The 57,671-nt window shown below is 36.1% G+C and carries 55 protein-coding genes and 1 tRNA gene (2 of these 56 only partly in view); 10 read left to right on the plus strand and 46 right to left on the minus strand.

Going from position 1 to position 57,671, the window contains the following annotated elements:
* The 17 genes from NTY12_03200 to NTY12_03280 all read right to left on the minus strand — a co-directional run.
* Positions 1-1,630: the 5' portion of a penicillin-binding protein 2 gene (locus tag NTY12_03200; protein MCX6793009.1), read on the minus strand. Its footprint begins 467 nt before the window's first position; only the first 1,630 of its 2,097 coding nucleotides appear in the window; the start codon lies at positions 1,628-1,630; the stop codon falls past the left edge of the window.
* Positions 1,631-1,645: 15 nt separating this feature from the next.
* Entirely contained in the window at positions 1,646-1,957 is a 312-nt protein-coding gene (locus NTY12_03205) for a hypothetical protein (GenBank protein MCX6793010.1), read from the minus strand.
* A 32-nt stretch (positions 1,958-1,989) separates the two neighbouring features.
* The gene (gene rsmH, locus NTY12_03210; protein MCX6793011.1) at positions 1,990-2,940 is read right to left on the minus strand and encodes a 16S rRNA (cytosine(1402)-N(4))-methyltransferase RsmH; all 951 of its coding nucleotides are present in this window, start codon (positions 2,938-2,940) and stop codon (positions 1,990-1,992) included.
* A 123-nt stretch (positions 2,941-3,063) separates the two neighbouring features.
* On the minus strand, positions 3,064-3,492 hold the full coding sequence (gene mraZ, locus NTY12_03215; GenBank protein ID MCX6793012.1) for a division/cell wall cluster transcriptional repressor MraZ: 429 nt from the start codon (positions 3,490-3,492) through the stop codon (positions 3,064-3,066).
* Positions 3,493-3,712: 220 nt separating this feature from the next.
* Entirely contained in the window at positions 3,713-4,060 is a 348-nt protein-coding gene (locus tag NTY12_03220) for a hypothetical protein (GenBank protein ID MCX6793013.1), read from the minus strand.
* Between the two features lie 113 nt (positions 4,061-4,173).
* Positions 4,174-5,406, minus strand: coding sequence for a hypothetical protein (locus NTY12_03225; GenBank protein ID MCX6793014.1), 1,233 nt, complete (start codon positions 5,404-5,406; stop codon positions 4,174-4,176).
* Between the two features lie 134 nt (positions 5,407-5,540).
* Positions 5,541-6,710, minus strand: a complete 1,170-nt coding sequence (locus tag NTY12_03230) for a glycosyltransferase family 4 protein (GenBank protein MCX6793015.1) — start codon at positions 6,708-6,710, stop codon at positions 5,541-5,543.
* Positions 6,711-6,795: 85 nt separating this feature from the next.
* Positions 6,796-8,130 (minus strand): hypothetical protein, encoded by a 1,335-nt coding sequence (locus NTY12_03235; protein MCX6793016.1) that lies wholly within the window; start codon positions 8,128-8,130, stop codon positions 6,796-6,798.
* Positions 8,131-8,329: 199 nt separating this feature from the next.
* Entirely contained in the window at positions 8,330-10,114 is a 1,785-nt protein-coding gene (locus NTY12_03240) for a hypothetical protein (GenBank protein MCX6793017.1), read from the minus strand.
* A 98-nt stretch (positions 10,115-10,212) separates the two neighbouring features.
* Positions 10,213-12,198, minus strand: a complete 1,986-nt coding sequence (locus NTY12_03245; GenBank protein MCX6793018.1) for a putative glycoside hydrolase — start codon at positions 12,196-12,198, stop codon at positions 10,213-10,215.
* The gene (locus NTY12_03250; GenBank protein MCX6793019.1) at positions 12,179-13,393 is read right to left on the minus strand and encodes a glycosyltransferase; all 1,215 of its coding nucleotides are present in this window, start codon (positions 13,391-13,393) and stop codon (positions 12,179-12,181) included. The genes NTY12_03245 and NTY12_03250 overlap by 20 nt, the downstream gene beginning before the upstream one ends.
* 2 nt (positions 13,394-13,395) lie before the next feature.
* Positions 13,396-14,475, minus strand: coding sequence for a glycosyltransferase (locus tag NTY12_03255; protein MCX6793020.1), 1,080 nt, complete (start codon positions 14,473-14,475; stop codon positions 13,396-13,398).
* On the minus strand, positions 14,456-15,868 hold the full coding sequence (locus tag NTY12_03260; GenBank protein ID MCX6793021.1) for an O-antigen ligase family protein: 1,413 nt from the start codon (positions 15,866-15,868) through the stop codon (positions 14,456-14,458). The genes NTY12_03255 and NTY12_03260 overlap by 20 nt, the downstream gene beginning before the upstream one ends.
* A 142-nt stretch (positions 15,869-16,010) precedes the next feature.
* Positions 16,011-16,436 (minus strand): hypothetical protein, encoded by a 426-nt coding sequence (locus tag NTY12_03265; GenBank protein ID MCX6793022.1) that lies wholly within the window; start codon positions 16,434-16,436, stop codon positions 16,011-16,013.
* Between the two features lie 199 nt (positions 16,437-16,635).
* Entirely contained in the window at positions 16,636-17,271 is a 636-nt protein-coding gene (locus tag NTY12_03270; protein MCX6793023.1) for a hypothetical protein, read from the minus strand.
* 50 nt (positions 17,272-17,321) lie between these two features.
* Positions 17,322-18,389, minus strand: coding sequence for a hypothetical protein (locus NTY12_03275; protein MCX6793024.1), 1,068 nt, complete (start codon positions 18,387-18,389; stop codon positions 17,322-17,324).
* Between the two features lie 280 nt (positions 18,390-18,669).
* Positions 18,670-19,500 (minus strand): Wzz/FepE/Etk N-terminal domain-containing protein, encoded by an 831-nt coding sequence (locus NTY12_03280; protein ID MCX6793025.1) that lies wholly within the window; start codon positions 19,498-19,500, stop codon positions 18,670-18,672.
* 165 nt (positions 19,501-19,665) lie between these two features.
* Between NTY12_03280 and NTY12_03285 the strand changes: the two genes are divergently transcribed.
* A complete protein-coding gene (locus NTY12_03285; GenBank protein MCX6793026.1) occupies positions 19,666-20,091 on the plus strand; it encodes a hypothetical protein in 426 nt (141 codons plus the stop codon).
* Between the two features lie 161 nt (positions 20,092-20,252).
* Here NTY12_03285 and NTY12_03290 read toward each other — a convergent pair whose 3' ends face one another.
* Positions 20,253-20,417 (minus strand): hypothetical protein, encoded by a 165-nt coding sequence (locus tag NTY12_03290; protein MCX6793027.1) that lies wholly within the window; start codon positions 20,415-20,417, stop codon positions 20,253-20,255.
* Positions 20,418-20,841: 424 nt separating this feature from the next.
* Entirely contained in the window at positions 20,842-21,441 is a 600-nt protein-coding gene (locus NTY12_03295; GenBank protein ID MCX6793028.1) for a hypothetical protein, read from the minus strand.
* A gap of 90 nt (positions 21,442-21,531) precedes the next feature.
* Here NTY12_03295 and NTY12_03300 point away from each other — a divergent pair, with 90 nt between their 5' ends.
* Positions 21,532-23,811: a hypothetical protein gene (locus NTY12_03300; protein MCX6793029.1), complete on the plus strand. Its 2,280-nt coding sequence runs from the start codon at positions 21,532-21,534 to the stop codon at positions 23,809-23,811.
* 64 nt (positions 23,812-23,875) lie between these two features.
* On the opposite strand, the gene NTY12_03305 is transcribed toward NTY12_03300, so the two are convergent.
* From NTY12_03305 to mltG, 7 genes are all read right to left on the minus strand, one after another.
* Positions 23,876-24,331: a hypothetical protein gene (locus NTY12_03305; protein MCX6793030.1), complete on the minus strand. Its 456-nt coding sequence runs from the start codon at positions 24,329-24,331 to the stop codon at positions 23,876-23,878.
* Positions 24,332-24,762: 431 nt separating this feature from the next.
* Entirely contained in the window at positions 24,763-25,176 is a 414-nt protein-coding gene (gene rplL, locus NTY12_03310) for a 50S ribosomal protein L7/L12 (protein ID MCX6793031.1), read from the minus strand.
* 14 nt (positions 25,177-25,190) lie between these two features.
* Positions 25,191-25,712: a 50S ribosomal protein L10 gene (gene rplJ / locus NTY12_03315; protein ID MCX6793032.1), complete on the minus strand. Its 522-nt coding sequence runs from the start codon at positions 25,710-25,712 to the stop codon at positions 25,191-25,193.
* 191 nt (positions 25,713-25,903) lie between these two features.
* The gene (locus NTY12_03320; protein MCX6793033.1) at positions 25,904-26,995 is read right to left on the minus strand and encodes a prepilin-type N-terminal cleavage/methylation domain-containing protein; all 1,092 of its coding nucleotides are present in this window, start codon (positions 26,993-26,995) and stop codon (positions 25,904-25,906) included.
* Positions 26,982-28,040: a prepilin-type N-terminal cleavage/methylation domain-containing protein gene (locus NTY12_03325; protein MCX6793034.1), complete on the minus strand. Its 1,059-nt coding sequence runs from the start codon at positions 28,038-28,040 to the stop codon at positions 26,982-26,984. Before NTY12_03325 ends, NTY12_03320 begins: the two co-directional genes overlap by 14 nt.
* Positions 28,027-29,091 (minus strand): prepilin-type N-terminal cleavage/methylation domain-containing protein, encoded by a 1,065-nt coding sequence (locus tag NTY12_03330; GenBank protein MCX6793035.1) that lies wholly within the window; start codon positions 29,089-29,091, stop codon positions 28,027-28,029. Before NTY12_03330 ends, NTY12_03325 begins: the two co-directional genes overlap by 14 nt.
* Positions 29,092-29,100: 9 nt before the next feature.
* A complete protein-coding gene (mltG, locus tag NTY12_03335) occupies positions 29,101-30,123 on the minus strand; it encodes an endolytic transglycosylase MltG (protein MCX6793036.1) in 1,023 nt (340 codons plus the stop codon).
* Positions 30,124-30,289: 166 nt separating this feature from the next.
* On the opposite strand from mltG, the gene NTY12_03340 reads away from it, so the two are divergent.
* Entirely contained in the window at positions 30,290-30,727 is a 438-nt protein-coding gene (locus tag NTY12_03340) for a divergent PAP2 family protein (protein MCX6793037.1), read from the plus strand.
* A 44-nt stretch (positions 30,728-30,771) separates the two neighbouring features.
* Here NTY12_03340 and NTY12_03345 read toward each other — a convergent pair whose 3' ends face one another.
* From NTY12_03345 to NTY12_03390, 10 genes are all read right to left on the minus strand, one after another.
* Positions 30,772-31,428 carry a hypothetical protein gene (locus NTY12_03345; protein MCX6793038.1) on the minus strand — a complete coding sequence of 219 codons (657 nt, stop codon included), beginning with the start codon at positions 31,426-31,428 and terminating at the stop codon, positions 30,772-30,774.
* A 139-nt stretch (positions 31,429-31,567) separates the two neighbouring features.
* Complete coding sequence (locus NTY12_03350) at positions 31,568-32,926, minus strand: hypothetical protein (GenBank protein MCX6793039.1); 1,359 nt, start codon at positions 32,924-32,926, stop codon at positions 31,568-31,570.
* Positions 32,927-33,657: 731 nt separating this feature from the next.
* Complete coding sequence (gene mutM / locus NTY12_03355) at positions 33,658-34,515, minus strand: bifunctional DNA-formamidopyrimidine glycosylase/DNA-(apurinic or apyrimidinic site) lyase (protein ID MCX6793040.1); 858 nt, start codon at positions 34,513-34,515, stop codon at positions 33,658-33,660.
* A 3-nt stretch (positions 34,516-34,518) separates the two neighbouring features.
* On the minus strand, positions 34,519-35,472 hold the full coding sequence (locus NTY12_03360) for a carbohydrate kinase family protein (GenBank protein MCX6793041.1): 954 nt from the start codon (positions 35,470-35,472) through the stop codon (positions 34,519-34,521).
* A 1-nt stretch (position 35,473) separates the two neighbouring features.
* On the minus strand, positions 35,474-36,595 hold the full coding sequence (locus NTY12_03365; protein MCX6793042.1) for a trypsin-like peptidase domain-containing protein: 1,122 nt from the start codon (positions 36,593-36,595) through the stop codon (positions 35,474-35,476).
* A 79-nt stretch (positions 36,596-36,674) separates the two neighbouring features.
* The gene (locus NTY12_03370; GenBank protein MCX6793043.1) at positions 36,675-37,331 is read right to left on the minus strand and encodes a methyltransferase domain-containing protein; all 657 of its coding nucleotides are present in this window, start codon (positions 37,329-37,331) and stop codon (positions 36,675-36,677) included.
* Positions 37,332-37,374: 43 nt separating this feature from the next.
* Positions 37,375-38,139, minus strand: coding sequence for an ATP-binding cassette domain-containing protein (locus NTY12_03375; GenBank protein ID MCX6793044.1), 765 nt, complete (start codon positions 38,137-38,139; stop codon positions 37,375-37,377).
* 4 nt (positions 38,140-38,143) lie between these two features.
* Positions 38,144-38,998 carry a hypothetical protein gene (locus NTY12_03380; GenBank protein MCX6793045.1) on the minus strand — a complete coding sequence of 285 codons (855 nt, stop codon included), beginning with the start codon at positions 38,996-38,998 and terminating at the stop codon, positions 38,144-38,146.
* A 1-nt stretch (position 38,999) separates the two neighbouring features.
* Positions 39,000-39,881, minus strand: coding sequence for a branched-chain amino acid ABC transporter permease (locus tag NTY12_03385; GenBank protein MCX6793046.1), 882 nt, complete (start codon positions 39,879-39,881; stop codon positions 39,000-39,002).
* 3 nt (positions 39,882-39,884) lie between these two features.
* Positions 39,885-41,042: an ABC transporter substrate-binding protein gene (locus tag NTY12_03390; protein ID MCX6793047.1), complete on the minus strand. Its 1,158-nt coding sequence runs from the start codon at positions 41,040-41,042 to the stop codon at positions 39,885-39,887.
* A 281-nt stretch (positions 41,043-41,323) separates the two neighbouring features.
* Here NTY12_03390 and NTY12_03395 point away from each other — a divergent pair, with 281 nt between their 5' ends.
* A complete protein-coding gene (locus NTY12_03395) occupies positions 41,324-42,067 on the plus strand; it encodes a hypothetical protein (GenBank protein MCX6793048.1) in 744 nt (247 codons plus the stop codon).
* A gap of 53 nt (positions 42,068-42,120) precedes the next feature.
* Here the strand turns inward: NTY12_03395 and NTY12_03400 are convergent, their stop codons facing one another.
* Entirely contained in the window at positions 42,121-43,503 is a 1,383-nt protein-coding gene (locus NTY12_03400) for a polyprenyl synthetase family protein (protein ID MCX6793049.1), read from the minus strand.
* A gap of 182 nt (positions 43,504-43,685) precedes the next feature.
* Between NTY12_03400 and NTY12_03405 the strand changes: the two genes are divergently transcribed.
* A tRNA-Gln gene (locus tag NTY12_03405) sits at positions 43,686-43,756 on the plus strand.
* Between the two features lie 164 nt (positions 43,757-43,920).
* On the opposite strand, the gene NTY12_03410 is transcribed toward NTY12_03405, so the two are convergent.
* Complete coding sequence (locus tag NTY12_03410) at positions 43,921-45,498, minus strand: MBL fold metallo-hydrolase (GenBank protein MCX6793050.1); 1,578 nt, start codon at positions 45,496-45,498, stop codon at positions 43,921-43,923.
* Between the two features lie 202 nt (positions 45,499-45,700).
* A complete protein-coding gene (locus NTY12_03415) occupies positions 45,701-45,898 on the minus strand; it encodes a cold shock domain-containing protein (protein ID MCX6793051.1) in 198 nt (65 codons plus the stop codon).
* Between the two features lie 246 nt (positions 45,899-46,144).
* Here NTY12_03415 and NTY12_03420 point away from each other — a divergent pair, with 246 nt between their 5' ends.
* Entirely contained in the window at positions 46,145-47,434 is a 1,290-nt protein-coding gene (locus NTY12_03420) for a DEAD/DEAH box helicase (GenBank protein ID MCX6793052.1), read from the plus strand.
* A 58-nt stretch (positions 47,435-47,492) separates the two neighbouring features.
* Positions 47,493-48,065 carry an alpha/beta hydrolase gene (locus tag NTY12_03425; GenBank protein ID MCX6793053.1) on the plus strand — a complete coding sequence of 191 codons (573 nt, stop codon included), beginning with the start codon at positions 47,493-47,495 and terminating at the stop codon, positions 48,063-48,065.
* A 76-nt stretch (positions 48,066-48,141) separates the two neighbouring features.
* Here the strand turns inward: NTY12_03425 and NTY12_03430 are convergent, their stop codons facing one another.
* From NTY12_03430 to NTY12_03440, 3 genes are all read right to left on the minus strand, one after another.
* Positions 48,142-49,239 carry a prepilin-type N-terminal cleavage/methylation domain-containing protein gene (locus NTY12_03430; protein MCX6793054.1) on the minus strand — a complete coding sequence of 366 codons (1,098 nt, stop codon included), beginning with the start codon at positions 49,237-49,239 and terminating at the stop codon, positions 48,142-48,144.
* The gene (locus tag NTY12_03435) at positions 49,226-50,284 is read right to left on the minus strand and encodes a prepilin-type N-terminal cleavage/methylation domain-containing protein (GenBank protein ID MCX6793055.1); all 1,059 of its coding nucleotides are present in this window, start codon (positions 50,282-50,284) and stop codon (positions 49,226-49,228) included. Before NTY12_03435 ends, NTY12_03430 begins: the two co-directional genes overlap by 14 nt.
* A 93-nt stretch (positions 50,285-50,377) precedes the next feature.
* A complete protein-coding gene (locus NTY12_03440) occupies positions 50,378-52,213 on the minus strand; it encodes a DUF2207 domain-containing protein (protein MCX6793056.1) in 1,836 nt (611 codons plus the stop codon).
* A gap of 148 nt (positions 52,214-52,361) precedes the next feature.
* Between NTY12_03440 and NTY12_03445 the strand changes: the two genes are divergently transcribed.
* From NTY12_03445 to NTY12_03455, 3 genes are all read left to right on the plus strand, one after another.
* The gene (locus NTY12_03445; GenBank protein MCX6793057.1) at positions 52,362-52,655 is read left to right on the plus strand and encodes a hypothetical protein; all 294 of its coding nucleotides are present in this window, start codon (positions 52,362-52,364) and stop codon (positions 52,653-52,655) included.
* Positions 52,656-52,738: 83 nt separating this feature from the next.
* The gene (locus NTY12_03450) at positions 52,739-53,266 is read left to right on the plus strand and encodes a hypothetical protein (GenBank protein MCX6793058.1); all 528 of its coding nucleotides are present in this window, start codon (positions 52,739-52,741) and stop codon (positions 53,264-53,266) included.
* A gap of 272 nt (positions 53,267-53,538) precedes the next feature.
* Positions 53,539-53,850 (plus strand): hypothetical protein, encoded by a 312-nt coding sequence (locus tag NTY12_03455; protein MCX6793059.1) that lies wholly within the window; start codon positions 53,539-53,541, stop codon positions 53,848-53,850.
* Between the two features lie 52 nt (positions 53,851-53,902).
* Here NTY12_03455 and NTY12_03460 read toward each other — a convergent pair whose 3' ends face one another.
* The 4 genes from NTY12_03460 to NTY12_03475 form a co-directional block, all read right to left on the minus strand.
* Entirely contained in the window at positions 53,903-54,406 is a 504-nt protein-coding gene (locus tag NTY12_03460) for a hypothetical protein (GenBank protein ID MCX6793060.1), read from the minus strand.
* 21 nt (positions 54,407-54,427) lie between these two features.
* Positions 54,428-55,651: an ABC transporter permease gene (locus tag NTY12_03465; GenBank protein MCX6793061.1), complete on the minus strand. Its 1,224-nt coding sequence runs from the start codon at positions 55,649-55,651 to the stop codon at positions 54,428-54,430.
* An 86-nt stretch (positions 55,652-55,737) separates the two neighbouring features.
* On the minus strand, positions 55,738-56,442 hold the full coding sequence (locus NTY12_03470) for an ABC transporter ATP-binding protein (protein ID MCX6793062.1): 705 nt from the start codon (positions 56,440-56,442) through the stop codon (positions 55,738-55,740).
* 7 nt (positions 56,443-56,449) lie between these two features.
* A protein-coding gene (locus NTY12_03475; GenBank protein MCX6793063.1) for an efflux RND transporter periplasmic adaptor subunit crosses the window boundary here: on the minus strand, positions 56,450-57,671 show its 3' portion. Its footprint extends 632 nt past the window's final position; 1,222 of the gene's 1,854 nt are visible here — the last part of the coding sequence; its start codon lies off the right edge, out of view; its stop codon occupies positions 56,450-56,452.

The raw sequence follows: 57,671 nt of genomic DNA on the forward strand, positions 1-57,671 counted from the left end.
CCATTTGCAATGGTGTAACAGTAATACCTTGACCAAAGGATGCTGTAGCCGCAGCAATTTCTTTAGTAAATAAACCGGTAATACTCTTAATATTGCCTGAACTCTCCCCTTCTAATTCAATGCCGGTTTTTTCACCAAAACCGAAACGTTTAACATAATCAGCAAAGTCTTGATGGCCAACTTGTTCCATGGCAAAGATAGCGCCGGTATTAAGCGATTGCTCTAACACTGTTGTCATAGTAGTTTTACCGTGCCCACCGTGTGTAGCAAAGTCAGAGTTTTTGATTGGTTTTGGCCAACCTTTAATCATTATCTGTCCGTTGTCTTGATAAGTTGTATCTGGCGTTACTTTGTCAGAATCAAGCGCCGCTGCCATAGTAATGGCTTTGAAAACTGAGCCTGGTTCATATTGAGCAAAGACCGCTGGATTATTAAAAACTTTTATATTAGCGACGTCTTGATAATTATTAGGATCAAAATCCGGCGCCGAACACATTACAAGTATAGCCCCGGTTTTCGGATCAACGACGATAACACTACCTCCAGCAGCGCGATGTTTTTTTACAGATTCATCCAACAAACGACAAGCCGTAAATTGAGCGCTACGATCAATTGTTAAGACTAAACTTGAGCCATCTTCTTTTTTATTGTACTGACGATTGTTTACAATCATAGTTCCACCGGCGCCGCGCTCAGCCGTAACGCTACCATACTTACCAAATAACTCGTTATCAAAAAATCCTTCTAAGCCGTAACGACCATGTTGCTCATCATCTTCATAATTTGCAAAACCTAAAATATGAGCCCCAATATTATTTTCTGGATAGAATCGATAAGGCGCCATTGAATAAGCCAGACCTGGCAAAACTAATTCTTTGTTTTCTTCTTTCTTAATTAATATTTTTCCATCTTTAATATCTAAATCAACGTTTGTTAAATCAGTTCGGCCTGACATAAAAATATAAAAACTTTTAAGTTTTTCATCGTCAATCTTTTTTTCTAATGGAGCATAAATTGAGTCACTTCGATTTAGCGAATCTAAATATTTTTGAGTCAATTCATGTTGCTTTGATTTTATCATTTCTTCTCTCTTCTGATTTTGAGAATCAAGATAAACCGGATCGAGCATTAAGGCTGCATAAGCTGCTTCAATTTCTACTTTTTTTGCCGCTCTTTCAGCTTCTGGAACAGAATCTAAGATGGCCAACTCTTTCTTTAACCCATCTTCTTTCTCTTGTTTAAGCGCTAGATCAACTTCTTGTTTAACTTTTTCTTCCTGGAAAAATTTATATAACTTGTCAGCCGTATCTTCTGCATTTTCAATATTTTTAGGAATTGCGTAGATCAAAGCAAACTCTTTGTTAATTGCAATTGGATAAAGGCCTGAATTATTTACTAAAGAGTTTTCCTGAATAAAAATCTTGCCGCGATCAGGCAAAAGCTCATAAGAAGTATTATGCTGCCCTTCAGCTAAGGATGAATAATGCCCATGATCGATAATTTGCAGATAAGCAAGGCGACCAATCAAAGCAAGGGCTAATAAAAAAACCAACGTAGCAACTAATGCCACGCGGTTAGGGGAAGAAATTTCTTTGTTTTTAACTCTTGGCTGCTGGCCGAGTATCATCATATTTTGATCGGTTCATTATTTTCGGGCCACCATGTACTTATCCCAGCTTATATAATGAATATTATCAGCCGCAACTAAGTGCATTGACTGTATTCGAGGATTAATGTTTTGATAGGAGCTAATCGATGAAATACTGGTTTCCATGCCCTGACGATCAGTTAATAGCTGGTTAGCTTTTGATTTTAAATCCTTAAAGACAAAGCCGCGGGTAGATAAATCATTAACCACTAAAAAGTGTGCTCCAGCGACAGCAATAACAGCAACTAGTAAAAAAGTATTTATTTTTGTAAGTAGAATTGACTTTTGAACCTGAGGAGCGTTGGTCATATGAGTTTATTTGTTTTTATTTTGAAAAATAATTAAAGAGTAATAGCGGCTCGCAATTTAGCACTTCTTGATCTTGGGTTAGAAGAAATTTCTTCGGGTGATGCGCCAATTGCTTTCTTGGTTAAAATCTTTAGCCAAGCTTTGTGATCACAAACGCAGAGCGGAATACTTGGTGGGCAGATGCAATCACGTGATTCTGTTTTAAAAAATTGTTTAACAATTCTATCTTCAAGACTATGAAAAGAAATCGCCACGATTCGAGAACCGCTCGGCAGAATGTCTTTTAAACTATGAAGTAAAATTTTCAAACTTTCTAACTCTTCGTTCGTTGCGATTCTCAAGGCCTGAAAAGTTCTAGTGGCAAAATGCAAACGTGAGCGACGATATGAGCCTGGCACTGCTCGAGAAATTGCAGCCACTAGCTCTCCGGTAGTAGTAATTGGTTTATCGCGACGAACAAAAGCAATTGAGCGAGCAATCTGTAGAGCGAATCGCTCTTCCCCGTACTCCCTTAAAATACTAGCCAATTCTGAAACTGGTGTTGTATTAACAATCTCTTCTGTGCGACGTGAATCTATTAAAGAACCAAAAGCCATGTTTAACGGATCATCCGTCTGAAAAGAAAATCCTCTAGAGCTATCTTCGAGTTGAGCTGATGATAAACCCAAATCAAAGACAAGACCAGCCAAACGGCTGTTCGACGTTTGGCTAAAGTCTTCTTTAATAATTTTTTCAAGCTCTCGAAAATTAGCATGGTAAAACGATATATTGTCTAAGCCCAATTGGGCAGTCTTTAATTTGGCATTGTTAATAGCGGTTTCATCCAGGTCAATCGCAATCACCTGACCATTCTTCCCTACCCGCTTAGCTATCTCGCTCGTATATCCACCACCACCCAAAGTACAATCAGCAATTAGCTCTCCTGGCTTTGGATCAAGATATTCAATCGCTTCTTCAAGTAAGACTGGGATGTGGTTGTACATTACTGTAATTTTATAATTTTTAATTTTGTAATTTTATAATTAACTCTTGAATTTTTAATTTTTATATTAGAGCATTAAAAATTAACTAAAAATTAAAAAATACAAAATTATAAAATTATAAAATTAGTTTATCTCTCCCAAAGCTTCAGCAATCTGGTTACTCTGTTTTTCAGTTTTAGCTTTATAAGAATTCCAAGCTGTTTCATTCCAAATTTCTAAACGATTATACAAACCAGCAATCACGGCTTTCTTGTTTAGCGAACAAAACTTTCTTAGATGTTCTGGCAAGGTAATTCTTCCTTGATTATCAAAATCAGCTTCAGAAGCTCCAGCTAAAATAAAACGGGCTAAAGATCGATCGTTAGTTTTGTTAAATGGCAAAGAAGAAATCTTATCGGCTAATTTATCCCATTCTTTTTTTGGATAAATAACTAAACAATCATCTAGCCCTTTGGTTACAACAGATCCAGTCCGCAAAAGTTGGCGGAACTTGGCAGGAATAGCTAATCTTCCCTTGTCGTCTAAGCTATGGTTGTATTCACCAATAAACATTTATTTAAGCTTAATCGGGTACTTATCCACAATTCCCCACTTTTCCCCTTTACACTATAATTTTACACCATTTTTATACACTGGTCAATCAACAAATACATAGCTTCTAACAATTAATATTTATTAAGCTTTTCTCAATAAAAATAAAACATCTGGGCAATTATGCACAGATGATTTTTAGCTGTTTTGTCTAGAGCCTAAAGCTTATCCACAGTAAGTATTATTTCTTCAAAGTTATGCTAGGTGGACGCTCATATTCAGGCTTCGCAAACTTCACTCTCCCCTGTTTTGGGGTTTCCAAAATAGCACCTAAAGCATAAGCCAAAGCATTGGCAGTTGTAACTCCAATTCTTAACGATGTAAAGCCTTCGCCTTTGTTTTCTACAATAATATTTTTAATATCTGACAAGCTTTTTTTCTTAGCTTTAAGCAAAGAATCGACTAATGGAATTAGCTTCTCGGCCTGGCGATGCTTAGCCTCTATTTCCTTAGAAATAATGACCTTTTTAGCTTCTCTGAGCTCGACTAAAATTACTGAGTTTTTGGCTGTGTTTAAATATAGATTCATAAAATCAGTTTAGCATAAATCGAATGGATAAAAAAACAACCCCTTACCTAATGTATATTTTAGATAAGGGGTGTTCTCGTATGATTACGAGATTTAGAATGTACTGATTTACGCTACTTAGGCAACTTAATACTAATTGTCTTCTTTTGTCCCGGAATATATATGTTTAAGTTATCACCGATTGTCGTTGGAAGAAACTCCAACCAACTATTGATGGGATTCCACATATATGACATTGACATGTTTGCCAGGCCATTAGAGGTACCATAACGGTAGGTAAAAGGTGTGTTTGATGGCAATGCATTAATAGAAAACTTAATATACCACCAGTCGGGATAACCAGGGGTATCATAGACAACCTGATTAGTTCCCATGCCGTGAATGTTTTCAGTGCAATAAGCGTTGTTAACTCCAGAAGCTCTTAGCTTACAAAGATATACATATATCGTATCTCTTGTAGAATTAACCCCTACGCGTGTCGTGGCAACGCTTCCGCTATCACCAAATATGCCCGGCAACGAAGAGGGTGCTGGATTGTCCAAAGTATACGCTACGCCACCGTTAAATCTGGCGTAAAGTTTTTGACTATTACCATACATCCTAAAATATGCAGAAGTCCAAAATGGTAAATTAGGAGCTATCCAAGCGTAACAACCGTTTGAGTAGCTACCACCAAAGGTAAATGCATCAATTTCGTTGTCAGCGAATCGCTTAACAATCTTCAAATATCCATCACTCGTATCTGCCGGATTAGGGAAAGGAGTAATGTTCCAAGAATTATTTAGCGTATCTGCAAAGAATGGTATAGTCGGTGTGCATGCAACGATCGCTCTTCTTAAGAAACCAAGAGTGTAGTCTCGTAAGTTTGTGTTCGGAACTGGCACCGAAGATATCACCTTAAATACAGGTAATAAATTACCTTGATAAGCCAAAACATAAAAAGGTTTTGGGTTAGTGTGATAGTAAACATTATTCTGATCCCAGGCCTCTAAAAGGATATTATAGATTCCTGCAGAAAGATATTTATTACCGCCAACGGCTGTAAATCCAGTTCCATTAAAGATTGTACCATTACCAAATGAAATTCTCCATGTAACTGAAGTTGCATTTGGAATGTTAATCGTACCAACTACAATCAAAACCTGACCGACATAACCCGAGTCGCCTATAAGCTGAGTGTTGGTTAGCGAATCTTTTAAGCTTAAAGAAAGATAGCTGCTGCCCTGATTCTCAATACTGGTTGGCGATAAAGGTGCGTTGTCACCACATCCATATATATTCACCAACGAAACTGTTATTATGGCTAACAGAAAAACCATTATGGAAAGATTTCTGAATCTTTTCATTTTATCTCCTTGTTGTTTAGTTTATAAAATTATTTTAATAAATAACTTGTTTTTCAATACATCGTTTTATGATGTAACACTGGACTTTCAATCCATTACACTGTCCCGATTTTATATCGGGGCAGAAAATAGATTTAAAGTAACATGGAAAGTCTGGCAGCAATACTGCGGCGTTTAAAGTTCTGAGTTAAAGCAGAAGCTATAACCACGGCGTAAGTCTCCTCAGTAGCAGACACAATGTTTTCCCAATTATATTCACTAATTGCTCTTTGCTTAGCTTGTTCGCCTAGTAAGGCAACTCGAGCTGGATCAAGTAACAATTCATTAAGTCTAATAGCTAAATCAGTTGTATCTTTAGAACGAAAAGTAATACCAGCCTTAGCAATCGCCTCTTTGTTCTCAGCAATATCGCTTACTAGAGCAGTTTTGCCATAAGACATAGCTTCAAGCAAAGCAATTGATAAACCTTCAGATTCAGATGGTTGAACAAACAAATAGGCATTAGATAATAATTCTTTCAAGACATCACCATGCTGAGCGCCAGTAAATATAATGCGATCATCACCCTTAGCTAAAGCTTTTAATTCTTTAACATAGTCATCAGTAAAAGCGCCTTCACCAACAATAACTAATTTCTTGTCTGTTATAGTATTACGGAAAGCATTGATTAAATAATGTAAACCCTTATGACGAACAAAACGAGAAACAGTTAAGACATAAGAATCTTTGTTTAGATTCCAAAGCTTGGTAATTTCATTAGCCTCTTTAAGATCAGCTACTGGTACTCCGTTAGGAATATAATCAGTTGTTACACCATAGGCTTTCAAAGCGTAATCTTGTAAAGATTCGGAAACAGTAATTGTCATATCAGCTGCGTGACAAGACATCCATTCGCCAAACTTTAAATAAATACGACCAAAGAAGTTCCATTTCTGGTGATAATAATCCTGACAATGGAAAGTAGAAATAATTTTAGCGCTTGGCTTAATAATTCTAGCTAACCAAATCAAAGAAGATGGACCAATTGAATGGAAATGAATGATATCAGCTTTCTGACGGAACAAGTCTAAACAAGCTAAAAAAGTATGACTTATAGCATCAAGATTTTTTGTCTTTAAACTTGGCAGACTAACAAGCTCAACGCCTTTATAGTCAGTAAGTTTAGGGTCTGTATAATGAGGTCTGGTGTAGGCCATAACTTCATGACCACGTCCTGCTAAGCGTACAGCTAACTCTTCAACGTGTTTTTCAACGCCGCCGCTTAAAGAAGGAAGACCTTTTTGTCCAATAAATATAATTTTCATAATTTATATACGGTATATTGTAATCTCTTACAATACCACATATCTATTCTTCTGTCAATAGAAAGCAAATCGCTTTAATAATGGCTTATTCAACCCTAAAACCAATGCTATAAGTATAAGCTGTGCTCATGCCGGAAACCTTAATATCAGCAGTATTTACACCGGCTTTTAAAGTAGGAACTGTTAATTCTTTGGTAAAACGACCGTCTGGACCAGCATCAGCCATAAATTGAGTTCCAGCAAAATCAACCACCAATGATTCATCTTTACCAAAACCACCACCGCGTAACATTATTTTAGAACCAGCGGCTGCTCGGTTTTTATCAACGCCCAAGAATAAGGCTTCGGTAATTTCCGGGAAAGAATCTTCAATAGTAGCAGCTACGAAAGCTACGTTACCATTAGAGTTCTTAATTGGTTTTAAGTTTGAATCCAAAACAATAATTGAAGTGCTGTTAAAGACAACAACCTTTTCTCCGTTATCAGTTTGAACAGTTTGCAATCCCATGGCCCAACCATTACCAACACCTAACTCAGTTGTATAAGTATAGGCGGCAACGCTAAGGTCACTCTTGCGCAATTTAACAATACCAATACCATCAGAGAAATATACATAACCACCATCAGCTGATGGAAGAACGTCATAACCTAAAGGACCGGTATGGCGGAAACTTTTTACAATTTCGCCATTGAAGTTAATTTTTTTTAAAGATTCATCATCAACTACGTAAACTGAGTTATCAACCTTGTCATTATAAACTGAGCGCTTATACCAACCGCTTCCCCAATTAAAAGTTAGAGGAACAGTGGTTAAAGCAACGCGGGCTTCACGATCAAAAATATTAATTTTGTTATCAAAAACATTGAATAGGAATTTATCTGAACCTGCTGGACTAATATTGTAATTATTTGTGCTATTGCCTTTGTTGACTACTGAGAAAGAATCAACAACAGCCAAGTTGCTATTCCAAACTTTGATGCCACGAGATCCAACTGTAGCAACTTTTCCATTAATGCTTGTTAAAGCACCAAACCAATCCCAACTAGCATCTTCAACTACGCTAACGCGTAAAGCTTTGTTAAGATCACTAATGTCGTATTTATATAGAGAGCGTCCATCAACTGCATAAGCAAAGAGACGGCCACTTTCAACACGCAACATTACATCATAAAAATCCTGTTCAGTACCAAAGCGTTGGTTATAAGCTTTAAGACTGACAAATTTTTGTAGATTGCCGGATTGATTAATTTTAAATATTTCAAGCAAGCCACTGTTAGTGGTACCAACAACAACAAAATCGTTGTAGTAAGTTGCATTACCTGAACTATATGATTTAACACGACTTTGAGCTCCAGGTGTTGGAACTAAAGCGCCAGCTAACATAGCGGCTATGACTAAAGAAAAAATAATTTTTTTCATATGATTTTCAATTTTTTAAAATCAGACTGGTAGACTAAAAATATACTGACAAAATGCATAACGACCAAGCGTTGCAAATAGTACAAATTGCTAAAAGTCTTAATGTTTTAATTAATTTAATTTACTATGTTACCATAATTACAAAAAATAGTCAAGAGCAAGCTGCTCCTGACTATTCTTTATTTTACCCTTATTTTTATTACTCTAAAGGCTCAACCTTACCCTTACCAGTTGCTTTGCGGTCTTGCTCAATATTTGTTGTAATATTAGCCAAATTCTTAGATATAATATCATCGGTATATAAGTCTTTGGCGCTAAATTTGATGTTTGACAGCAAAATTGGCTCTGTTCCCAGGTCTTGACTGCGAGGCACTAGGCTAATAGCAAAGCTAACTCGATAATTGCCTCCAGTCTGTGCTATTTTGTCGGCTCGCCAGAGAATGCGGCGACTAACCGGCGAATAAGTCACATCACCGGCTACCACGCTCTTCTGGTCCAGCCAAACAACGTTAATTGGTAAGTCAGCCGAGACTTCAAAGTCTGATAAATCATTGCCAAGATTATTGGCTTCCCAGATTACCCAATAGGTCGTAGGAATATCAACTTTAGGCGGAAGTGGACCGATGCCGAGTTGATCACCCTGTGGTCCATAATAGTAGCCCGCAGAACTCACCGAAATATTTGAATTGATTTTTAACTTGGGCATTGGCACAGAATATTTGAAGGATTTATTATCCATTGTGTATGACACAACAATATTCAAGTTAACAAAATCATTTAGGCTCGTTCCATTATGCTGAAGCTTGATCATGGCATCAAATACTTTTCTATCTCCAGCCGTGATACTGCCATTGTGGTTCAAAGTATTATTTACCGAACTGAAGCTATTACTATTTGTAGTTACATTAACGACCGACAAAGTATTGCGTTTACTTTCAAAAGCCAGAGTTAAATTACTAATGTCCGATTGACTATTATTTGTATAGCTCAAACTAGCATTAGCGGTATCACCCAACAAAGCTTTAGATGTAAAATTCGAACTTAAATAAAGACTTGGTTCACTAATTGAAATATTTTTAGAAATCTCGACTTGTTTTAAAGTCTTATCCCCTATCAAAAATAATCCCTGAACTATAAATTGACTATTGTTTCCTTGATTGTTAATAGCTGAGAAAGTAATTTTAGTTGAAGCACCTGGATCTAAAGTAGGTATTGCAACGCGACCATTCTCTAGTGTCATGTCATCGGGACTAACTTGCCAATCTGTGCTCGGAAAAGCAATTGCCAGACTATCTAGCTTAGCTTGACTCGTATTTTTAATTTCAACCGATCCATCAAATGAGACATCTTTATAGGTTTCACTTGGCACCTCTAGGTTAAGCTCCATAGCTGAACCGTCAACAAAATAAACCACTGAATCAAGCAATTGTTTCCTGACCTGTCCAAATTGATAAGTTAAGTTCAAACCAATTGCTTGTCGATCCCCAACTTCTCCGCGCACTATGCCTTTTAATTGAATTTCGCCACGATAGTTTTTATTTAAATCACCAAGATTAAAAGTATTAGATTCAGCATCAAAAAAACCTTTTGGTTCAACTGATTCAAGAATAAAATTATCAGGTAAAACAAGTTTTAAACTAGTTCCACTAATAAAACCATCTTCTCCGTTTTGATAAGCAATCGTGAAATTTTCAGATTGACCGCTTAAAATGCGAGAACTAGCAAAGCTACCAGCCAAAGAAAACTCGGCTTTAGGTTGCCAAAAAACTAATAGAAAGACAATAACAACCAAGCCAAACAAAGTACTGGCTAATAGAACATCAGCCCAAAGGTGAAAACTATTATCACGATAATGCCTTTGATGCCGCGCTTTTAAAATCTCAATAAAACGATTAGATTTTTTGATTAGAAAATTACCTTCGTTTACAATTGGCGTAACGAAAGACTCTGACTTAAAACTTTTAGACACAATTTTTCTTGGCATAGGGGTTGTTTATAGTTCCGAAGCTTTCTTTTATTATCGATGCTCTAGCATAGAAGAAGGCGTAGGACTATTTATAATTTTAGCAAATATGTAATTGATTAGAAACTTGTTGTACCAGCCAGAATTTCATTTTTACCATCGCCATTAGTATCAGCAACCATAACCGTGATACCAGTGCCCGCTGCTGGGTCATAGGCCATAAATTGGCCCCACAAACGACCTAAATCATCAAATATCCTAAGGTGTGGCCCGCCACTAGCGGCGCCGGTCACCAAAACATTCTTTCCGTCATTATTAGCGTCGCCCAGGGCTAAATTAACACCACCGCGAAAATTCTTATCATAAGCTAAAAATGAATTAAGCAAAGAGCCTTTATCATTTAATATTTTAACCGTTGGTGGTAAACCTTTACCTGGTGCCACAACTATTTCTCCGTTACCGTCGTTATTGATATCGCCCAAAGCAACACTAACGCCGCCACGGAAATTTTTATCAAATACAAAAAATCCAGGATTCAAAACTTTACCAGTGATAGAATAAATTTTTACATGTGGGCCACCGCCAGACATTGGCGCCACAACAATTTCTTTACTTCCGTCTTTATTAAAATCATAAGCTGCAAAGCTAAGCTTACCTTTGAAGGCTGTGCCGAAAGGGGCTATTCTTGTGATCCCTTTGCTATTAATATTAACGACTAGAGTTCCGTTCTGATCACTTAAGCGATCTCTTAAGCCATCACCATTCAAATCATCAAGCAAGACTAAAGCATTTGGGTTAACGTCGCCGCGATAAGCAAAAAAACCATTTCTTTCTTGCGCGCCTTGATTATTAAAAATACGAACAAAGCTACCATTTGAAAAAACTGAACCAACAATATCTTGCTTTATCGTACGCATGACAATACCGTCATTAGGTAATAATCTTACATAGTTAACGTTAGAACCATCATTAGTATTTCTATCTTGCGTACCAGTAATTTTTTGAAACTGTTCGCGTTTGAAAATATATAATTGTGGTTTGTCAGTTGAGTTAACAATTGAAACACCATTTTCAAAATCGCGGCGCCATAAACCTGCGCGAACATAATCATCGGTTGGCGCTAAAAGATTATAATAAGATGATTCAGCACGACCTAAAGCAATATCATATTCGTCATACCACCATAATTGTTCGTGGCGTTGATCACCATAATCAAAAGAAAAATAACCATCACCCAACAAAGCACTAGTTAAACCAAAACGAACTTTTCGATAATCATCCATGCGGCCAGTATTATTAGTGCCGCCATTAATAACATAAATATTCGGCTGACGATTTTTTCCTGGTAAGCGTCTTAAATATTGATACATTGTAGCTTGCCAAGAACCATTACCTTCCCAAGGAGTTGGAAACATTTCAAAAATACGTCCATTAACATTTGGTTGATAAATGTCATTAGACTGACCATTAATGACAATAATTTTTGAACCAAGTCTTTGCCTGGTTTTGGCAAATAAATCAGCCATAGCGTTTTGCCACGCCGCATTATAAACAGCTGACGGCTCAGCTTGGCCATCACCATTAATATCAATTCCATTGCGACTATAGCGATCAATCGTAGTATCAACTGTGTCATACATTATTCCATCCCAAGCACCTTGGCTCATCTTGTCTGATACAAAATCAAGATTCATACTTTGCCAAGCTGGTTTAGTTAGATTAACCGCATATAGACCAGACCAAATCTGTAATAGATTGCCTGACTTATCTCTTAACCATAAATTTTCGGAATTAATTCGATTGTAAAGCGTGTGCGATAAAGTCAAAGACATGGCTGGATAAACATAGGCTAAGGCCATATTAGTCGGTCGTGCGGCCTTATAAGCTGTTAAAAAGCCGGGATTAGACATGCTTACTTCATTAGGTAAAATCAATAAATCCCACTTCATTAACTGATCATAGTCACTTTGATTTATTAACTGAAAATATTTTAAATAATAGTTAGACAATTTTGGATATGTGTCCTTAGCAAAAGAAACAGCTGGAATCAAAGCTGCCAAGATTATAAAACAATAAGTAATTAGCCTACGATTTAGACATTTCATAAATTTTCAGCAGGACATCAACATGCTTATCGATTCTTAAATCTTTAACTGTTTCCATGGCCGCCTGAGAAATCTTATCAAGATCAGCGTGCTCTAAGCTTTCTATTTTTTTAGCTAAGGAACTAATGTCATGAGCTGGATAAGAAAATCCATTGACGCCATCTTTAATTAACTCAGCTAAACCGCCAATATTTGAAACGATCGCAACCTTACCAAAAGCTAATGATTCTAAAAGAGAAAAAGGCATATTTTCTAACCAAACTGAAGGAATAATAATGGCTCTTGCTTTGATAATTAAATCAGAAATATCGCTGCCATTAAGATGTCCTAAAAATTCTACCTGCTTAGTTAATTTTAATTCTTTAGTTAAAGCTTTCAATTTTTCTTCATCAGGACCAGTGCCAGCAATTTTTAAAATAGTAGTTTTATCTAATCTGGCTAAAGCTCTTAATAAAACATCAATCCCCTTTTCGCCTGACAAACGACCAAAGTATAGCATATAATTTCCAGCTGTGTTTTCTAATTTAGGCGCTGCGTCAATAAAATTATACAAGACATTAATCATATCAGCCGGCACGCCAAAACGAACACAAGTATCTTTCATAAAATGGCTTGGTGCTATGTAGCGCTTTATATTTTTTTCATAAATTTTCAAAACCTTATGATGCCAAAACATTTCTAAAGCCACTAAAAAGCTAGCAGAGTATGAATCCTTAAAACATTTTTTACTAACACACTTAAAGTAGTTTGGCGCCGCGCCATCATAACAAACCTTATTATTTGAATAGAGCTGATAATTAGGTGAAATTAATTTATAATCATGCAAATGCATAATAACAGGAATATTATGCTTTCGTGCCACAGTTAAAATTGAAGGGGAAATATGATGATAAATATTATGAACATGAATAATATCAGGTTTAAAATCTTTAACTAATTTAGAAAATTTTCGTTTAGCTTCAAAGCTATATAAAGTTCGGCCAATGCCAATAATTTTATTCCATAAACCACCTTCATTAAAACTAACACGAGAAATAAAATACTTATCCCATGGTGAAGGAAGATTTTTTGGATGCTTCATTGAAAAAACTGCTACGTCGTGTCCGCGGCGCCTTAACTCGTCAGTTACAGCCAAAAAGTATTTTTCGGCTCCACCCCTTAAATAATTAAATTTATTGACTTGAATTATTTTCATAATTATTTACTGAGTAAAGATTTATATACCATTTCGTATTGTTTAACCATATCAAGCACATCAAACTGCTCATTAACTTTTTTAGCTAAATGATGACCAAAAGTACGAGCTAAATCTTTGTTATCTAGCAAATAACTAATTTTGTCTTTTAGGTCGCGGGCGTCATTAACTTTGAAAAGTAGACCATTAACTTGATCATCAATAATTTCTGGTAAACCATCAACTTTCGAAGCAACAACTGATAAACCACTAGCACCGGCTTCTAAGGCAGCAATTCCAAGACCTTCCCACAAAGACGGCAAAACAAAAATATCTAGAGTCTGCAAAAATTCAGGAATATCATTTCTTAAACCAACCAAATGAACCTTAGAACTTAAGCCCAGCGAATTTACTTTTTCTTTAAGCGCAGTCATAAGAACACCTGCACCAACAATCGTACAATCAAATTTTTTATCTTTCATTAAGCCTAAAGCTTCAACTAAAGTCATAAAACCTTTTTGTTCTACCAAGCGTCCGACGGCGCCAATTTTAACTGTTTCAGTTTTAAATGTTTCGACTGCTTTGAATCTTGTTAAATCGATTCCATTATGGATTACTTTAATTTTTTCTAATTTAATTCCGTAACGAAGTTTAGCGTCATGTGCTACGGCTCTTGAAACTGCAATAACCAAAGAAACATAAGGCGCTGTTAAACGCTTTAAAATAGAGGTTACAAAAGATTCATCTTTATTTAAATTATGTTCCGTTGAGACAACTCTTAAGCCCGCTAAACCAGCTAAGAAACGACCATAAATATCACCGCCCAAATGAGTGTGAACAATATCTGGTTCTTCGGCTAAAATTGCTTGACGAAGTTTTACTAAATTAGAAAAATCAAATTTACCTTTTTTGTGTAAGACAATAAGCTTAGCGCCGCTCTTAATAATTTCTTCTTCCCAAATTCCACCGCGCTTAAAACAAATAACCGTTAAAGAAAAAGTTTCTTTATCGGCGCGATTAACAATATCAAGCAAGAGACGTTCGGCGCCGCCCAAGTCTAGCGTAGGAATAACGTGGACAATTTTAATTTTTTTCTTTTCCATAAGAGGGTTCATTTTTCTTTTTGCTATAAAGATAAATTGCTGCCAAAGTTAAACCAATCGGTAGCCACATTTTGCCTTTGTAATAAGAAGTATTAAAAAACTGAAAAACAAAACCAGCTGTAGCACCAAGTGCTAATGGCAAAACTAATTTTAATTCACGTCTTGGACGAAGGAACATGATACCTTGGTGAATGCCATAAAATAAAACTAAGCAAAAAGCAGCAAAACTAATAACACCTAGTCCCCCGTTCTCAGCTAAAACTTTTTGCCAAATACCATGCGAATCAAGCGGTTCGCCATACTTAGCTCTAAAACGAATATTTTCTTCAACTAAACGATAGAAATCACCTGAACCTTTGCCAAAAAATGGTTCTTCCTTCCAGGCGCTAACCGCAATCTGACTTAGTAATAAACGGTTTTCGGTTGAGCTAACACCAATGTCAAATTGGCTTTGTAGTCTAACCATATAGAAAGCAAAAGGAACAATAAAAATAAGGGAGAGCAGGGCTGGAATAATATAACGGCGTTTAAACTCTTTTGATTGATAAATAAAATAAAAGAAAATTCCCATGGCTAAAACTATCCAAGCGGCACGCGAGAAAGTTCCTAAGGCCACCAATGCTAAAACAATCGATAAAATAGTGATTAGCTTATTACGGATAACCTTGCCGCGCCAATATTTTAGTGCCAAAACAGAAAAGACGGCTACTACTAAGAACTCAGCAATTAAATTCTGGTTGGAACCGATAGGATAAATGCCAAATAACAAAATTGGCTGAATGCGGACAAAAGTATTTTGCCAATCCTGAAAGAATAAAGACGCAATGCCCATCAAGGCAACAACCGAAGCAGAGGTTACTAATAAAGTTATAACGTAGCGCAAACGCTTCTCAGTGTTTATTATATTCACCGGAACCACAATATAGGCTAAGTAGAAAAATAAAATCCATCTAAAGCTGTACCAAATAGCTTCACCAGGATATTTACTAACAGCGCTAGATACTAAAGTGATAATAAAAAACACAAAGAAATACTTTGCGTAAGGTAAAATGATTTTTACTTTTTCTGTGGTTGAAAATAATTTGTCGGCCAAAGCACGGAATAAAAAAGCAAATAGTGAAATTACTGCCACGAGATCAACTGCAGGAATAATTAAACCTTTAACATAAAAGTTCCAGTTAATTAAAGGCAAGGCTAAAACTGTTAAATAAAGACCGAGCTGAGGAAATAAAGTAAAAGCCGCAAACAAACAAGCTATAGCCGATAAAAAGATTGCGCCTGGTTGACTAACAACTTGAGATAGGATTAATAAGGCAACACCAACCACAGACAAGCTAGCCACAACTACCATGCCTGGATCTATATATGATTGATTGTTTTTGACTCTTTTCATACTTATAATAAACCATAAAAATAGGCTAAAGTCAAAAAAAATAAGGGCCCGCACTGTTGTTGTTAAACAATGCGAAACCCTTAATGTTGCTTTGTCTTGACCGTAGAGCTACCCTTTCAAAACCTTAAAACCAATCCGTTGCTTACTCAGTAAAATTAAAGCGAATGTTATTATTAACTTTCACCTTAATGTTAAATGATTTTTCTTTACCGGTTAAACCATTATCCACCAAATCTGTTTCAGAAATTATATCGAAACTTTCTAAAGCAGCAGGCAACCAAGTTTCTTTATCAACCTGGGCATATATAATAACGGTTTTACCAACCTTCAGGTTTCTGCTTGTTCTTAGAACATAATAACCGGGGCCGCTTGGATTATTAGGATCGCCATAAAGTTTAGCTTCCTTTAATATCCAATTAGTAGGTGAACCACCAATTAAAATGCTTTGAACAGCTACTTTAGAACAAAGATCTACGACATCTTCTCTAAAGTAAACACCCTCAGGACAAGCTCCATATAATGAATCATATGGGGTCTGAGCTATACTCACCTTTACCATGGTAAGCATAATGCAACACAGTATAAAGAACATTATCTTTCTCACTTTTTCTCCTTGATTTAAATTTACAATTTGTTTTATCCTTCATACTACTATAAATAGCTATAATTGTCAATAGGTTGCAAAAAAGGGAAATACTGAAGTATTTCCCTTTATCTATAATCATCAAATCATAGAAACTATTCATTAAAGAGCATTGAACGATGGCTTATTTTAACTGGGAATAGTACTGATTTCCTCCGCCATAACGGTTAGCACCATAGCCTGATAAAGCCAAGCTTTCTTTAAGATGATCTCTCCAGTAGGAATCTTGCAAATATTTATCGTTTCCTCCCCTGTCGTCACCTAAGTATGTACACCATGCAATTATGTCGTAACTGTACCCTGCGAGAGGAACTCTTACAACATAATATTCTGCATTACCGACTTTTTCCTTATTCATTTCAACATTAACCCACTGGGTTAAGTCGCAACGCATTTGAACCGGAAATACCTTTGGATCTACACCGAATTTTGACCTATACTGGTCAACTTCTGATGCTAAATTGTAGAATGCAACATTGTCACCTTCTTTTACTGCACAGGAAATTCCTGAAACAGACTTGTCGAAAGGAGCAACTTTTTCATATGGAATACTGATTGTTTTGCCGTATGAGCCTTCTGCTATTTCCGATTTTGTTCTACCTGCACCCTGCTGGTTTGTTGATTGTGTATTTGACTGCTGAATTTTTTCAGTTGACTTACTGTCCGTCTTGTCTTTGCCCTGATTGCAGGAAGTTAAGACCATTGCTGATGCAATCATCATGAACGCAACAACTAATATTGAGATTATTCTTGTTCTCATTTTTTTCTCACTTTCTTTTTTGTGTGTTTTTAAAATTTTTGTTTAGTGACTTAGAAACTTACTTTAAAGCCGAACAATGATTCTGCTAATCTTATAACATCACCGGTAAATTTAAATTCGGTAACACTATATTTACTTGAACCACCATTAGCCCTGATGTTTTTCCCTACTACAAAATCGCAGATTTTACCGTTGGGCGAATACAATTCTACTCCGGCCCCTGGTTTATACCAATCCTGACTTCCATATACGAAATGCGTATAGTCAAAATTAAGAATAAAATGAATGCCTACATTGCCGTTGTAAATAAATTGCATTATCGTCTGTCTATAGCCTAAACCGATGGCTTCTTTTTCGTAGACTTCCGATTTTGCAGTCTGGCCATTATACAAGGCACTCCTGTCTGCAGAAATGACTTTTTTCCAATACCAACTAATGTTGCTGCGAGAAAAAAACGTATTCCTTGTTCTTGTTAGATCGGCCCATCCAGAAAAATCGAAGTATAGATTATTCTGTCTCCACTGGTATAATCCAGCGGTTCCATTTTCGATTTCTTGTGATACGCCAAAATTCATAACCAGGCCATTCCAGCCCGATCTTAAATTATTTGCCCAAGCATAGCTCAGGCCTCCACCAATTACATCGACCGTAATATCGGCTGCGGGTTTGTTATCCTCTACGGTTCCCTTATACTTACCACCCTGAATATAACCACCAAATGTTTTCACATTTCTAGTGGCACTTGAGGTCGTGTTTGGATTCTGTCTTACGACAACCCAAAAATTCGCTCCAGAAAATTTCATGGTTAGGTTTTTTAGAGACACGTATCCGATATATCCCTCTACCTGATTGATGACCGGATAGTAATCCGACATCCTCTTGTCTTTCTTCGAGTTCTTTACTGCAACTTCTTCACCATCCTGATTTTCGTCCTGATTTTCATCAGTCGACATATCAATGGTAACAGTTTTCTTCGTCTTATTATGGAAAAGTGAGGTTTCTTTAATTACTCCGACAAAAGTCGAGTTAACTGAATCACATCCCTTTTCTGTGCTCTCTGTCTTTACGACAGTTTTGTTTTCGACTTTCTTCTTTTCTGTATAATTCTGTGCATTCACAGTGACAGAAAGAGTAAAGACAAAAAACATCACTAATAACAATGTTCTTTTACTCAATTTTAATCTCCTTGTTTAAATTGCTGTTTTTGAATTAATTAATTATTTATTAAATGTTTAAATTTAATTTTTGTAAAATATCCTTCCGTTTCTCCCAAATATTCCAATTTCTTTAATCCACAATCCTACCATGAAGTTCGATACTTGTCAAGCTAAATGGCAGATTTGTAAACTATAGAGTGATTTATAAGCAAAAGCCCCGACATTTAGTCGAGACAAAGGCTTACCTAAGTATATTTCTCATGCTAGCCTGTCTGGCTAATTCTTCAGCTGAAGGGATATTCTCGATTTCATCGTTATAACCGCCTTCACCAATTAGATCATTATCGATTAATATATTGTCGAAAGCTTCGACTGGAAATTGTCCATGGCTTCTTACGCTAGCTAATTGATCAGCATGAACATGTTTTGCGTGCTCACCATAATAATGAGCGCTAGGTAGTTTTGTTAGTGGAGTTAAATATACGTAAACTAGACCAGCAATGAACCCTAGGGCTATTGCAATGCCAAGTGTTAAGAATATATTTGGCTTAACTGGATAACTTGAAGTGATTGGTTGGTCGATCAAACGGACCTTAACCGCATCACCGCTACCATGATAAGCCGTGTTCTGTGTCATTAAGACATAGTTAATCGCACGATCAATCTTTTCAGCTTGATCACGATTAGGATGATAAGCAGTGATAGCAATAATACCAGAGTCGTTGATACTCTTAGCACTTACCGTTTTCTGCCATTGTTTCATTTGGTCTTTTGGATTATCACCAAAATAACTAGCATCAATATCAAAACCTGATTCTAATACTTTAGTAAAGAAGGAGTTTGAACTCACAACGCTTGCTAAAACATTAGACAGATACTCGTTTGACTTAGAAGCAGTATAAGCATCAATATTCTGATTGTACTCTTGCACAACCAATAGCTGAGACTTAGAGCTGTACTTAAAACGTTGAACAGCGATGACGCCGATGCCTAATAAAATAAAAATGGCAACAATACCAAAGATAGTTTTTCGCTTTCGAGCGACAAGATTTATAAAATCATGTAGTTCCATAACAGTTTGTTTTTATGAATATGAACAATACTATAGCATATAATGAAAATAATGTCAATGGACTAGAAAAAACAGACTATTTGCCAGCTTTTATGACAATCTAAGATTAGACTGACAAAGCTAAAAAATGGCAAATATACGACTACTATTATATAATGTAGATCTATGGAGCAAACAAATATTCAACTAAACTTAGAAGATTTATTAAATAATCTAAAAAAATCTGACACTAAACTAGATTGTTTAAAACTAGCCTATAATATCATTTCGAAGCGATACCACGGCCAAAGGTTATACACTGTTACTCACCTTTTCAATATTTTCAACAATAATATTGAGCATCTATTGCAGTCTTCTGGTACAATGCACTGCACTAATATCAATCACTTGTTAAGATTTCTACTGATAAGCAGTGGCATATTTTCTAAAGAAGATATTAAAACCCGTTGGACCTTACTATGGTTCATCTCGCCACATCAATATTTGGAAGTAAAAACTGAAGACGGTTTAGTTAAGGTTGATATCTGGGCTAGAAACTTTGGAATTGAGTTTGGTGATTATGCCCATGGCTGGCATTTGAAGACAGAATAGTCTGAACCACAGATAGCACAGATTAAAAGATTAACACTGATAGTTTATACACTATCAGTGTTTTATCATAAAATCTGCGTAATCTGTGGTTCTGACAAAGGAAAAAATAAAAAAGTCTTTGTGCGATTAGATATCAACACAAAGACTAAAAAAATTTCCCACTAACTAGTGCTTAACTCGTATAGTTCGAGCCAAACTTTTACTTCCATATTGTTGAAAAATTTCTCCGTAAAATATTTTTCAAAATCTTTACGTAACTCCTCTTGTTTTTCTGCTCTCTCTTTAGATTTAGAAGCAATGATACTTATTTCAATAGGAGCTATCATAAGACCAGCTTCAATTTTTATAATTCGCAGACTGACTTCTTTGGGTAATATATATAAATCACTGCAACTTAATTTTTCCGCTACATATTGTTTTATATCCTAGAGAGCTTTTTTGGGATACAGGATAAAACTTCTAATATGCGGTTTGTCCACGATACTAGGATCAAAATAGATATTAATTATCGGCATTAATATTCTCCTTTTTTATTATTTCAACAAATATATTTTAAATAACATTCTTATGATTAATAAATCAAATTGCTTGAACTTTGTCAATATTATATACAAGATTATACGACCCCACCCCTAACCCCTCCCCATTCGCAAGCGAATAGGGAGGGGAAACTAGTTTTCATGTGAATATAAGTCACCCCTCCCTGCGCTATGCGCGGGGAGGGGTTGGGGGTAGGGCAAAATCAAAAACTTAACTCAACCTCATATAGCCGCGCTCATCAATTACTACAACTTTCTTACTTTCCAAAACACTGTACAAGAAAACGTCAGTTACTTGTTGACGGTAGCGGAATTCTTCTTCAGTTAGCACGGCGTAGTTAACTTCATTGACTAATTCTTCTTCTAAATCTTTCACCAACTTAGCTACTTTGTCTTTACTAAATTCACCAACTATCAACATATCAACCGGCGCTTGTTTATCATTTAAGAAAAGACCAGATAAAATCAAAAGTTTAATTGGGCCTAGCTTCTTGAGTTTATCAGTAAATTCTTTTTCGCAAAGAATCTGAGCTTTAATGATTAATTCCTTAATTTCATTAAAGAGAATAAAATCTTTGTTAGCTTGAAAAAACTTTTTATCGGTTCTCCCACCAACAAATTCATCATCAGTCCCCTGGTGGCTAGATAATAAACCCATGGTTTCTAAATTTTCTAACTCACGGCGGACAGCATTAAGCTGCAAATTAAGATGACGAGACACCTGACGAATATAATAGGAAGTCTCGGGATTTAATAAGAATAATTTAAGAATTTTCACCCTGGCCATTGAGCCAAAAAGTTTAGCTAGCATATAAATGGAGTAAAAGCTGAAGTTTTTTGATTTCTAATACTTTTCATAGTATACTAGTATAATATAGACGTCAAACAAGAAAAGACTTTTATGAGCTACAAAATAGCCCAACTAACAGTAAACCCTCAACAGAAATCAAGTGTCCTAAGTCGTATTTTTGTAAGCCAGCCATCAGCTGAAGAAGAAATGCTTATTGGCCGGCTTTTCGTTTTATTAGAACTTGATACTGAAAAAGCAGAAGATGAAAAAATAGCTGATTTTCTAATTGCTGATGCATATCAACAATATTATGAAAATGAAGCTCTTATTTTGCGTGACCGCTTAGCGAATCTTAAGCCTGACATAATCTTTGAAGCGGCGATTGCTAAAATAAACCGTAACTTATCAGCTTGGCTTGAACAAAGTAAATTACATCTTAAACCAGGTTCACTTAATGCCATTATTGGTATTATCCATAATAACAAATTATTCTTTGCCCAAACCGGTGTAGGTAAGGCAATTTTATTTTATAGACCAAAAAATAAGCGCGGCGAACTTCTCCTTGATTATAGTTTAGTTGATATTACGGAAAAAACTAATGACCCAACACAAGAAATAGTTCAACCAAATAAATTCTTTACCAATGTTGTAGCTGGCGCTGTTCCAGCTCATGGTTATTTCTTTTTTGCCAACGAATCATTGTTTGAATATTTAACTAAGAAACAAGTTACTGACATTATTACAACTTTGCCACCAGCCGGAGCCGCCGAGCAAATGAAGAATCTTTTAGAACAAACACGCGCCTTTGTCCCCTTCTTTGGTTTGATTGTTAAAAATACTGCTGGCGAACACGACGCCTTTGCTGCACCAGCTGCCTCAGTTTCTGTCCCCGGACAAACACCGGTTGGCTATGGCCGTTCATCGGTTAATCAACTTAATCTAACCCAAGAAAAAACCGAACAAATTTTAAGCCCATCAGGCATGGTCAATTTTAAGAAGTGGATGAACAAACTAAAACCAGTTGGCTCGGGCATGAAAAATTATACTTCTAGCACAGCCAGACAAATAAGTATTACTCGAGAGAAATTAAACCTTGGTCAGCACGGCGCAGCCATTATGAGAACAACTGTCGCCTTAACTGGTGCTGTTGTTTCTTTATCAGTCAGCGCAATTAAACAAACCGGTAAAGTGATAACTGATCCTGAAACACGACAAAAATTATCTAACAATAGTCGTTTGGCTGCCCAACACACAGCTCGCGCCGCTTTTAGCGCGGTTGATAACTTCCGTCGTTTAAGTTTACGCTACAAAATATTAGTAATAGTAATCGGCGTTTCTATTCTTGGCTTGTTAGGCAATATTGTTTATTCAACAATCAATGAAAGTCGCAAAAAGAGCGCTGAACAAATTGCTTTAGTTAATTCAAACTTTAGTCAGAAAGAAAACCAATTAGAAGCTGCCCTACTCTACAACAACCGCGATGGTGCCAAAGAAATAATTACTCAAATGGCAGACTTGGTTAATTCCTTGCCTTCAAAAACCGACAAAGAACAAGTAATTAAAGATGATTTCCAAAAGCGCTATGAAGACAAACTAGATAAGCTCTACAATATAACCAGACTAGCTGAAAGTTCGTTCTTACTAGAGCTACCGAATACTGCTAAATATTTAGTGGCTGATAATGGTACAATTTTTGCTATTTCAGAAGAAGTTAAAGATATTTTCAAAATTAACGCAGATTCTAAAACTGTTGAAACAAAGAATAACGAAACTATCCCCTCACCAATGCTAGGCGCGGTGATTGACGATCCAATTCAATATTATATTGGACAAAGTAATGTCGTAAGTTATAAATCAGACAGCGGCCAACTAGCTAGCTTCTCCATAGAAAATCCATCAGCTCAGATTGAGACAGCCGCAGTTTATAATAACCGTTTGTATGTCATTAGCGCTGGAGCTATTTCACGTTATACACTAGATCGTAAAACTAACGCCTTTACCCAAGGCCAAAGCTGGATTAAAGATAATAGTAGCTTGGGCGCGGTTCAATCAATGGCAATTGATGGTCGTATTTATTTGATTGAAAATAACACAGTTAGTAAATTCTCCAGTGGTAAAAAGGAAGTTCTAAGCTTAGACGAAATTTCACCAAAGCTAGAAGAACCAAAAGCAGTTTATGTTTCCTTTGACAATGATTATCTCTATGTCTTAGAGCCAAAAAATAAACGCCTATTAGTCTTTACCAAAAATGGTAAGTATTTAGCTCAATACTCCGGCGATATGTTAGATAACTTGACCGGCGCCGCAGTTGATCAGAAAAATAAATTTGTTTATTTGATGAACGGTAAAAAGATTTATCGAATTGAAGCTAAACATTTTGATTCAAAATAAATTTTATATATAAAAAAAGGGGTTGATATTTCAACCCCTTTCGTAAAATTTTTAGTTTGTCATTTTAATACCAAACTAATTTTAAATCCTTTGTTTCTAAAATAAACTCTTTTCCATCTTGAGTGATATCTACCTGCCCTTGCAGTATATACGCGTAGTAAGTTTTTACGCCAAATTTTATTTCTAATACTGCTTTTGTTACCTTAATAACCGGAACATCTTTATATAAAAGAGCTATATAAGATGTTGTTTTTTCAGTTTCTCTTAAACAAGCATCAAAGGTATATCCGCTAAAACTTCCCTGAATTATTGGGGAGCTAATTTTGTTTATTGAGATTCCGTTTCCGATTACTCTATAGCCAGCGTCGCCTTCAGTCATGCTTTTAACATTAATTTCAGTAGAAAAAACCGAAGCTGTTAAAATAACTGTTAAAACGAAAACGGCCAATACTTTAATTAAGTTCATTTTAATCCTTTCGTGGATTTTTAAGTTGCAAATTGTTTTATCTAATATCCACATAATAACACTTTTAATAAATTATGTCAATAGCTAATAAAAAGGCTAAAAAATAGAGATCTTCTGCTAAGGTATACATTTATTATGGTTTAATCATCTACTCTACCCCCATCCCCTCCTCATCCGCCAAGTCGGCGAATAAGGAGGGGTGACTTATATTTACATGAAAACTAATATAGATAAATTATATAGATTAAGAACTATTAAGTTGTTTAACGAGTCATGGGGTTTGGGGGCTGAATCGAGCGCCGTGATTGTTGATATAAAAGGCGAACAATGTAATAGCGAGTTGAAGCCCCCAAAGCTTTTGTTACTTTTGGCTACAAAAGTAAGCCCTAGCGGCAGCGTTAGAAATATATAAATATCAATTACATACTTAAGATATTTAGTAGCAAAAAACCCCGGGTCAATCGACCCGGGGTTTTTTAAAACATTTATTTCAATATTACCTTTGCACCAGCTTCTTCTAACTTCTTCTTAATAGCTTCGGCGTCTTCTTTCTTAACAGCTTCCTTAATCATTTTAGGAGCACCGTCAACAACGTCTTTAGCTTCTTTCAAGCCGAGTTCTGGAGAAACTTCGCGCATAGCTTTAATAACTGAAATCTTATTAGCACCTGAATCAGTTAATTCGATATCAAAGCTATCCTTCTCTTCAACCGCAGCGGCGGCTGGACCAGCGGCTGCCATCATCATAGCTGGAGCAGCAGCTGAAACACCAAACTTCTTTTCTAAAATTTTAACAAGTTCGGCTAAGTCCAAAACGGACATTTTTTCAATTGATTCAACAAGAGCTGTAAACTTTGCAGGTACAACTACTTCAGAATCCTTGTTTGTTTCTTCTGACATAGATTTATAATTATTTATTTAGTCTCTTGGATAGCTGAGAGAACATGCACTAGAGAGCGCAAGTTACCAGCTAACACATTTACAAAACCGGAAACTGGAGCATTAATTGAACCAACCAATTGAGCGTAAAGTTGTTCTTTGGAAGGCAAAGAAGCTAAGGCAGTGATACCAGCGGCATCAATGAACTTACCTTCTAAAACTCCGCCCAAGAATTTAACTCTACCATCAAAATCTTTAACAAATTTTGAAATAATTTTGGCTGGTGCAACTTCGTCAGCATAACCAAAAGTAATAGCTACCTGACCCTCGAGGTTACGAGCATCAACTTCGATGTTAGCATCCTTAAGAGCTCGATCAAGTAATGTTTTTTTAGTAGCATAGTACTCGCTCTGTTCTTTTCCTAATTCAATACGAATAAGTTCGTTTTCTTTAACAGTTAAAGCATTGAAACTTGTAAAAACAACAGATTTAGCTTTGGCTAGACGTTCTTTTAAATCGCGACCGATTTCCTGTTTTTGTTGCTTTGTTTTTGGCATAAAACTTAATGTAATCCCCTACTAATAAAACACTAAGGGATATAAAAAAACTGCGACCTTTATAGTCCCAGATTACAATCATAGCCGAATGGCTATCGTTATTGTCTCGGTAGGTCTTAGTGATTGCCTACTGTCTAGGACAAATACATATTAACATATAACTCTAATTTGTCAAATACTCATTAAGACTGTTATTTAGAAGCATCATATATAGCTTTTGCCTCAGCTAAAGACAAGGCTCTATTATATATACGAAGATCATCAATTAAACCTTCATAATAAGCAAAAGTATTCCCACCAATTTGCATATTAAACTGATTACCGATTGGCCCTATCCCCGATCCTAAAGAATAACTCTGCGTCCATCCAGCCGGAACAGCAGCTGCGCCGTTAGTGTAATCATAATATGTATTATCTTGCCGATTGATAACAATAACAATATGTTTCCAAACCAAGGCCGTAGCTGGATAAAATCCACCGCGCGCATCGAGAGAAGCCGTAACTCCGTCACCCAATCTTAGTCCGTATATTTGACCACTCTCTTCCCAGATATGAAACCCATTGCCAGTCAAACTCATATCTTTATTAGCTACTATATCACCACGTGATTTAGCAGCCATATTAACCCAAAAAGAAAGCGAAAAACTTTGGTTGGCAAAATTAGCTGAATAATTTGTTTGGACAAAATCATCTATTCCATTAAATTGTCCAGCGTAAGACCCTGTTTTACCAGTAGCATAATGGACACCGGCTCCGCTCCACGTACCAGTCCTATTATTTCCACTAGAATCAATTGCTGTTGCACCAGAACCTTCATCAAACTTATACCAAGTAACCAAGCCAGGGGCGGTGTTAAGGCCAGAATTAGAAGTAGAGTTAATACCAGCTGGAGTTGAAGCAACGTTATTACCAAGACAGAAGTTAAGACTATAGTTAGCATTATCTGAAGTCGCAGCATAAGTGTAGTTATTATTACCACAATTGTTGTCATTTCTAGGTGCAGGGTTATTAGGTATGGCTGCTATATAAATTCTAGTGCCATCCGGTGAAGTTAAAGCATTGCCCGGCGTAATAATAGTTGGATAAGAATTATAATCTGAATAATATAACTCTAAAGCTGTGCTTATCTGCTTTATATCGGCAACTCTTTTACTATCTCTGGCTTTAGCTCTGGCATTGCCTAAGGCAATGATTGCCATAGTTGAGAGTACACCAATAATAGCTATTACGACGAGTAGTTCGATGAGGGTGAAAGCGGATTTTAGTTTTTTATTTTGTCGCATTGTATAAAGCTAAAATTTCAGCAGCAGAGAGAGCGCGATTGTAAATTCTGACATCATCAATCACTCCGTTAAAAAAGCAACAATTAAAATAATTATATGTCCCTATAAAATTATTTCTACCAGATGGCATTAAATCACCAGTCGCCGCGGTTACCCCATCCTCTTTACCATTTAGCCAAACCTTAGCATATGACCCATCATAAGTGAAAGCAACATGATACCATTGACTGATCGATAAAGAGGTCGAGCCTATTACCGTGCCAGATGACCAACTAACATTAGTTGTAGCGAATCTTGCAGATAACCTACTACCATTTACATCAGAAGCTATAAGTCTATAAGAATTAGAGTTATCTAAAGCTATACCGCCTAAAGTAGTAAATTTAGCCCATCCAATTATTGTAGTGCGTGTACCATTTAAGGCTATTGAGTTTCCAAAATTAACATAGTCATCGCTACCATTAAATTGCCCAGCATAAGGACCTACTTTGCCAGCCACGTAGCGGGGGCTGCCAGTACCAGACCAAGTGCCAGTGCTATTACCGATAGAGTCAATTACAGTTGTACCGGAGCCTTCATCAAATTTCCACCAGCCAACTAAACCAGCATTACCAAGTCCAGTATCCACAGATGCTGTTTGTACACCAGCGTTTAAAGAGCTGACACTGTTACCTAAACAAAAACCAAGAGCATATTTATTAGTAGAAGTAACATAACCATAAGCATAGTTATTGTCCGGACAATTACCATCAGTTCTTGGGCTTGGATTAGATGGAATAACGCTCATATATACTTTAGTTCCGTCTGGCGAACTCAAGCTGTTACCTGGTGTGATAATAGTTGGATAAGAATTATAATCAGAATAATATAACTCCAAGGCCGTAGATATTTGTTTTATATCAGCAACTCTTTTTGCGTCTCTTGATTTAGCCCTAGCATTACCTAGAGCTATTATTGCCATGGTAGAGAGTGCACCAATAATTGCTATTACTACGAGTAGTTCAATTAAGGTGAAACCGGATTTTAGTTTTCTATTTTGTAGCATTATATAAGACTAAAATTTCGGCATCTGAAAGGGAACGATTATAAAATCGCACATCATCCATATAACCATTAAACCAGCCGGGAGCATCCATCCTGCAACAATCTACAATATATCTACCAATACCAAATCTATGTGTTATTCCATTAGGGTCGTAAGAGCCAATTCCAAAACCAACTAGAACCCCGTCCTCATATATAGCCGTTGAGTTATTTTGACTATTTCTAACCATTGAAACAAATTTCCATTGACCTGGGACGCTTGTGACTATTGATTGCGTCCAGCTAGCACCGGAGTAAGTAAAAGCAGTTAGTTTGCCGCCGCGATAGCCTAATAGACCAGTAAACCAGCCATTTGATTCTCCTGCATTATGAATTATTGTGCCACCAACTACAGATGGATTTACCCATAGAGTTATAGTGAAGCTTGAATAACTCTGAGCAAAATAAGTTTGTGAAGGAGGACTAACCCAATCATCTAACCCGTCAAAACTCAAACAACTCCCAATTTTACAGATATTACCAGATTGTCGAGTTGGCCCGCCTATTAAAGTGGCGTTATTACTTCCGCTCGAATCAATAGCAGTCAAACCAGATCCTTCATCAAATTTCCACCAACCAACTAATCCAGCATTACCAAGACCAGTATCAGTTGAAGCGGTTTGTACACCGGCAGTTAAAGAACTAACGCTACTGCCTAAACAAAAACCAAGAGCATATTTATTAGTAGAAGTAACATAGCCATAGCTATAGTCTTTATTAGGGCAATCACCATCATTCATTGGTGTAGGGTTGTTCGGTATTTTGCCCATATATGTTCTAGTACCATCTGGTGAGACTAAACTATTACCAGGGGTAATAGTAGTAGGATAAGTATTATAGTCACTATAATATAGTTCTAGTGCCGTAGATATTTGTTTTATATCGGCCACTCTTTTTGCGTCTCTTGATTTAGCTCTAGCATTACCCAGGGCAATAATTGCCATAGTAGATAAAACACCGATTATCGCGATGACAACCAGTAGCTCAATTAAAGTAAAGCCTTTATTTTTCACAAAAAATTATTACTTTAAATACTTAGCTTTAGCAGCATTATGTTCATCTAGAGTCTTACTAAAGACCGTCTCTCCTGTATCAGGGCGGCTAAGGAAATAATTATAATCAGTTTTAATCGGCAAAATTGCGGCGCCAATCGATTTCAATCCAGGATTTGAGATTGGACCCGGCGTTAAACCTGGATTTTTATAAGTATTATAAGTTGATTTAATTTGTGTATCTTCATAAGTATATTGAGCCTTATTAACACCTAAGACATAACCTAGAGTCGCACAAGATTGCAGCGCTTGACCAATTTTGATTCGATCCCAAAAAATTCCTGAAGCAATTTTCATATCTTGCTCACTTCTAACTTCTTTTTCTAAAATTGACGCCATAATAACAATATCATTTAATGATTTGCCGGAACTTGAAATAGAGTCTCTCATCTTTGAATCAACCTTATTGTCAAAATTAGCTAACATCTTTTTAATTAAATCACTAGCTGTGAAATCTTTATAAAGTCGGTAGGTATCAGGAAACAAATAACCCTCTAAATCATTATTCTGAGGAATTAAGCCAATAAAAGAAAAATTAGTTAAATCTTTTGGTAAATTTTTTACTGGCATTTGCGCTAAAGTTAAAAAGCTATCATCTTTTAAATAACCCTTAGTTTTAAGGTATTCGTTAATCTCTTTCGCGTTGAGTCCTTCGCGAATCAAAACTGAGAATTCTTTATCGCTTACCACGCCATTCTCTAATTGAGTAATAACATCTTTAATTTTCGAATTCTTCTCAAAAATATATTCTCCGGCCTGAATGCTCTTATCACTATTAAAATAGAAGTGAATTTTGAAAGCAAGACTAGAGTTAATAATTTTTTCTTTAAACAATTGATCAGCGATATTAGACTTGCTTGAGCCAGATTCAACTATAAAAGAAACGGCCTGATTATTAGAAGACCTAGCAGATAGTTTAAAGTTATACCACCAAACGCTTATAATGATTACTGCTATTAATAATATAATTGCAAACTTAAATATTTTTTTCATAGTTATTTTAATTGCTAGTTGATAGTTGTTGGTTGCTAGGGAGAAGCAAAAAAAAATCCATTCTCTAACCACTAACAACTAACAACCATCACATTTGTCTTTTAGTTATATTATCTTTATACTAACAGTATATCATAAAACTAATCTCTAAGGATTTTAACAAAATATGTCATATTCATTCATTATTGTCATAATCGCCTCTTTTTTAGTGGCACAATTAAGTAAATTCTTCATATCGAATAATCATCTAAAATTTACTATTGGTAATATTTTCTCCTATTCAGGCATGCCCTCAAGCCACGCTGCTGCGTCGATTGGACTAACTACGATAATAGGCTTGCGACTCGGTTTTGATTCGCCTTTCTTTGCTATTATTCTATTCTTCACTATTTTAGTTATTCGCGATGCTGTAGGCATTAGACGCTACATTGGAGCGCAAGGTGAGGTTATAAATGATTTAGTAAAAGATTTGGGGAATGATCAATATCTTAACCAATCTTATCCTAAAATGAAAGAACGCGTTGGTCACACCAAGAAACAAATCTTGGTTGGTTCTGTCATTGGCTTAATTGTTGCTATAGCGACATATTATTTAATGCCCTAATAAAAAAGCGCCTCATATATTATTACAATATAAGGCGCTCTTATTTAGACGATAAATTTCTGTAAATCATCATTGAAAGCCAAAACATCTAAGTCTTCTCCAATTATCTGCAAATTATTTTTTAAAGGTGATATCTCTTTTAATAATTCTTTTCCACTATTTTCATTTAACTCTGATAATTTCTTTTCCAGGCCTGCTATCTCGTCTTTAATACCTTTGATCGTAAGAGAGTTTCTTTCTACATTTTTGCGCGTAGCCTCTTTTATTTGCTTGCGAATAATATCGTTACTTTGTTTTAACCTTTCTACTAAAGAATCGTTAATCTCAGGATATTTTATATATATATCCTTATATATAGTTGATTTTTTAAATTCTTCAATAAATTCAATTACTGGCTTAAGTGAGTATTTTCTGAAAATCTTTTTTTCAAAAGGTGCATCATCAAAAACCAGGCCAATCCAAAATCTTGAGAGACAAATTACTATAAACCAAAAAATCATACTCTCTATCGGAGAGCCCTGGTCTTTCAGTAATAATACTCCTTCTGTGCCAATAGAAAACAAGACAGCAGAAGGAACTAGTACATACAAAATATGTCTGAACCAAAGAATTGCACGACTCAATCTCTTATAAGATAGATTGTAGGCCTCATCTCTTTTGAGTCTAAAACCGTCTAAACCATTTTTAACGAACAAGTCCACTTTTTTCTCCTTTATTGGTTTTTTAAAATTTTTTTTTATTTTATAATTTATTTTGATAAAATATCACTTTTTTTAACATTTGTCAAGGCAAGTCAAGTATTAAAATAACGCCCTATTCAGGGCGTTATTTTATCACTAATTAATTTTGAATTGTTCCATCAGCTCTGCATTGGAAATTCTGACAAATCTGACCGTTGGCACATGATCCACAAGATCCACCGCAACCATTATCACCACAATGCTTGTTAGCACAGCTCACATTACAACTTCTACCAGTCTGACACACTGGTGTTAAAGGAGCCTTGCCGTGAACATAGCCTGACTCAAATATTGCACAAAACTTATAACTGTTATCAACTGGTTTATACTGATAATAATAAGCACGACTATTAGCTGGCAAGGTCAATGGATCAGCCGTACCAGAAAATTCTTTAGCATTTTCATCCCAGCAACTAGTAACATCAAAGCGAGCATTATCACCTGAGTCTAGCTTACATTGACCTAATTTATTTACTGGATCATTCGGTATAGCCGAACCAATTGTTGAGCTAAAAGTAGCCGCCCAACTTGGCCAAGTCGAGATTGTGCGGTTTGTTAAATATGTACCAGTATCTAGTCTTGGATACCGATTAATAATTTTATTATAGCTTTCTAGTTTAGCTTTAACGTTAACTAAGTCAGCTAATCTTTTAGTATCGCGAATAATAGTTGATTTTTTACTATTGCAATATTCGCCTTGGGGACAATCACTATCAATGACACAAGTACTCTCAATTGTTTTGTTACAATAACCAGTTGAACCACAAACCTCGGGGCCATTCTCTGCCTTAGGACAATCTACATTCTCAACACAAGTCTGCGTAACAGTTCTACTGCAATTTTTTACATCAATATTAAATTTCCAATATTGAAGTAGCTGTCCAAAAATATCAGTGGTAGAGGTTTCAGGACTCTGATTATAAGAAATAACATAAATATTGGTATAGAGCTCAGGGATTGTCGAAGTAACACATTGTCCTGCCGCCCAAGCCGTAGCCATAAAATGTTTAGGTAAAGAAGTGTCTTCGATACTGCCAGATGTACACTGAGTATTATTCTGACAAATAATAGACGGATTATCTGAACAACGATTTACAGTTACTGTCTTAGAAGCGCTAACATAAACAGTTCTACCATCACGAACAGCCTCATAACCATCAACCAAGAGTGACTGAGGTGAGCCTTTAACTTTAATATTCTTGTAATACCATTCAATTGGAGCCAAATGTTCTGGATTTGGAACTAACCTAAGACCGATTGCATCGCGCGATACGACCTGATTATTGCCAGAAGGGCTACCAGGCGAATCTTTATTAACCGTCTGATCTTTAGCGGCAGTATCTTGAGCTGTAGCTTGAGTGCCATTAGCTTGAGTATCTAGAGTCTGAGCAAATGAAAATTTAAAAACTCCTAAGCTAAAAATTAGGACAAAAATGATAATAAAGCTCTTGTATGTCATATGATGATTTATTATCTATTATTATACTAATAAACGAAAAATTCGGCAAATAAAAACGACTACCCAAGGAGGAAGGCAGCCGTAAGAGGAGAAACCAAATTACTTAAGTAATTTGCACTAATCTATATAGTGAGAGGGAAAACAATTGGCATGAAATGTCATTGTTGTTCGACGCTTGATTCTAATAAGAATATAAAATGCCGTTGTTTATATGGCAGCTTATTTCTTAATAGCAAGGAGCACAAAAGTTTAATTTAATAAAGAACAAGTGTTAATAAACCATGTACTCTGTATACGTCTCAATGAGCTGGGCTTATTTCTTTCGGCCTTTTGCGCTCTTTCGGTTTTTTGACATTGATGGCATACATTTTTTCCCTCTCTTGAATTTTTTTAACAAGAAGCAGAATAAGAAGAGATTTATGGTAGAGAATAGTTGTCAAATCATTATACATATTATCTTACTAAACATAACAGTTTTACTTTGTTTTTTTAAATAAGATGGATTATTTTGCATAAGTATAGACTTACCTACTTTCTCCCTAGAAAAATGGGTTTAAATTTATAGATAATTATTTAAATTTTGAAAGTACAAATCAAAGCCAAATCTCTTCTTTCTGCTAATAGTCAGTAAAATTTCTTTTACTGACTTGGAGAATTGTATCGATGAATGTTTACTTCACTAAACAGTAATAGAAGACTACCACCTAAAAAAGATTTTGTAAATAGCGCAATTATTTCTGACAATTTGGGCAAAAATGAGTACCCCTACCAGCTAAACGTATCTTTTTAATTAGTTCACCACAACTCTTACAAGGCTGACCAGAGCGACCGTAAACTTTTAAGAAAGCGACAAAATTACCTTTTTGACCAGCTCCATCTCGAAAATTACTAAAAGTTGTCCCCCGCTTTAGAATCGCTTTCTTTAAAATAAGAGGAATAGCTAAATAAATTTTTTTCTTCTCAAGCAATGTCAAAGTCTTTACTAGACGTGTTGGTCTAAGGCCAGATTTGAATAAAACTTCGTCTACATAAATGTTACCTAAACCAACAACTAGCTTCTGATCTAGCAAGGCAGCTTTAATCGAAGTTCTTAAACGACGATTTATTAAACTTACAAATTTCTCAAAAGTCAAAGCCTTGTCAAAAGGTTCATGACCATAAGCATTGTCAATCACAGAAAACTCATCAGCTTTGACTGCTTTTACCCAGCCAAATTTTCTTATGTCATTAAAATATAAAGTGCCTCCATTATTTAAAGTGAAAACTAAGCGCGTGAATTTGTTAGGTACCGTTGTACCAGTTGAAACAATCGGGTGTCCGCCAGCAATTAATTTCTTATTCGATTGAAAAATAAGCTGACCCGTCATTTTTAGATGAACTACAAAAAAATGCTTACCAAAATCAATGATAAGCATCTTCGCCCGGCGACGGACATCAATAATTTTATTACCAAGCGCAGCGCGACGTAAACTCGGTAGACTAGAAACAAAAGTCTTTTTATCAAACGAAATAATTGATTTAATTGTTTTACCAACTAAAGCTTTATTAAGATCTCTTGCAACAGTTTCCACTTCTGGCAATTCTGGCATAAATTAAAAACCAATTTTCTCTCTCGACAACAAACCATTCTGAGCGCCCAATTTAGTTACGACTGAACCAGAATTTTTCATAGCTAATTTCAAAGCTCGGCTAATATTGTTGTGATAATCAAAGGCCGCTACAAAAGTTGAGCCAAAAGCATCACCCACACCGGTTGTGTCAATTGCCTTGTGAGTTGTGGCTTTTTCTTTATAAATCTTTTTACCGTCAAAGACAGAAGCGCCTCTGCGGCCTTCAGTGATAATGACAATCTTAGGACCTGACTTATAAAGTTTTTTTAGCATCATTGAAACAGGTAGAACTTTTTTTGTAAGTGGCATCAATAATTCGACTGCCTCATCTTTGTTCAAAATTAGAATATCTGTTAAAGCTAAAAAGTTTTTTAGACCATTATAGCCTACTGCCAACTGCTTACGCCCTGGATTCCAAGCGATCTTTGTTTTAGTAGAAAAAACTTCTTTAAGAATTTCTCGCCAAGCACCGCTTAATGAAGTTAGATATAAACGCTTAGCATTTTCCAATTTTTTAGAAAGCTTGTGATTTATTTTAAGAAGTCCGTTAGATGCGCGATAAGTAAATAACACATGGTCACCGGAAGCGGTTTTCAAAACCAAAGATCGGCCTGACTTACCAGCTTCGCGCTGTACGAAACGACAATCAACTTTATGCTTTAATAAATTATTTATCATGCGCTGGCCAGCATCATCATCGCCTACGCTAACAACAGCTGCCACCTTAAAGCCAAGTTTAGCTAAAGCAATAGCAGTATTAGAAGCTCCACCGCCAAAACTATAATGCATATCTTTAATACCTACCTTTGAACCGTATTCAAAACCTACCACTCTTTCATGGAGTTTTTGATCATTGAGCATTAAGTAATCATCGACTGTAAAAAATATATCTTCGGTTGCTCCACCGATAGTTATAAAATCGTATTTTCTCAACATATTATTTTAATTCATCAAGCGTCACAATTTTTGAAAATATTTGTGTGCCGCGTTGAACTTTAAGACCTAGCTTTTTGCCAGGGCCAAATTGGCTGATATAAGATAATAAAGGTAAGCGTTCATCAATTTTCTTACCATCAACTTCAAAAATAATATCATCAGCCGCTAGACCTGCCTTAGCTGCTGGCGAATCAACCGTAATTGCAGCTTCACCATTTTCACCTACTATAATCAAAGCTCCGGTTGAGCGAGGCAATTTTCTGGCCTCAGCAATTTCCGGCGTAATTATTAAATAACGAACACCAAGACGTGAACGAATAATACGACCATTGTCACGAGCACTTGTAACAACAGGTTTTGCTTCATTTACCGGAATAGCAAAACCAATACTCTCGCCACCATCATCTTTAGCCACGTTAATACCGACGACTTTACCGTCAAGATTAATTAATGGTCCGCCGGAATTTCCAAAATTTATTTGAGCGTCAGTCTGAATAACATTTTCTAAATTTTCTGTTGTTCCATTATTACCCGAAGCCATAAGACTTCTACCTAAACCAGATACGATTCCTTTAGTGGCGCTATTGTCATAGCGACCAAGAGCATTACCGATAGCAATAACACTGGAGCCAACCTGCAAGGCGTTGCTATCCCCCATTTCTAAAAATGGCAAGTTCTTATCAAAGATTTTTAAGATAGCTAAATCATTAACCGGGTCTTTCCCGATCAACTGCGCAAAATATTGCTTACCTGAATTAAGCGTAACTTTATATTCGCTCTTACCATCAGTTCCAGCTGAAGCAACATGCTTATTGGTTATAATTAATCCATCAGCTGAGATAAGGAAGCCGGAACCGGCGCCGCGACGAACTTTTCTTTGTTCGATTCTCGTGTTGCCAGTATTCATATCAAGCACTTCAGTATCAACATTTTCAGAAATAGTAATACTAACAACTCCAGGAGCAGCGCGATTTATAGCTCGAATAGTTGCCTCTTGCTCATCAAGACGCAAAGTACCAGCTTGAGCACCTAAGCTTATAAAATTCTCAGTTAAGGCGATGCCGGCGCCTAAAGTAGCGGCTACGATGATTAGCCAAATGGCAATGTATTTAGTAATTTTCATATGAACCTAATTATAACAAATTTGTAATAAAAAATCACCCTTTTTGCTATTAAACAAATCGGGTGAAATAAGCACAAATCTATCGCCAGACTTCGGCCATATATGCAAAATTGCAAATTGGATAAAATCTTACCTTAAATCCAAGTTGATCAATTATGCCTTTTATATACTTCTTAGAAAAAGCCTTAGACTCAAAACCACATTCATTGATTATCTTCGCTCCACTAACTCTTAACTTACTCCAAGCCTCTTCTTCATACATCTTCTTTCTGATAGCAATGACTGATCTTTTAGAAGAGTAAAAGTCAAAATAAAGTTTTTCGCCATAACTTAGAAGCTTTTCTACAACATAGGCAATATCATCAAAATTACAAATTGTTCCCATATTAAGAAGAATAGAATTAAAAGGCACGTTCAATTGATCCAACTTAAGAAAGTCTGAACAAATAAAGCTTACATTATTAATTTCTTTTTTAAGAGCTGTCGACCTAGCTTCATCAACTAGTGACTCGATAATATCAACTCCAATAACCCAGGAATTATTTTTAGCTAAAACAAAAACCTCGTGACCTAAGCCACAACCAGCGGCTAAGACTATTTCGTTTTTGATTCTACTATTCAAAAACTTATATTCTTCACGCAAAAACTTGGTTCTTATTTTTGCACGCCTGGGGTTATGAGCATTTACTAACATTTGCCTGACAAGTTTGTCAGACACATTTTCATACTCTAACATGATATTTAATTTTTAATTTACGAAAATTTGTTATTTTATAAATTTAATGACTGCTAGTTCCAAAATAAATCTCTTGCAATCTTTTGTCCTGTTGAATATTTTCTGGCGTATCTTCTAGATATTTTTGTCCATCAACCAACACCACAACTTTTTCAACTAAATCAAACAAAAACTTTAGGTCATGCTCAACCACCATAATTGTAAAACCATGGTCCTTGTTCAAAGTTTTTATTACTTGAGCTAGTTGCTTTCGTAAAGCCGGCGCTACGCCAGCCGTTGGTTCGTCAATCAACAATAATTTACCCTTAAATAATTTAAGGCGAGCTAATTCTAGAAGTCTGATTTGTCCGCCTGATAAAATTCCGGCTAACGAATCTTTATGAGCTAATAGATTCATTTCTTCTAAAGAAGCATCGATGATCTTTGACATTTTTTTGCGCCAACGAGGCATAAACATCCACCACCAAGGAAACTTCTCAGCTTTTTCAGCTCCAATGATAATATTGTCAGCTACAGTTAAATCCTTAAAAACTCCGGCGTGTTGAAAACTGCGCCCAATGCCCAAGAGAGCTCGTTTATTCGGCGCTAGATTCATAATATCCTTGCCGTCAAAACTTATAGTACCTGAATCAACTTGAGCAAAACCTGAGATGGCATTAAGCAAGGTTGTTTTACCGCAACCATTTGGTCCGATAATGCCGATAATTTCACCCGCCTTAACGCTTAATGAAACATCATGCAAAATAACTTGTTTACCAAATTTTACTTCTAGGTTCTCAATATTAATTATATTTGTTTCTTTGTTCATATGATTAAATAAATCTTTTCTGTGGCATAAGTGTTTTACTAATTCCTTTGATTATTACTATCAATAATAGTGAATATAATAAATTTCTTAAATTTCCAACAATGCTTGGCGGTAAGCTGAAAAATCTTAAAGTCTCTGGTAACAAAACAATGACAATCGTGGACCAAGACAACCAACGAACCTTAGGTTTAGCGGCGACGATCGCGATAGTTGCTAATTGAATCAATAACATCATGCCGCCAAAATTAGGATCAAGGAATCTAATACGCCAAATTGCAATTATGCCACCCAAAGCTGCAACAAAAGAAGAAATAACAATAACATAGGCGCCTAATCGTTTAGTTGAAAAACCAAATGACTCAACAATATATTTATTTTCTTTCATTGCTAAAAGAGCACGACCGAATTGAGTTTTCAAGATTATATATTCTAGTAAAATAATAAACAGCGTTAAAACAAATTGTAATAAAGCTAGTTGTCCTAAACTAGAAGCAAAGTCTGGTCGATTAATACCAGCAATGCCAAGCACGCCACCAGTTAAAGAATCCCAAGATTTTAATATTGCATCAAAAGCCAAGACGCTAGCTAGAGAAAAAACTGTAAAACTATCAGCTGATAATTTTAAGTAAGCTGTTACAAAAATTAAACTCGCCAGTACTACGATAAGCAAAGCAATTAAAACGGATAGCAGTAGAGATAAACCATGCACTTGAAGAATCACCATCGCGTAAGCACTCAAAGCAAACATGACCGGAATTCCTAGAAAGAAAATATTACTAACCACAATAGCTAAATGAGCGCCCATCGCAGGGATGGCAGTTTCAAATATTCTTGTTAATTGTGTTAACCAGTAACCCATATTAATCAACTCTTACTTTATTAGTAAACAAACCGTTTGGTCGCCAAGCCAAAATAATAATTGCTAACATAAATACAATTGCCATTTTCCAATTAGAACTTAAGCTTAAATTATCAGGCGACAAACTAATTATTAATTCAGGTACCAAGGTAACTAAATAAGATGAAATTACTAAACCTCTAATATCAAATACGCCACCAATAAACATTGCTACAAAAGCCAATATAACAAGAGGGAAACCTGCCTGCGGCGTTAAAGCCGTATTCATAACAGTCATGATGGCAACAAAGCCTGCTAGTAACCCTGCAATCACAAAAACACTTAAACGTACAAGCGAAGAATTTATTGTGATGCTGGATGATAACGAATTATTCTCAGCCACACTTCTTAGATCTCTGCCCCAAGGAGTTTTTTTAACTAGTAAAATAAAAAATACAGCTAAGAAAAATCCCACTACAATTGTAATTATTCCAGGAACAGTTATATAAAGATCGCCCAGAGCAATTGTTGGTAGAACTCCTCCAATAATTGATTTAGCATCAGTCTTAAATATAATCGCAATTAGAGACTCGAGTGTTATGCCAAAAGCTAGGCTTAACAATAGTCCAAACATAGCTTCTTTCTTTCTAGCCGAAGCTTCGAGTAAAAGATAAGAAGCTATGCTTAGGACCAAGGAAACTAATACACTGATCGCAATAGCGATGATTAATGGCAAATTATTTGATAGAGCAAAGTACAAACCATAAGCTGCAGCAATACCAACCGCTCCCAAAGCGAGGTGATAAATCTTACTTACGGAATAAACTAAGTACAAAGGAACTGCCAGTAACAATACTTGGGTTCCGAGGACTAAACTGTTTAATATAATCTGCCAAAAAAACATATGTTATTTAACTAATTCTGGTTGGTTATTCTTAATCACGTAAACAGCCGCATCAACATTAGTAAAGCTACTATTCTTGAAGTTAAAGCTTTTACTAATATAGCCGCTGAAGTCACGAGAGACCAAGGCTTTTCTAACCGCAATAGGGTCTTCACCTAATTCAACAATCAAACTAGACATAACATCTAAATTATCTGCTGTTGAAGCCGTAAAGTAATCTCCTAGATCACCTAAAGTACCCTTCTCTGACTCAATACTATTTTTCAAGCTCTTAAATTCCTCGCTAGAGATTTGAGGTGCATCTACTATAATCATGCCTTCAACTGTTTTAGGGGCTAAGGCTAAAGTAGATTTGTTCATATAAGCAATCTGTCCAAAAAGTTTGTAATTATTCCAATCCTTGATTTCGGATAACTGCTTAATCAAACTTTGACCAGGTGCGCCAGCATTAGGATTTAATAAAAGTGCATCTGGCTGAGCAGCTCTAACTTTTTCTAAAACATTTCTAAAATCATTTCCGCTCTTAGGATATTTTTCACTAGCTACAATTTTCACATCAGGATATTTTTTAAGAGACTCCATCCAAGCATTCTCTAGACCGATATTATAATCGTTCTGTTCACTGATGATTGCGACTTTCTTGTATTTACTCATTTCGTCGGCTAATTTTTCGCCAGTAAGGTTATCGCTATAGGCGAAGGAGAAAACATAATCATTAGCTTTCTCGATCTGCGGATTTGATGATCCAGGGCCAGCCAGTAAAACTTTGCCATCTTTAACCAAAGGAATCATGGCCAAAGTTTCTGAAGAACAAAAACCACCAATAATAAATTTAACACCATCAATTTCGGTTAGCTTCTGGAAAGCATTAACCGCGTCATTACCAGTACACTTACCGTCTTCATAAATTACCTCGAACTTAATTCCTTTATCTTTGTATTTCTCGTTTACTTTGACTAATTGATAATCAATAACATTCTGAACTTGCTCGCCATAAGCGCCGGCGTCGCCGCTCAAAGGAAGGATAGCTCCTAGCTTAATCACTTTCATGCTCTTGCCAGCTTCGCTTGTATCTTTATTAAAAGAACAGCCAGCTAGCACTAACACCAACAATAGTGGTAGTACATAAAGAATCCTTAGAAACTTAACTCGTTTACTCATATGTTTTAAATAAATTACGCCAACCGATATTTTGGTGAGCATAAAATTAATAAATAAATTATAAATTTTCTTTATTTAGCAAGAGCACAAGCAAAACTCTTTCTAAAAAATTAATTTATATTAAATTATTAAACGGCTTGACACTTATGTCAAGTATGTGTCATAAAATGCGTCACCATATTGAAAATCATGTTCAATTTTTTGGCTTATTTTAGAACATATTTGACAAATTTTACAGATATGCTATAATGATGACATAAATAACGTCAATTTTATCAAATATGGAAACTAATAAAATTTACTTCTCTTTAAGAGAAATTGGGTTAAATGATAAGGAAATAGACCTTTACCTAGCTACTCTAAAAAAAGGCGAGGCTGGTATGTCAGAATTGGCCCGTTTAGCGGGCATAAAGAGAACCAGTGCTTACCTGCTTTTCAGTAATCTCGAAAAAAAGGGTCTTTTAGGAAGCTTCAAGTCTAAAAGCGGCACAAAGTTTATTGCCAAAGATCCACGCTATTTAATTGAAAAAGCCAAGAAAGAAATCTCGGCGCTTGATGAAATCCTGCCTAGCTTAGAAGCTATGAGCAAAACTGGTATTAGTAAACCAAAGATAACCTATTATGAAGGGATTAATGACTATATAAGAGTAATAGAAGAATGTTTACTTAAACCACACACAACTATTAGACACATTGGATCCTTGTTTGAAGGACACAAATCACTCAGTAAGGATTATGATTTAAAGCACTTTGCACCAAAACGTATAAAGAGCCATATTTTCTTAAAAGCTATCTATACCCAAGAAATAAAACCACTATTTAAAAATGACTCCCCTTATGAATTAAGAGAAGTTAAATACTTACCTACTTCGATGAAAATGAAAACTCTAACTCTAATTCACGAAAATAAAGTTATCATTTCAACTAGTAATGAAAATCTTGGAATCATGGTAATCGAAAGCAAGGAGATTGCTGATGCTGAAAAAGAAAAATTTGACTTAATTTGGGAGGCTACAAAAAAATAAATGCGTTATCCACTTAGTGAATAACGCATTATAATTTTAAAGAGTTTATTCTCTTAAGCATTTTTTATACTTCTTAGATAACGATTAGTTTGAATCGCTGAGAGAGTCTGAAGTATTTGGTTTCTCTCTTCTGATGCCGGTAAAGACCTAATTAAGCTGCGTGCAATATTACGATACTGCTTTGCCAGCTTCATTGATTTTTCATAAGCTCCCGAACTCATAATATAAGATCTGATTTCAACTGAAGTTTTAGCTGACAGCTCCTCTACTCCACCACAGGCTTGTGCCATGTAATAAACAGGAGCCGTGGCTTTTAGGCTTTTCCAGTCAGATAAAGAATCTTTCTTTAATGAAGAGAAATCACCTATATCATTAACCACTTGTAACGCAGAGCCAATGTTATAGCCGATTTGATACATGATATCGCGATCGGCTTGTGTACCCTGAGAACTAACCATAGCACCCAGCCACATTGACCAGCCATACATGGTGCCGGAAAGCAACTCACATCTTTGTTTATAATTTTCAATAAACAAATCTTCAGGCATTAAGTTGTCTTCCAGTTTTTCCGAATCTTTCAGTTGCCCCTGATAAGATGAAGCATTGTCTGATGACAATTTTGAGATAACCGCAAGTCTTTTTTCCGAACTCACAGGTAAGCTACAGATCGCTTGAATTACAGCATCGGCAAATAACTCACCACCAACCGTCAAAGTACAAATTCTGTCTTCTTTTATATCTAAGCGTTTATTATCAAGCAGATAATTATGCGTATATAAATGAAGATTATTCAACTCTGAGATTGAGGCTGTCTCATAACCCAGACTTTTGTCCTCACCGCGAGCTACACGATAAGAAAGATAGGAAAGAAAAACTCTTAACTTTGGCTTCTCTTTTCGTTCGCTGTAAAGATTCTGCAAAGTAATTGGCCAAACAGAATAATCCTTTCGAGATAAAATATTATCTGCCTCTGAGCTAACTTCTTTCATTATCTCAAAGTAACTTTTTTTTGAGCTAACTGCTGCTAATCCAGCATAGATGAATTGTTCTTTTCTATATTCATCGATGTTTCTAATAACAACATAAACCTTCTTTTCAGCACGGCCAGTTGTTTGAACTCCATTCTTGAATTTATCATAGCCCCTAACACCGCTACCTACAGGAAACTCTCCATAAAGCATCCAGCTATCCATCACCGGAGAAACTGTTACTACTGAATCATAACCACTAATTGTCATAAACTCAGCATGGGGAGGAGTTATCGTATCGCCACTCGGCAAAATACAAACGAGATTTTTTGGGCCAGCGTATACTCCACCTTCATAATGAAAGCCGTAAAGCTGTATTTCCTTTTCAATGTTTAGTTGTAAAAACATCAATAGAAAAGGAACGATAGTTAGCAAACTAAAAATCTTGCTTCCAGTAAACTTTTTCATTTTCAAAGACCCCTATTTAAATTATTAAATTTTTTTATTTATTTTAATTAACCATATTATATAATAAATACTATATTTTGTCAATACTTAGTTTAACCACTGAAATCCCCTATTTTTTAATGTTTTTGACAAAAGGCCTAAAAATCTATAAACTACAGAAGAACTTACTGTTTTCCATACTTTCGGGGATCGTCTAATGGTAGGACTCCAGGTTTTGGTCCTGGCTATCGAGGTTCGAATCCTTGTCCCCGAGCATTATTCAAATCGTGTAATCTGACCTAACGCCCGTAGGTCTTCTATAACACACTATTTACCCTCTTGAATGTCAACCATCATTGATTCATTTTTGTCAATAGCTCAAAAGGATAAAAAACAAGGCTACCCATGGGATAGCCTCTTTAGAAGTTTATAAAATAACTAATTTAATTGGAATACTAATTTGTCATTGAGCTCAGGAATAACAATAGTAGTTTTCTTCCCTAACTCAGAAGGCAGGCTTTTACTTAAGTTTTTCTTTAAAGCAATAGCGTTAGAGCCTTCTCCATGAACGATGAATAAATGTTTATCCGTAATTGAATCTTTAGGAGATTCTAAATTAGATAAAACATGTTTGGCATACCTGATTAATTCCGGCTCATCAGCATGATCTGAATAGCACAGAATGTTAATCTCAGCCTTAACCTCGATTTCTTTGCCATGCATTTTAACAAAAGCTTCGCCATCAAAAAGTTTTCTGCCAAGAGTATTTTTTGTCATATAACCAACTAATAGAATTATAGCCTCTGAATTGTTTAAGTTATCTTCTAATAGTTTTCTAATTGGACCAGCGTGACACATACCAGCACCAGCTAAATATATGACTGTTTTACGCATGGCTTCATACTTTTCAATTTCAGCTTCGGTTTCAACAATTTTTAAGTACTTATTTTGACGCGGATCAAATGGATTAAAAGATATGTTGTCTGTATTCTTAAGCGTTCCAGTCTTGGCCCACAAATCAGCATATTCTTTTACAACTTTTGAACCCATCGGAGAATAAACGCAAATGGGAACTTCTGGAATCAACTTCTTCTCCATAAGCGCCGTTAAATCGTAGATCATTTTCGGCGTTCTTAAAGAAAAACACGGAACGATGATTTGTTGATTCTTAGAATGAGCCTTGCTAACAATGTCAACTAGTCTCTCTTCTTCAATCTTTCTCGGGGCGTGTATTTCCCCACCGTAAGTTGAATCCATAAACATGAAATCAATTTTTTCTTTTGGGTATTTAAGAGACAAAAGCTTATCGTCTTTTCTGCCCAAGTCACCACTAAAGCAGCAGTAGCGATACTTATTTTTGTCTTTTATTCTAATAATCACAATTCCTCCACCAAGAACATGACCTGATCTGTAAAACTTCAAGTCAATGTTATCATCGATTCTTGTCCATTGGTTATAATCAATGCCGCCATTTTTTATTAAACCACTTACCAAATTTACATGCTCCATGGTATAGAGAGGCTCAAAGTGACAATGATTATTTTTACGAGCAGCCTTGTCAATCATTCTATTCTTATCACGATTTCCGCGAGACGAGAATTTATAATGCTTTGTGTTTTTAGACGCAGCTTTTTCTTTTCTTGCTTTGTTTGCAAAACGAAGGCCTTCTTCCCGTTTTATTTTTGCGCCGTCAGTCAACATTACTTTAACGAGTAAATTCTTTGATTCTCTCGTACAGAATATATCTCCCCTGAATCCATATTTAATTAGCATAGGTATTATGCCAATGTGATCCATATGGATATGGGTCGCGACAACGGCTTTTATTTTTGCTGGATTAAAGTGTTTTAACAACTCCTGGGCTCTAATGGATGGATCCTTAGAACTACCAGTAATATCTCCGGCATCAATTAAGAACTGTGTTACTCTTCCGCGTTGCGTAATAGTAACTAAAGTACAAGATCCAGTGATATTGTCTTTCACACCGCCGAAAAAACCAAGTTCCATTTTGAACATTATTCGCTCCAGTTTTAGGTTTTTAACAGATTTTCAAAAATACTACTTTTATTTTTAGAACTTTATTTTTAGTTTTCCTCCTTTGTTTTAATTATTCTCTAAGATTGAATTAAACACAAGTTGATAACTTTAGATATTTAATATTTGGCTAATATAAAAGCACCCCGACATATTGTCGGAGTGCTTTTATAAGACTAAAGTCTTAAGCGCGTTGAACGTTGACGGCGTTTGGACCCTTATCAGACTGTTCTGTCTCATAAGTAACTTCATCACCTTCGTGAAGATCGCTGTATTGGACACCAACCAAGCTGTTGCTATGGAAGAATAAGTCCTTTTCTTGACCTTCTGAGGAAATGAATCCAAAACCCTTGTCAGTCAATTTTTTGATTGTACCTTTCATGGATTTATCAGAGTGAATAAAAGCGTAAGGTGATATATGTTTAATTGAGTCGACTAAGTCACAAACCTAATATGCGCATTACTATTATAGTATAACATAGATATTTTTAGCTGTCAATGATGAACAAAAAAGCGCTAACATTGACTTAATTATAATTATATGTCATTATTAGCATTATTAAACAGATTCGAGTCTTTATCAGCGTCATTGGAGTGGCCTTAAGAAAATCGGGTCACTCATTTTTATATGACAAACACAAAGATAACAGAGCTTCCAGCGGAAGCCAAACATAAATTTTCTGATTTAGGTATCAGCAAATCAATTCTAGAGATTCTTAAAAAGATGAATCTAGAAACACCAACCCCTATTCAACAAAAGACTATTCCAACTGCTTTGGCTGGTTTAGATTTAATTGGCGTTGCTCAAACCGGAACTGGCAAAACATTTGCTTTCGGTATTCCAATGCTACAAAGATTAGGTTCAAGCCAGGGTCAAGGTTTAGTTATAACGCCAACTCGTGAGTTGGCTTTACAAGTTGAAGAAAGTTTAAAAAGATTGGGTCAATCCTTAGGCTTGCGTACCGCTAGTTTAATTGGTGGCGAAGCAATTGATCGTCAACTTTATAATTTAAGAAAAAAACCACATATTGTTGTTGCCACACCAGGTAGATTAATTGATCATATTAAACGAAAAACTTTTAAACTTGATCAAGTGCATGTTTTAGTTTTAGACGAAGCTGACATGATGCTTGATTTGGGATTTGCTCCGCAGATTCAAGAAATATTAAAACAAGTTCCAAAAGAAAGACAGACAATGTTATTCTCGGCCACCATGCCAGCAGCAATTGTTAAGATTGCGGCTAACTACATGAAATTACCAGTCAGCATTGAAGTTGCTCCCCCAGGCACAACTGCTACACAAGTTGATCAAGAAATATTTATTATCAAAAATGAGGATAGAATTGAACACTTGAAAAAAATTCTTGTTAAATACGATGGTTCAGTTTTGGTTTTCACTAGAACTAAGCACGGCGCTAAAGCCCTTGCCCTTAAGTTACGTTCTTTCGGACAAAGAGCCATTGAAATTCATTCTAACCTCTCACTCAATCAACGCCGCGCTGCCCTCAGTGCTTTTAAGGCAAAGCGTGAGCGCATTCTAGTCGCGACCGACGTCGCCGCTCGTGGTCTTGATATAAATGGCATTGAATTAGTTGTTAACTATAATCTACCAGATAGTTCAGGCGATTATGTTCATCGTATTGGTCGTACTGGCCGTGCTGGAAAAGTTGGTAAAGCAATTAGCTTAGCTACACCAAATGAATATAAACAAATTAAAGCCATTGAGAAATTAATCAACAAAGCCATTAAGCGAACTGAATTTGTTAAACTAACAACTGAGCCTCAACGCAGCTCTAATGATCAAAGCCGAAAAAGACAATTTAGAAAAAGCTCACCTTATAATACGCACAGATCTAATCATCCGCGAAATAGTCGATCTACTGGTCAGAAATTTACACGCCGGGGAATGTCGCGCTAAATTTACTTTTTCGTCAGCAGATACTAATATTAGTATATTAGATTAAACTAAGTAATATATGAAAAAAGTATTCTTAATTCATGGATTTGAAGGAACTCCAAATGGAGGTTGGCGACCATGGTTAATGAGCGAGTTAGACAAGAAAAATATATACTGTTGCGCTCTGCCTATGCCCTCACCTAAAGATCCAATTTGTTCTGAGTGGATTGAGGAGATTGCTAGCAATGTTAAAAATAATTTTGAAGACACAATTCTTGTCGGACACAGCTTAGGATCTCCTGCTATTTTAAGATATTTAGAATCACAAGCTGATAATGCTTGCCTAGCTGGGGTTATACTTGTATCTGGACCATGTGAAAAGATTCTAGCAGATAAGCCGGATTCGAAGCTAAGGAAAATAGACGGATTCTTAGAATCATCATTTGATTTTAAAAAATTGAAACTAAAGGCAAAAAAATTCATTGTCATCCACGGAGACAATGATAATAAAGTTCCTCTAGACCAGGGCCAATTTGTATCAAGAGAACTTGACTGCGAACTAATAGCCATTAAAAATGGCGGACACTTAAGTGGTGATGACGGATACACCGCACTGCCCGAAGCTTTAGAAAAAATTCTTGAAATGATCTAAAGACATAATAAAAAGAGAGACGCCCGCCGATTCGGCGGACGTCTCTATTTTTTTATAAATCAATCATTAAAGGTATTTAGTCTTTGACGCAGCGAATAGACATGCCCAGGGATTTACTAGCTGCGTTACGATATATAGTAGAATATGCTCCCAGAATAAACCTAAACCAACTAGTAGTAGACCCACCACCCTTTGTTGCATTCCATAAATAAGCTTCACTTGTATAATTTAGATATGAACCAGTAACGTCGCGAATACCAGAAAGCAATATATTAACGTTAGACGTACCACCAACCTTTAATTGAGTAGCTTCGTTGTGCGTGCCTCGCCAATTAGCTCCGTCTGCCTCAGATTGACTCATCCCCAGATACATTTCCAAATTTTTAAACTCATTATCAGTCGGGATATGCCAACCAATGGGACAAACTCCTCTAACATTTGCGGATGGAACAGGGCTCCAATCAGTTGCATTGGTTGCTCCATTTATATACTGAATAGCTTCAGACCATTGGTAAAGACCGCCGTAAGTATTGCAGTTGCTGGAAAGATCGGCATAACAATATTTCTCTATAATACCATTATCTAATTGATCAACCGGCCCACCGCTTGGGCAACCAACACCAGACGAGCAAGAATTAATTCTAACTCCGGTGTTTAGATTTTGTTTCATCCAACATTGTGAACCAACTTGAACAGTATCATATTGATTACCATCAACATCAGATATCTTTTGTCCACAATTAAATAAACCATTTGGAGAATAGGAGGCTAGGCCAGCATTAATATTAGAACTAGCTGATCCTAAACAAACAGATACAGAGAAAAATGAATTATTGCTATCAATTGAATAAGAATAATCACCAGCACCGCAACTTCCATCATTTCTTGGTGTTGGATTAGATGGTATTTTAGCCATGTATGTTTTAGTACCATCAGGTGATACAAGACTATTACCTAGAGTAATAATAGTAGGGTAGCTATTATTATCGGCGTAATATAATTCTAGCGCAGTACTTATCTGTTTTATATCAGCAACTCTTTTAGCATCTCTTGATTTAGATCTAGCATTGCCCAAGGCAACAATTACCATGGTGGATAAAACTCCAATAATTGCTATTACTACGAGTAGTTCTATTAAAGTAAAACCTGATTTTAGTTTTTTATTTTGTGGCATTGTATAAAGCTAGAATTTCAGCAGCAGATAAAGCACGATTATACATGCGAGCATCATCAATTAACCCAGGGTAGATTGAATTAGCTGTAGCCATTGACCCAGTTCCAGGGTTGACTGTTCCAGGGTTTGGTCCAGTACCAGAACCAGTAAGCGCTCCATCATAATAAAACTTAGCAGAAGCAGTTGAACCATTATAGGAATAAGTAATTGCAACAAAATGCCAAGAGTTCTTTGTAAATTGCGTCCAAGAAGTCTGAACATAGCCACCACTAGTATAAAAAGTTCCCGCGATTGGATCACCAGAGCCATAATAATGAGAAAAAATCTGAATCCCAACACCACCATAACCAACCGCATATGTATAATAGCCACCTATATCACCCGTTACATTTATCCAACAAGAAAGCGTTATCTCATTTGAAGTCAAAATTGCAGGAAAATAATATGCATAATCATCAACACCATTAAAACTTCCAGCGTAACTACCTACCTTACCAGGCGCATAATGAGATCCGGTACCGTACCAAGTACCATCTTTTCCGCCTCCAGAATAATCTTTGACTTTAGAGCTGCCGACACCTTCATCAAACTTCCACCAACCCACAAGCCCCGGAGCAGTACCCACACCAGAGTTAGAGGTGGAATTGATACCAGCAGGAGTTGAGCTAACGTTATTACCAAGACAAAAGTTAAGACTGTAATTTGAATTGTCAGGCGTAGAAGCGTAAGTATAGTTATTATCACCGCAACCATTATCATTTCTAGGTGTAGGGTTATTAGGAATAGCAGCCATATAAACTTTAGTACCATCTGGTGAAGCTAGGCTATTACCCGGCGTAATGATTGTGGGGTATGAATTATAATCAGAGTAATATAATTCTAAGGCTGTAGATATTTGTTTTATATCAGCAACTCTTTTACTATCTCTAGCTTTAGCCCTGGCATTGCCCAAGGCAATGATTGCCATGGTAGAGAGTACGCCAATAATGGCTATTACTACGAGTAGCTCGATGAGAGTGAAACCTGATTTTCTATTGGAAAACATATAACTTTATTATACACCATTAAACCTTAGTGATAATAACATAAAAAATATGTAGGCTCGCATAATTATGCGAGCCTACATATTTTTTTATTTCTACCAGCCTCCCCCGCCTCCGCCGCCAAAGCCGCCGCCAGAAAATCCTCCACCGCCAGAACCAGAACTAGAAGGAGTTGAGGCCATGGTTGAAGATAGTGTATTAGAAAAACTATTTATATTATTAACAAACAAACTAGCATTAAACGCGCCATTGCCAATATACCAAGAAGCTGTTGGTGTTAAGCCCATCTCTTTCATGGCTTGAGCTAATTTATAAGTTACCCCGAAAATCATGGCATAAGGCAAAACTTCCATGAAGATATTTTCTTTTTCAAAAAATGGTTGACGGTATTTTTCAGTACCAGACACAAATAATTTATAACCCAGAGCTTGGCGATATAAATCTCTGCCATAAGCTGTTCGTTTCGGCATTAAGTATGAAAAGATCATAAACATGGCGCCGGTCACGATTATGCCGAAATCTAGACCTAAGGATCCCCAAACTATATTTATCGCTGATATTGGAACGGCTGATAAAATTAGTCCAAAGAAAAATGAATAAAGTATACCAGCTACAATAATAATAAAACCAGTCAATTTATACTTGCCTCTAATTTTTTCTGGATTATTATAAAATAACTTTTTAGTTTTAACTAATTCATAAAGCGAATCTTTAGCTGCTTGAAGTTTAGATGAAAAACTATCTTTTAAGTCAGACACATTAACTTCGTCCCTTGAATCAAACAAAGCATTAAATAAACTTAATTCATACTCCTGAAGTTCACTGGTCGCTTTATTGGTCTTCTTAAGTAAATAATCAGTTGAGCCGGGAATCATACCCTGCAACAAACTACTAACCTTATCTACTAAACCATTAGTTTCTATTTTTGTTTCAGTAATAGTTAAATAACCGCGCACCGCTAAATCAACAATCGTTGCACTAACATCAACCGTGTCAGCTTTCTCATCCATTAAAACACCTAACTCCCCTGGTCTTAAATTTGCTGGTGTTTCATATTCTGGCACAATTGCTTCATAAGAACCAAACAAAGGTAAAATAGTTTCTTTAGTTAAAGGATCATTTAAACTTTTTCTTTCATAGTATGAGTCTCTACCTTTTAACCACCATAATCTTAAGAAAACCATGATGGTTATAAACATTGCTGCCAAAAAACTGAAAAAAATATAAGTTAATGAGTTTTCATCAAATCTTTCAACTGGTCCAGCCACGCTGAGAATTGGCACAATACCTTTAGTGAAACCCGCGGCAACGGTCATGCCTTCTGATAAATCTAATTTAGCAATGCTTTCAAAGTTAGCCTGTTGATTTTTATAAGTTGTATTACATTTATCATTTGAGCCATAAGGACCTTGGTAACAAGAACTTTGTAGAATATCGCCGCTTGGAATTGTGACTGTGGCGCTCACCGAGTTAATCGGTACTTCCCAAGCATTGCCTGTTACATTCCAATAAATTTCATCATAAGTATCATAAGCTGAAACAACGCCAGCTACTGTATAATCAATTACATAGGTTTTTAGTCCTGAAACTAAAACATCAGCATCACCAATCTTTATCCTAAGATTATTGTCATTCTTTATAAGCGCAAAAGTAACTGGACTAGTTCCATCTGTCACTGATTCAACTTCGATTGAACTGTAATGTGAACTTCCATCACTATTTTGATAAGTTAATGGTAGATCACGATAAATTCCATGCAAAGAATCAGTAAAATTAACGACAATAGTTTCTTTAACACTTAGATGACCATCAGTCTCAAGTTTGAGATCACTTTTAAAACTATTTATAACAAAGCCATTACTGGCTTTTACAAATGAGCCGGGCAATAGAAAAATAAACGCCAAGGCAAAAAATGAAATGATTTTTTTCATAAATTTTATTATGCATTTATTATAGTATTTATTGACTGACTTTGGCTATACTTAAATTATTTCTCAAATAAACATTGACAAATGATAAATTATAGTGTATAATCAAGTTATAATATAGCTAATTAAGCTATTTTTAAATTATACAAATATGGGTTATGAATTTATGATTAATAAAACTGAAGTAAAAGAAAAAGCAGCCAAGCCCAATATAAATGAATCCGATGAAACACTCTTGACAAAGATGCAGGAAGTCTGTGGACCTGAACTAAAGGAATTAAACCCAACTGACTTGGAACATCTTAGAAAAGAAGGAAGAAAGGATGACCAAGAATGGTACGTAATGACTGGTGATAAATTCTTTGTTAAGCCGGACGGTAGTATGACTATAGGCGAAAAATCCAATGAGGAGACAAAGAAGAAATTCAGAGAAATCTACGGATAATTACATTTCATTAAAAACAGACCTATTTAGGTCTGTTTTTTGTTTAGTTACGTTTAGTAGTATAATTAAAATAATATACATACATGAAAAAACAAACTAAGAAACACAAAATCATAAAAGTTAATGATAAAATGCAAAGCGATTATCATTATGAATTAAGCGAAACTATTGGTAAAAATTTTCACCAAGATTTTAAGCCTGAGTTAACACCAAAACAAATGTTGGCTCTTGGTATCTTTGGGGGTAAGTACATGACTGATTGTAAAAAGGAATTTCCTAAAGACTGGTTTACTAAAGCTAAACTAAGTGAGACAGAGCATGATGCTAATTTAAATTATTTCAAAATTAACGCCAGCCAAAGTTTAGATATTTGGAAAAAGAAAGGCTGGCTTGATACTTATAATGATCCACGTGGTTGGTTTCAGTGGTATTGTCGCTATTATTATGGTCGTCGCTTACCGGGCGAAGATGAAAGACAAATCAAACGCTGGAAAGCAATTAACCGACACATTGCTCAGATTAAAAAAAATTGCCGCCCTGGCGACATAAATTGCCGTCGCAAACAACGACAAGCAGTTTTGCATTGGGCTTACGACAGCAGAAAAATATAAAAGGGTTGATTCAACATCAACCCTTACTCGTGTAAAACACGTGTAGCAGCGTACTGCCTTCCTAAATATTAATACATTTTCGGACGCCGCTTATTCTCCCTTTCGTCGTGCTTTGCAGGACGGAGTGGGACGCCGCGGCTGATTTTTATCATTTCATGATAATCAATGAGATTATCAATGATAATAGACAATGTCAATTATAGACTTGATTAGTATGATAAAATACGTTATCATACATAGTACTTTATAATATATAATAACATTGTTTTTATATGAAAAAAATATTTATTAGCTTAATGTCATTTGTAATTTGTTTATCAATTTTCAGTGTAAGTTTAGTGCCAAATTATGTTGGCGCTAAAACAACTAAAAAAATTACTACTGCAAGCAAGAAAAAAGCTGTGTCTAAAATAAAAACTAGTATGAAGTGGACACCAGCCGCCTTAAAAGACATTGGAAGTTTTGCCTCTTTTGATTACAACAATACTATCCGTAACGCTTACATTAAAAAAATTGAGCTATTTGCAAAAAAGAAGCACGCTACAACCGTTACCCCGGCAATCGTCTACTCTTTCAATGGTTAATAAATTTACTATTAAAAAACCGCCCCGTTATTTTACGGAGCGGTTTTTTTAATTACTTAGCTGGATTAGGACTTTGCGTACCGGTTGGAGCAGGAATATTCTGGCCATTAGCGCCAGCTGGTGGCGTAGCTAATAGAGGCATAATAGTAACACCTTCAGCTGTAATAGTGCCATCACTATTAGCTGTACCATTAACTGTTACTTGTGATCCGACAGCTAAATCGGTTTTCTGACCGGCCACTGATTTATTAATTTTTGTGCTGTCAGCTAATAAAACAATCTTCGAACTACCGTCTCGTAATTTAACAGTTATGTTTTTATCAGTTTGACTAAGTATTTCTCCGTTAGCAAAACCTCCGGCGCCGCGAGCGCCACCCATACGATTACCTTGACCTTGACCATTAGCGCCACGAGCAGAAGCAAAAATCTGCTGCCGTTGCGCAGCTGATAAACTTTGTAGAGCTTGAGGTGTCTGCCCATACTTCATTCCCCCATAAAAAGCTCCAGCAATTAAAACAACAGCTAGCACTATAAACCCAGTCATTTTATTTTTCATATAAAATATATTAATAATAAATTATTCAAACCTTAACGCCTCGATCGGATTTAATTTAGCCGCTCGACGCGCAGGATAATAACCAAAAATAAGACCGATGCCAGCAGAAACTCCGAAAGCTAGGGCAATTGAAGATAGTGACATGGTCGCAGTGAGGCTCATTAATTTGCCAACTATATTAGAAAGTATCCAACCAAGAATTATTCCGATAAAACCTCCTAAAAAAGTTAACATAACCGCTTCGGTTAAAAACTGAAAATTAATGTCATAAGACGAGGCACCGATCGCTTTGCGTAAACCAATTTCACGAGTACGCTCAGTTACAGTCGTCAGCATCATGTTCATGATACCAATTCCACCAACTACTAAAGATATTCCGGCAATCGCTGCTAATAACATTGTTAGCGTACCAGTAACACCCGAAGCAGCCGCAACAATGTCGGCTTGATTTAAAACCGTGAAATCAGCCGCTTTAGAACCTGAAATATTATGACGCTGAGTTAATAAATTTGTAACTTGCTGTTGAACAGTTGGCATAAGCTCCGGTGTTTGTGCCTGAATACTAACAGTCGTTAGATAGTCTGTTCCAGCTAAATAATGCTGCATGGTCGGCAACGGAATAAAGACTACGTCATCTTGGTTTGAAAAACCACTTCCACCTTTGCTTTTAGTTACACCAATAACTCTAAAATCTAATTGTTTGATTTTTATAATTTGACCTATTGGATTAATACCTACGCCAAATAAATCATCTCGTGTGGTTGGGCCAATTACGGCAACTTTGGCTGAATCACGAACTTGACTATCTGAAATAAAAACACCAATATCAATCGTTATGCTTCGTACCTGAACGTAATTTGGCACTGTTCCAATCACGCTAGTGTTAGTATTTTTACCTTTAACAATAAGTTGATAACGGCTACTTGATTCTGGTGCCACGGCTGAAGCTAAGGTTACCTGTTTAGTAATAGCGTCAGCATCTTCTTTAGTCAAAGTTTGAGCGCTACCACGGCCGCTAGAGGCTCCTGCACCAAAGCTACGCTGCGCACCTGGTGTAACAATAATTAAGTTCGAGCCAATCGATTGAATATTGGCTTGAATCGAGCTTTGTGCGCCTTGCCCAATAGCTACTAAAGCAATAACTGAGCCAATGCCAATAACAATGCCGAGAATAGTTAAACTAGACCGAACCTTATTAGAGACTAAGGCACTATAGCTTTCCTCAAATAGATCTTGAATTTTCATAAACTATTTACATGTTCTAATTTTAGTAATTTACAGCCCTTAGCTAAAGACGCCGAATACTTGTAGTCCGAAGCCTTGGCGTAGGACTATTCGTGCTTAGCAATTCGTTTATGATGATTTTTTTCATCACTCACAATAACTCCGTCTTTAATAATAATAATTCTGTCTGCATGCTCAGCCACATATGGCTCATGAGTAATCAGTACAACGGTTCTGCCTTCGGAATTAAGTTTTTGAAAAGTTCCTAAAACAACATCACCTGTTTTTGAGTCTAAGTTACCGGTTGGCTCGTCAGCCAAGATAATTGCTGGATCATTGACCAAAGAGCGAGCAATAGCAACGCGCTGCATTTGTCCACCAGATAATTGGTTTGATAAATGAGTAAAACGATCTTCTTCTAAACCAGCAAGCAACAAGGCTTGTCGAGCTTTTGCTTCGCGTTCCGGCTTAGAAACTTCGGCATAAATTAAAGGCAAAACAACATTACGAATAACTGTAGCGCGAGGCAATAAATTAAAAGCTTGAAAAACAAAACCAATTTTAGTTTTTCTTATAACAGCTAATTCATTATCTGATAATTTTGATAAATCTTTATCTTCTAATAGATAAGAGCCGCTGGTTGGTGTATCTAGTGCCCCAATAATGTGCATCAAAGTTGATTTACCAGAACCAGATGGACCCATAATAGCAATAAATTCTCCTTTAGCCACGTCAAAAGAAACATTTTTCAAAACTTCAGTAACAACGCCGCCGGTACTATAAGCTTTATAAATATTTTCTAGATTTATCATAAAAATATTAATTTCCTCTAAAACCACCGCCAGCTGCTGCTCCACCAGTTAAACCAGGAATTCTTATGCTGCTAGAAGATGAGTTTGTTGTTGCAGCGCTTGTACCGCTAGTTACAGTTTGTGTAACAACCTGATCACCTTCACTAAGACCACTGGTAATTTCCGTACTAGTATCATTAGCCAAACCAACTTCAACATCTTTTCTTTGTGGCTGTCCCTGAGCATCAAGCGATTGGACATAACTACCATTGTTATCACTCTTCATGGCCGAATTAGGAACCATTAAAATATCAGTTTTGGAAGCAATAATAATTGAAGCATTAACACTCATACCTGATTTAATAGCATCATTATTTGTGTCAAAAACAATTTTAACATTGTAGGTCACAACACCTTGAGCAACTGTTCCTAAAATATCAATCTCACCAACTTTACCTGTTAAAGTAAGATCTGGTAAAGCATCAAAAGTTAAAATAACCTGCTGACCAGTTCTAACTTTGGCGACGTCAGTTTCATTCAAAGGCACAATCGCTATTTTCTGCTGCGTTATTAAAGAAGCAATTACAGTTGAGGCACTGAGTTGGTCACCTTTTTGTACTGTCAGCGCAGCAATTTGTCCTTCGAACGGAGCTTTAATAATATTATTACTTATAGCTTCTTGCGCATTCTGAACTTGAGCTTCGGCACTGATCACCTGAGAACGAGCTGATTGAATGTCTGATGAAACCGCCGGGGCCTTAATCTTTGCTAAATTATTTTTAGCGGTTTGCAAAGCAATCGCTGATGAATCAACCTGGGCTTTTGCTGAAGAAATTTGCTGACTAGTTGATAAACGAGTTAAAACTAAGTTATTCTGAGCCGCAACAATAGCATCTTTCAAAGATTGTGAAGCACTTTGTACGCTATTAATAGCCGTGCTCATACCCGAGGCCTGTGAGCTGGCATTATTTTTGTAAGAATCAATCTGACTCTGCGTCACGTTATTATTAGGGACAGTCGCTTGCATAACAAGAAAACAAGCCTGCAGGGAACGTAGAGTTTTATTAAATAGAGTGATTGAATTATTTACCGAGCTTTCAATATTTACATCGCTCTTATATGCTTTAGCTGTGCTCAAGCTACTTTGTGCAGTACTAACATAAGAAACCGCATCAGAATATGCTTGGCGCATTGTGTTCAAAGACGAGCTATCTTTGACACTCAGCGTTGGTTTTAAATCACTGTCATTT

Source organism: Candidatus Falkowbacteria bacterium, assembly GCA_026396835.1.
Taxonomy (GTDB): Bacteria; Patescibacteriota; Patescibacteriia; order Patescibacteriales; family Patescibacteriaceae; genus Patescibacterium.

What these genes read in the sequence shown, in the direction of transcription:
- NTY12_03205 (MCX6793010.1), bottom strand. Translation starts at nt 1,957, where the DNA reads ATGACCAACGCTCCTCAGGTTCAAAAGTCAATTCTACTTACAAAAATA.
- rsmH (MCX6793011.1), bottom strand. Translation starts at nt 2,940, where the DNA reads ATGTACAACCACATCCCAGTCTTACTTGAAGAAGCGATTGAATATCTT.
- mraZ (MCX6793012.1), bottom strand. Translation starts at nt 3,492, where the DNA reads ATGTTTATTGGTGAATACAACCATAGCTTAGACGACAAGGGAAGATTA.
- NTY12_03220 (MCX6793013.1), bottom strand. Translation starts at nt 4,060, where the DNA reads ATGAATCTATATTTAAACACAGCCAAAAACTCAGTAATTTTAGTCGAG.
- NTY12_03225 (MCX6793014.1), bottom strand. Translation starts at nt 5,406, where the DNA reads ATGAAAAGATTCAGAAATCTTTCCATAATGGTTTTTCTGTTAGCCATA.
- NTY12_03230 (MCX6793015.1), bottom strand. Translation starts at nt 6,710, where the DNA reads ATGAAAATTATATTTATTGGACAAAAAGGTCTTCCTTCTTTAAGCGGC.
- NTY12_03235 (MCX6793016.1), bottom strand. Translation starts at nt 8,130, where the DNA reads ATGAAAAAAATTATTTTTTCTTTAGTCATAGCCGCTATGTTAGCTGGC.
- NTY12_03240 (MCX6793017.1), bottom strand. Translation starts at nt 10,114, where the DNA reads ATGCCAAGAAAAATTGTGTCTAAAAGTTTTAAGTCAGAGTCTTTCGTT.
- NTY12_03245 (MCX6793018.1), bottom strand. Translation starts at nt 12,198, where the DNA reads ATGAAATGTCTAAATCGTAGGCTAATTACTTATTGTTTTATAATCTTG.
- NTY12_03250 (MCX6793019.1), bottom strand. Translation starts at nt 13,393, where the DNA reads ATGAAAATAATTCAAGTCAATAAATTTAATTATTTAAGGGGTGGAGCC.
- NTY12_03255 (MCX6793020.1), bottom strand. Translation starts at nt 14,475, where the DNA reads ATGGAAAAGAAAAAAATTAAAATTGTCCACGTTATTCCTACGCTAGAC.
- NTY12_03260 (MCX6793021.1), bottom strand. Translation starts at nt 15,868, where the DNA reads ATGAAAAGAGTCAAAAACAATCAATCATATATAGATCCAGGCATGGTA.
- NTY12_03265 (MCX6793022.1), bottom strand. Translation starts at nt 16,436, where the DNA reads ATGCTTACCATGGTAAAGGTGAGTATAGCTCAGACCCCATATGATTCA.
- NTY12_03270 (MCX6793023.1), bottom strand. Translation starts at nt 17,271, where the DNA reads ATGAGAACAAGAATAATCTCAATATTAGTTGTTGCGTTCATGATGATT.
- NTY12_03280 (MCX6793025.1), bottom strand. Translation starts at nt 19,500, where the DNA reads ATGGAACTACATGATTTTATAAATCTTGTCGCTCGAAAGCGAAAAACT.
- NTY12_03285 (MCX6793026.1), top strand. Translation starts at nt 19,666, where the DNA reads ATGGAGCAAACAAATATTCAACTAAACTTAGAAGATTTATTAAATAAT.
- NTY12_03290 (MCX6793027.1), bottom strand. Translation starts at nt 20,417, where the DNA reads ATGATAGCTCCTATTGAAATAAGTATCATTGCTTCTAAATCTAAAGAG.
- NTY12_03295 (MCX6793028.1), bottom strand. Translation starts at nt 21,441, where the DNA reads ATGCTAGCTAAACTTTTTGGCTCAATGGCCAGGGTGAAAATTCTTAAA.
- NTY12_03300 (MCX6793029.1), top strand. Translation starts at nt 21,532, where the DNA reads ATGAGCTACAAAATAGCCCAACTAACAGTAAACCCTCAACAGAAATCA.
- NTY12_03305 (MCX6793030.1), bottom strand. Translation starts at nt 24,331, where the DNA reads ATGTGGATATTAGATAAAACAATTTGCAACTTAAAAATCCACGAAAGG.
- rplL (MCX6793031.1), bottom strand. Translation starts at nt 25,176, where the DNA reads ATGTCAGAAGAAACAAACAAGGATTCTGAAGTAGTTGTACCTGCAAAG.
- rplJ (MCX6793032.1), bottom strand. Translation starts at nt 25,712, where the DNA reads ATGCCAAAAACAAAGCAACAAAAACAGGAAATCGGTCGCGATTTAAAA.
- NTY12_03320 (MCX6793033.1), bottom strand. Translation starts at nt 26,995, where the DNA reads ATGCGACAAAATAAAAAACTAAAATCCGCTTTCACCCTCATCGAACTA.
- NTY12_03325 (MCX6793034.1), bottom strand. Translation starts at nt 28,040, where the DNA reads ATGCTACAAAATAGAAAACTAAAATCCGGTTTCACCTTAATTGAACTA.
- mltG (MCX6793036.1), bottom strand. Translation starts at nt 30,123, where the DNA reads ATGAAAAAAATATTTAAGTTTGCAATTATATTATTAATAGCAGTAATC.
- NTY12_03340 (MCX6793037.1), top strand. Translation starts at nt 30,290, where the DNA reads ATGTCATATTCATTCATTATTGTCATAATCGCCTCTTTTTTAGTGGCA.
- NTY12_03350 (MCX6793039.1), bottom strand. Translation starts at nt 32,926, where the DNA reads ATGACATACAAGAGCTTTATTATCATTTTTGTCCTAATTTTTAGCTTA.
- mutM (MCX6793040.1), bottom strand. Translation starts at nt 34,515, where the DNA reads ATGCCAGAATTGCCAGAAGTGGAAACTGTTGCAAGAGATCTTAATAAA.
- NTY12_03360 (MCX6793041.1), bottom strand. Translation starts at nt 35,472, where the DNA reads ATGTTGAGAAAATACGATTTTATAACTATCGGTGGAGCAACCGAAGAT.
- NTY12_03365 (MCX6793042.1), bottom strand. Translation starts at nt 36,595, where the DNA reads ATGAAAATTACTAAATACATTGCCATTTGGCTAATCATCGTAGCCGCT.
- NTY12_03370 (MCX6793043.1), bottom strand. Translation starts at nt 37,331, where the DNA reads ATGTTAGAGTATGAAAATGTGTCTGACAAACTTGTCAGGCAAATGTTA.
- NTY12_03375 (MCX6793044.1), bottom strand. Translation starts at nt 38,139, where the DNA reads ATGAACAAAGAAACAAATATAATTAATATTGAGAACCTAGAAGTAAAA.
- NTY12_03380 (MCX6793045.1), bottom strand. Translation starts at nt 38,998, where the DNA reads ATGGGTTACTGGTTAACACAATTAACAAGAATATTTGAAACTGCCATC.
- NTY12_03385 (MCX6793046.1), bottom strand. Translation starts at nt 39,881, where the DNA reads ATGTTTTTTTGGCAGATTATATTAAACAGTTTAGTCCTCGGAACCCAA.
- NTY12_03390 (MCX6793047.1), bottom strand. Translation starts at nt 41,042, where the DNA reads ATGAGTAAACGAGTTAAGTTTCTAAGGATTCTTTATGTACTACCACTA.
- NTY12_03395 (MCX6793048.1), top strand. Translation starts at nt 41,324, where the DNA reads ATGGAAACTAATAAAATTTACTTCTCTTTAAGAGAAATTGGGTTAAAT.
- NTY12_03400 (MCX6793049.1), bottom strand. Translation starts at nt 43,503, where the DNA reads ATGAAAAAGTTTACTGGAAGCAAGATTTTTAGTTTGCTAACTATCGTT.
- NTY12_03410 (MCX6793050.1), bottom strand. Translation starts at nt 45,498, where the DNA reads ATGTTCAAAATGGAACTTGGTTTTTTCGGCGGTGTGAAAGACAATATC.
- NTY12_03415 (MCX6793051.1), bottom strand. Translation starts at nt 45,898, where the DNA reads ATGAAAGGTACAATCAAAAAATTGACTGACAAGGGTTTTGGATTCATT.
- NTY12_03420 (MCX6793052.1), top strand. Translation starts at nt 46,145, where the DNA reads ATGACAAACACAAAGATAACAGAGCTTCCAGCGGAAGCCAAACATAAA.
- NTY12_03425 (MCX6793053.1), top strand. Translation starts at nt 47,493, where the DNA reads ATGAAAAAAGTATTCTTAATTCATGGATTTGAAGGAACTCCAAATGGA.
- NTY12_03430 (MCX6793054.1), bottom strand. Translation starts at nt 49,239, where the DNA reads ATGCCACAAAATAAAAAACTAAAATCAGGTTTTACTTTAATAGAACTA.
- NTY12_03435 (MCX6793055.1), bottom strand. Translation starts at nt 50,284, where the DNA reads ATGTTTTCCAATAGAAAATCAGGTTTCACTCTCATCGAGCTACTCGTA.
- NTY12_03440 (MCX6793056.1), bottom strand. Translation starts at nt 52,213, where the DNA reads ATGAAAAAAATCATTTCATTTTTTGCCTTGGCGTTTATTTTTCTATTG.
- NTY12_03445 (MCX6793057.1), top strand. Translation starts at nt 52,362, where the DNA reads ATGGGTTATGAATTTATGATTAATAAAACTGAAGTAAAAGAAAAAGCA.
- NTY12_03450 (MCX6793058.1), top strand. Translation starts at nt 52,739, where the DNA reads ATGAAAAAACAAACTAAGAAACACAAAATCATAAAAGTTAATGATAAA.
- NTY12_03455 (MCX6793059.1), top strand. Translation starts at nt 53,539, where the DNA reads ATGAAAAAAATATTTATTAGCTTAATGTCATTTGTAATTTGTTTATCA.
- NTY12_03460 (MCX6793060.1), bottom strand. Translation starts at nt 54,406, where the DNA reads ATGAAAAATAAAATGACTGGGTTTATAGTGCTAGCTGTTGTTTTAATT.
- NTY12_03465 (MCX6793061.1), bottom strand. Translation starts at nt 55,651, where the DNA reads ATGAAAATTCAAGATCTATTTGAGGAAAGCTATAGTGCCTTAGTCTCT.
- NTY12_03470 (MCX6793062.1), bottom strand. Translation starts at nt 56,442, where the DNA reads ATGATAAATCTAGAAAATATTTATAAAGCTTATAGTACCGGCGGCGTT.